53 protein-coding genes (2 of these 53 cut by a window edge) are annotated in these 56992 nt (G+C 63.1%); 32 read left to right on the top strand and 21 right to left on the bottom strand.

The window, feature by feature from the left end:
• The 6 genes from PSN43_RS02180 to era all read left to right on the top strand — a co-directional run.
• Nucleotides 1-524: the 3' portion of a 5-formyltetrahydrofolate cyclo-ligase gene (locus tag PSN43_RS02180; RefSeq protein ID WP_272699076.1), read on the top strand. 58 nt of this gene lie to the left of the window's left edge; the window shows 524 of its 582 coding nt (coding positions 59-582); the start codon falls outside the window, past its left edge; its stop codon occupies nucleotides 522-524.
• A complete protein-coding gene (locus PSN43_RS02175) occupies nucleotides 512-1276 on the top strand; it encodes a polyphenol oxidase family protein (RefSeq protein WP_272699075.1) in 765 nt (254 codons plus the stop codon). The genes PSN43_RS02180 and PSN43_RS02175 overlap by 13 nt, the downstream gene beginning before the upstream one ends.
• A gap of 166 nt (nucleotides 1277-1442) precedes the next feature.
• A complete protein-coding gene (locus PSN43_RS02170; RefSeq protein ID WP_272699074.1) occupies nucleotides 1443-1619 on the top strand; it encodes a hypothetical protein in 177 nt (58 codons plus the stop codon).
• A 5-nt stretch (nucleotides 1620-1624) separates the two neighbouring features.
• A complete protein-coding gene (locus PSN43_RS02165; protein ID WP_272699073.1) occupies nucleotides 1625-3007 on the top strand; it encodes a B12-binding domain-containing radical SAM protein in 1383 nt (460 codons plus the stop codon).
• 1645 nt (nucleotides 3008-4652) lie between these two features.
• On the top strand, nucleotides 4653-5063 hold the full coding sequence (locus PSN43_RS02160) for a DnaJ family domain-containing protein (protein WP_272699072.1): 411 nt from the start codon (nucleotides 4653-4655) through the stop codon (nucleotides 5061-5063).
• 8 nt (nucleotides 5064-5071) lie between these two features.
• A complete protein-coding gene (gene era / locus PSN43_RS02155) occupies nucleotides 5072-5980 on the top strand; it encodes a GTPase Era (RefSeq protein WP_272699071.1) in 909 nt (302 codons plus the stop codon).
• An 80-nt stretch (nucleotides 5981-6060) separates the two neighbouring features.
• On the opposite strand, the gene PSN43_RS02150 is transcribed toward era, so the two are convergent.
• Both PSN43_RS02150 and PSN43_RS02145 read right to left on the bottom strand, forming a co-directional pair.
• On the bottom strand, nucleotides 6061-6318 hold the full coding sequence (locus tag PSN43_RS02150) for an EF-hand domain-containing protein (protein ID WP_272699070.1): 258 nt from the start codon (nucleotides 6316-6318) through the stop codon (nucleotides 6061-6063).
• 26 nt (nucleotides 6319-6344) lie between these two features.
• The gene (locus tag PSN43_RS02145) at nucleotides 6345-6638 is read right to left on the bottom strand and encodes a metal-sensitive transcriptional regulator (protein ID WP_272699069.1); all 294 of its coding nucleotides are present in this window, start codon (nucleotides 6636-6638) and stop codon (nucleotides 6345-6347) included.
• A 112-nt stretch (nucleotides 6639-6750) separates the two neighbouring features.
• On the opposite strand from PSN43_RS02145, the gene PSN43_RS02140 reads away from it, so the two are divergent.
• Nucleotides 6751-7356: a TorD/DmsD family molecular chaperone gene (locus tag PSN43_RS02140; RefSeq protein ID WP_272699068.1), complete on the top strand. Its 606-nt coding sequence runs from the start codon at nucleotides 6751-6753 to the stop codon at nucleotides 7354-7356.
• Here PSN43_RS02140 and PSN43_RS02135 read toward each other — a convergent pair.
• The 9 genes from PSN43_RS02135 to PSN43_RS02095 form a co-directional block, all read right to left on the bottom strand.
• Nucleotides 7353-8360 (bottom strand): rhodanese-like domain-containing protein, encoded by a 1008-nt coding sequence (locus PSN43_RS02135; protein ID WP_272699067.1) that lies wholly within the window; start codon nucleotides 8358-8360, stop codon nucleotides 7353-7355. The two genes, PSN43_RS02140 and PSN43_RS02135, sit on opposite strands and share 4 nt — an antisense overlap.
• Nucleotides 8361-8425: 65 nt before the next feature.
• Nucleotides 8426-9517, bottom strand: a complete 1092-nt coding sequence (locus PSN43_RS02130) for a rhodanese-like domain-containing protein (protein WP_272699066.1) — start codon at nucleotides 9515-9517, stop codon at nucleotides 8426-8428.
• 70 nt (nucleotides 9518-9587) lie between these two features.
• Complete coding sequence (locus PSN43_RS02125) at nucleotides 9588-10319, bottom strand: formate dehydrogenase subunit gamma (protein ID WP_272699065.1); 732 nt, start codon at nucleotides 10317-10319, stop codon at nucleotides 9588-9590.
• Nucleotides 10312-11052: a 4Fe-4S dicluster domain-containing protein gene (locus tag PSN43_RS02120; protein ID WP_272699064.1), complete on the bottom strand. Its 741-nt coding sequence runs from the start codon at nucleotides 11050-11052 to the stop codon at nucleotides 10312-10314. The genes PSN43_RS02125 and PSN43_RS02120 overlap by 8 nt, the downstream gene beginning before the upstream one ends.
• Nucleotides 11052-13247: a molybdopterin-containing oxidoreductase family protein gene (locus tag PSN43_RS02115; protein ID WP_272699063.1), complete on the bottom strand. Its 2196-nt coding sequence runs from the start codon at nucleotides 13245-13247 to the stop codon at nucleotides 11052-11054. Before PSN43_RS02115 ends, PSN43_RS02120 begins: the two co-directional genes overlap by 1 nt.
• Before the next feature lie 126 nt (nucleotides 13248-13373).
• Nucleotides 13374-13694 (bottom strand): c-type cytochrome, encoded by a 321-nt coding sequence (locus PSN43_RS02110; protein ID WP_272699062.1) that lies wholly within the window; start codon nucleotides 13692-13694, stop codon nucleotides 13374-13376.
• A gap of 368 nt (nucleotides 13695-14062) precedes the next feature.
• Nucleotides 14063-14788 (bottom strand): metallophosphoesterase family protein, encoded by a 726-nt coding sequence (locus PSN43_RS02105; RefSeq protein ID WP_272699061.1) that lies wholly within the window; start codon nucleotides 14786-14788, stop codon nucleotides 14063-14065.
• Nucleotides 14789-15037: 249 nt separating this feature from the next.
• Nucleotides 15038-16954 carry an acetate--CoA ligase gene (acs, locus tag PSN43_RS02100; RefSeq protein WP_272699060.1) on the bottom strand — a complete coding sequence of 639 codons (1917 nt, stop codon included), beginning with the start codon at nucleotides 16952-16954 and terminating at the stop codon, nucleotides 15038-15040.
• Nucleotides 16955-17114: 160 nt separating this feature from the next.
• A complete protein-coding gene (locus PSN43_RS02095; protein ID WP_272699059.1) occupies nucleotides 17115-17987 on the bottom strand; it encodes a LytR/AlgR family response regulator transcription factor in 873 nt (290 codons plus the stop codon).
• Between the two features lie 166 nt (nucleotides 17988-18153).
• On the opposite strand from PSN43_RS02095, the gene PSN43_RS02090 reads away from it, so the two are divergent.
• A complete protein-coding gene (locus PSN43_RS02090) occupies nucleotides 18154-19515 on the top strand; it encodes a TAXI family TRAP transporter solute-binding subunit (RefSeq protein ID WP_272699058.1) in 1362 nt (453 codons plus the stop codon).
• Nucleotides 19516-19837: 322 nt separating this feature from the next.
• Here PSN43_RS02090 and gltA read toward each other — a convergent pair whose 3' ends face one another.
• Together gltA and PSN43_RS02080 are read right to left on the bottom strand one after the other, a co-directional pair.
• Complete coding sequence (gltA, locus tag PSN43_RS02085) at nucleotides 19838-21253, bottom strand: NADPH-dependent glutamate synthase (protein ID WP_272699057.1); 1416 nt, start codon at nucleotides 21251-21253, stop codon at nucleotides 19838-19840.
• Nucleotides 21243-22091: a sulfide/dihydroorotate dehydrogenase-like FAD/NAD-binding protein gene (locus tag PSN43_RS02080; protein WP_272699056.1), complete on the bottom strand. Its 849-nt coding sequence runs from the start codon at nucleotides 22089-22091 to the stop codon at nucleotides 21243-21245. The genes gltA and PSN43_RS02080 overlap by 11 nt, the downstream gene beginning before the upstream one ends.
• 297 nt (nucleotides 22092-22388) lie before the next feature.
• Between PSN43_RS02080 and PSN43_RS02075 the strand changes: the two genes are divergently transcribed.
• Nucleotides 22389-22805: a hypothetical protein gene (locus PSN43_RS02075; protein ID WP_272699055.1), complete on the top strand. Its 417-nt coding sequence runs from the start codon at nucleotides 22389-22391 to the stop codon at nucleotides 22803-22805.
• Between the two features lie 51 nt (nucleotides 22806-22856).
• Here PSN43_RS02075 and PSN43_RS02070 read toward each other — a convergent pair whose 3' ends face one another.
• On the bottom strand, nucleotides 22857-24260 hold the full coding sequence (locus tag PSN43_RS02070) for an MFS transporter (protein ID WP_272699054.1): 1404 nt from the start codon (nucleotides 24258-24260) through the stop codon (nucleotides 22857-22859).
• Between the two features lie 141 nt (nucleotides 24261-24401).
• Nucleotides 24402-26225, bottom strand: a complete 1824-nt coding sequence (locus PSN43_RS02065) for a PocR ligand-binding domain-containing protein (RefSeq protein WP_272699053.1) — start codon at nucleotides 26223-26225, stop codon at nucleotides 24402-24404.
• A gap of 112 nt (nucleotides 26226-26337) precedes the next feature.
• Here PSN43_RS02065 and recQ point away from each other — a divergent pair, with 112 nt between their 5' ends.
• From recQ to PSN43_RS02050, 3 genes are all read left to right on the top strand, one after another.
• Nucleotides 26338-28554 (top strand): DNA helicase RecQ, encoded by a 2217-nt coding sequence (gene recQ, locus PSN43_RS02060; protein WP_272699052.1) that lies wholly within the window; start codon nucleotides 26338-26340, stop codon nucleotides 28552-28554.
• Between the two features lie 159 nt (nucleotides 28555-28713).
• Complete coding sequence (locus PSN43_RS02055; protein ID WP_272699051.1) at nucleotides 28714-31212, top strand: heavy metal translocating P-type ATPase; 2499 nt, start codon at nucleotides 28714-28716, stop codon at nucleotides 31210-31212.
• Nucleotides 31213-31236: 24 nt separating this feature from the next.
• The gene (locus PSN43_RS02050; protein ID WP_272699050.1) at nucleotides 31237-31434 is read left to right on the top strand and encodes a heavy-metal-associated domain-containing protein; all 198 of its coding nucleotides are present in this window, start codon (nucleotides 31237-31239) and stop codon (nucleotides 31432-31434) included.
• Between the two features lie 301 nt (nucleotides 31435-31735).
• Here the strand turns inward: PSN43_RS02050 and PSN43_RS02045 are convergent, their stop codons facing one another.
• Together PSN43_RS02045 and PSN43_RS02040 are read right to left on the bottom strand one after the other, a co-directional pair.
• Nucleotides 31736-32245, bottom strand: coding sequence for a methylated-DNA--[protein]-cysteine S-methyltransferase (locus tag PSN43_RS02045; protein WP_272699049.1), 510 nt, complete (start codon nucleotides 32243-32245; stop codon nucleotides 31736-31738).
• Nucleotides 32246-32256: 11 nt separating this feature from the next.
• Nucleotides 32257-33228, bottom strand: coding sequence for a TIGR01212 family radical SAM protein (locus tag PSN43_RS02040; RefSeq protein ID WP_272699048.1), 972 nt, complete (start codon nucleotides 33226-33228; stop codon nucleotides 32257-32259).
• A gap of 177 nt (nucleotides 33229-33405) precedes the next feature.
• Here PSN43_RS02040 and PSN43_RS02035 point away from each other — a divergent pair, with 177 nt between their 5' ends.
• The 13 genes from PSN43_RS02035 to PSN43_RS01975 all read left to right on the top strand — a co-directional run bounded on the left by PSN43_RS02035 (nucleotide 33406) and on the right by PSN43_RS01975 (nucleotide 45261).
• Nucleotides 33406-34449: a rod shape-determining protein gene (locus tag PSN43_RS02035; protein WP_269940910.1), complete on the top strand. Its 1044-nt coding sequence runs from the start codon at nucleotides 33406-33408 to the stop codon at nucleotides 34447-34449.
• Nucleotides 34450-34541: 92 nt separating this feature from the next.
• Complete coding sequence (mreC, locus tag PSN43_RS02030) at nucleotides 34542-35453, top strand: rod shape-determining protein MreC (RefSeq protein ID WP_272699047.1); 912 nt, start codon at nucleotides 34542-34544, stop codon at nucleotides 35451-35453.
• The gene (locus tag PSN43_RS02025; RefSeq protein WP_272699046.1) at nucleotides 35437-35922 is read left to right on the top strand and encodes a hypothetical protein; all 486 of its coding nucleotides are present in this window, start codon (nucleotides 35437-35439) and stop codon (nucleotides 35920-35922) included. Before mreC ends, PSN43_RS02025 begins: the two co-directional genes overlap by 17 nt.
• Nucleotides 35906-37780, top strand: a complete 1875-nt coding sequence (mrdA, locus tag PSN43_RS02020; RefSeq protein ID WP_272699045.1) for a penicillin-binding protein 2 — start codon at nucleotides 35906-35908, stop codon at nucleotides 37778-37780. The genes PSN43_RS02025 and mrdA overlap by 17 nt, the downstream gene beginning before the upstream one ends.
• Entirely contained in the window at nucleotides 37770-38882 is a 1113-nt protein-coding gene (rodA, locus tag PSN43_RS02015; RefSeq protein WP_272699044.1) for a rod shape-determining protein RodA, read from the top strand. Before mrdA ends, rodA begins: the two co-directional genes overlap by 11 nt.
• 56 nt (nucleotides 38883-38938) lie before the next feature.
• Nucleotides 38939-39307, top strand: coding sequence for a bactofilin family protein (locus PSN43_RS02010; RefSeq protein ID WP_272699043.1), 369 nt, complete (start codon nucleotides 38939-38941; stop codon nucleotides 39305-39307).
• 129 nt (nucleotides 39308-39436) lie between these two features.
• On the top strand, nucleotides 39437-39859 hold the full coding sequence (locus PSN43_RS02005) for an ATP synthase F0 subunit B (RefSeq protein WP_272699042.1): 423 nt from the start codon (nucleotides 39437-39439) through the stop codon (nucleotides 39857-39859).
• A gap of 52 nt (nucleotides 39860-39911) precedes the next feature.
• Nucleotides 39912-40457, top strand: a complete 546-nt coding sequence (gene atpF, locus PSN43_RS02000; RefSeq protein WP_442874859.1) for a F0F1 ATP synthase subunit B — start codon at nucleotides 39912-39914, stop codon at nucleotides 40455-40457.
• On the top strand, nucleotides 40454-41005 hold the full coding sequence (gene atpH / locus PSN43_RS01995; protein WP_272699040.1) for an ATP synthase F1 subunit delta: 552 nt from the start codon (nucleotides 40454-40456) through the stop codon (nucleotides 41003-41005). The genes atpF and atpH overlap by 4 nt, the downstream gene beginning before the upstream one ends.
• A 4-nt stretch (nucleotides 41006-41009) precedes the next feature.
• Nucleotides 41010-42518, top strand: a complete 1509-nt coding sequence (gene atpA, locus PSN43_RS01990; protein ID WP_272699039.1) for a F0F1 ATP synthase subunit alpha — start codon at nucleotides 41010-41012, stop codon at nucleotides 42516-42518.
• 15 nt (nucleotides 42519-42533) lie between these two features.
• On the top strand, nucleotides 42534-43415 hold the full coding sequence (locus tag PSN43_RS01985) for a F0F1 ATP synthase subunit gamma (RefSeq protein ID WP_272699038.1): 882 nt from the start codon (nucleotides 42534-42536) through the stop codon (nucleotides 43413-43415).
• Nucleotides 43416-43431: 16 nt separating this feature from the next.
• Nucleotides 43432-44829, top strand: a complete 1398-nt coding sequence (gene atpD / locus PSN43_RS01980) for a F0F1 ATP synthase subunit beta (RefSeq protein WP_272699037.1) — start codon at nucleotides 43432-43434, stop codon at nucleotides 44827-44829.
• A gap of 12 nt (nucleotides 44830-44841) precedes the next feature.
• Entirely contained in the window at nucleotides 44842-45261 is a 420-nt protein-coding gene (locus PSN43_RS01975) for a F0F1 ATP synthase subunit epsilon (RefSeq protein ID WP_272699036.1), read from the top strand.
• Nucleotides 45262-45759: 498 nt separating this feature from the next.
• On the opposite strand, the gene waaF is transcribed toward PSN43_RS01975, so the two are convergent.
• Nucleotides 45760-46797: a lipopolysaccharide heptosyltransferase II gene (gene waaF / locus PSN43_RS01970; RefSeq protein WP_272699035.1), complete on the bottom strand. Its 1038-nt coding sequence runs from the start codon at nucleotides 46795-46797 to the stop codon at nucleotides 45760-45762.
• A 92-nt stretch (nucleotides 46798-46889) separates the two neighbouring features.
• On the opposite strand from waaF, the gene PSN43_RS01965 reads away from it, so the two are divergent.
• The 4 genes from PSN43_RS01965 to PSN43_RS01950 all read left to right on the top strand — a co-directional run bounded on the left by PSN43_RS01965 (nucleotide 46890) and on the right by PSN43_RS01950 (nucleotide 50997).
• Complete coding sequence (locus PSN43_RS01965; RefSeq protein WP_272699034.1) at nucleotides 46890-47129, top strand: hypothetical protein; 240 nt, start codon at nucleotides 46890-46892, stop codon at nucleotides 47127-47129.
• 292 nt (nucleotides 47130-47421) lie between these two features.
• A complete protein-coding gene (locus PSN43_RS01960; RefSeq protein WP_272699033.1) occupies nucleotides 47422-48078 on the top strand; it encodes a Crp/Fnr family transcriptional regulator in 657 nt (218 codons plus the stop codon).
• Between the two features lie 179 nt (nucleotides 48079-48257).
• Nucleotides 48258-50132 carry an anaerobic carbon-monoxide dehydrogenase catalytic subunit gene (gene cooS / locus PSN43_RS01955; RefSeq protein WP_272699032.1) on the top strand — a complete coding sequence of 625 codons (1875 nt, stop codon included), beginning with the start codon at nucleotides 48258-48260 and terminating at the stop codon, nucleotides 50130-50132.
• A 70-nt stretch (nucleotides 50133-50202) separates the two neighbouring features.
• Entirely contained in the window at nucleotides 50203-50997 is a 795-nt protein-coding gene (locus tag PSN43_RS01950; RefSeq protein WP_272699031.1) for an ATP-binding protein, read from the top strand.
• Between the two features lie 58 nt (nucleotides 50998-51055).
• Here PSN43_RS01950 and PSN43_RS01945 read toward each other — a convergent pair whose 3' ends face one another.
• Nucleotides 51056-51775, bottom strand: a complete 720-nt coding sequence (locus PSN43_RS01945) for a M48 family metallopeptidase (protein ID WP_272699030.1) — start codon at nucleotides 51773-51775, stop codon at nucleotides 51056-51058.
• On the bottom strand, nucleotides 51772-52203 hold the full coding sequence (locus PSN43_RS01940) for a DUF523 domain-containing protein (RefSeq protein WP_272699029.1): 432 nt from the start codon (nucleotides 52201-52203) through the stop codon (nucleotides 51772-51774). Before PSN43_RS01940 ends, PSN43_RS01945 begins: the two co-directional genes overlap by 4 nt.
• Nucleotides 52204-52278: 75 nt before the next feature.
• On the opposite strand from PSN43_RS01940, the gene PSN43_RS01935 reads away from it, so the two are divergent.
• The 3 genes from PSN43_RS01935 to PSN43_RS01925 all read left to right on the top strand — a co-directional run bounded on the left by PSN43_RS01935 (nucleotide 52279) and on the right by PSN43_RS01925 (nucleotide 56001).
• A complete protein-coding gene (locus tag PSN43_RS01935) occupies nucleotides 52279-53433 on the top strand; it encodes an MFS transporter (RefSeq protein ID WP_272699028.1) in 1155 nt (384 codons plus the stop codon).
• A gap of 163 nt (nucleotides 53434-53596) precedes the next feature.
• Entirely contained in the window at nucleotides 53597-54850 is a 1254-nt protein-coding gene (locus PSN43_RS01930; RefSeq protein ID WP_272699027.1) for a response regulator, read from the top strand.
• Between the two features lie 2 nt (nucleotides 54851-54852).
• On the top strand, nucleotides 54853-56001 hold the full coding sequence (locus tag PSN43_RS01925; RefSeq protein WP_272699026.1) for an HD domain-containing phosphohydrolase: 1149 nt from the start codon (nucleotides 54853-54855) through the stop codon (nucleotides 55999-56001).
• A 38-nt stretch (nucleotides 56002-56039) separates the two neighbouring features.
• Here PSN43_RS01925 and PSN43_RS01920 read toward each other — a convergent pair whose 3' ends face one another.
• A protein-coding gene (locus PSN43_RS01920; protein WP_272699025.1) for a PAS domain S-box protein crosses the window boundary here: on the bottom strand, nucleotides 56040-56992 show its end. It continues 1651 nt past the right edge of the window; only the last 953 of its 2604 coding nucleotides appear in the window; the start codon falls outside the window, past its right edge — the gene reads right to left on this strand; the stop codon is at nucleotides 56040-56042.

Raw genomic sequence — 56992 nt, 5'->3', positions numbered from 1 at the left:
TGACCGCCGACGAGGTAGCCCGTGCGAGCGAAGGAGCCGTTGCGCTCATCCGCACCCTCTTCGAATGGAAAAACGCCACCGAGGCCCTGCTCTACTGGCCGGTCCGAGGCGAAATCGACCTGCGGCCGCTGGCCGCCGAACTGTGGCAACGCGGCTGCCGCGTATTGTTCCCCCGCTGCCGCCCGGACTCCCCCGGCGAAATGGACCTGGCCTGCGCCGCCTGCGAAGACGAACTGGTGCCGGGCGCGTTCTCCATCCTGGAGCCGGACGCCATGCGCTGCCCGGCGGTGGACTCCTGCCGCCCGAACATCGCGCTCATTCCGGGCGTGAGCTTCGACCGGCGGGGCAACCGGCTGGGCTTCGGCGGCGGGTATTACGACAGGCTGCTGGCCACTGAGGCCATGCGGGACACCCTTATCGTCGGCGTGGCCCACGAGTTCCAGCTCGTCGAAAGCATCCCGACCGAGCCCTGGGACAAGCCGGTGGACGTGGTCTGCACCGAGGACGAACTATGGCGGCCGTAGCCTTCTTCCCCTTTCAGTTCGTGGACATCCCGCAGGTGGCCTGCGCCTTCACCTCCCGGCGGGGAGGCGTTTCCGAGCCGCCCCACGACTCGGCCAACATATCCTTCGACGTGAACGACGATCCGGAGGCCGTGGCCGTCAACCGAAGGGCGGTTTTCGAACGCATGGGACTGACCGGCTGGTGCGAACTCAACCAGGTGCACGGCGACGTCATCCATTTCGATCCCGCGCCCCACGCCCCGGAAGAACGCCCGACCCTGGACGGCGACGGCATGACCACGGCCGAACCCGGCTATGGCCTGGTCATCAAGACCGCCGACTGCCAGCCCATTCTCCTGGCCCACCGCTCGGGCAAATTCGTGGCCGGGCTGCACGCTGGCTGGCGCGGCAACAAGCTGGACTTTCCCGGTTCGGGCGTGCGCCGCTTCTGCGACCGCTACGGACTCAAGCCCGAGGACATCTTTGCCGTTCGTGGCCCCTCGCTGGGTCCGGAATCCGCCGAATTCGTCAACTTCGACAAGGACTTCGGCGACCAATTCCGCCCCTGGTTCAATTCCGCGAGCCGGACCATGGACCTCTGGCGGCTGACCCGCGATCAACTGATGGACGCGGGCGTACCTGGAAAACAAATTTTCGGACTCGACCTCTGCACCATGACCATGAACGACACCTTCTTCTCATACCGCAAGGCGTGCGCGGCCCCTGTCCGGGATACCGGCAGGCAGTGCGGTATCATCTGGATTAAAAAATAGCCGCCGCAGGACAGGCCTCCAACATCCTTCCCCGCAGGGAAGAAGCGAAAGCCCCCTGCCCGGTTTCACCGCCCCGGGCAGCCCTGCCGTGCCGGACGAACCGGCAACGATTCCACAGGCCCGATGCGGGCAAGACTTTTTCCGGGAAATCCGCTACACCCTCCCCATGAGCCTGCTCGTCAAACTGATCATCATCCTCGGCCTGATCTTCCTGATCTTCAGCCAGTTCACCAGGTCCAAGCAGCAACGGGCGGCGCGGCGCGACCGGCTGACCAATATCCTGCTCATCATCGTCATCGTCATGCTCGGACTGTCCATCCTGTCCAACTTCATGAACCGCTAGCCGCCATGGCACGCCCCACTTTTCCCAACATTCCTTGGTCCTCGCTTCCGGACCGGGACGACGGCCCGCGCGTCCTCGGCATCAACCCGTGGATAACCGACTTCGCCGCCTTCAACGTTTGGTCGCGTCCCGCCGGTCTGCTCGCTTGCCTGGACATGCTCCGCAACGCCGGAGCCTCGGTCGCCCTGCTCGACTGTCTCGATCCCACCTGGGCCCCGGCCCCGGAGCTCGGCCTCAAATGGCCCAAACCCGGCAAGTACGGCACCGGCCACTACCACAAGGAAGAAATCGAACCGCCCGCGCCACTGGCCTTCATGGACCGCCGCTATTCCCGCTACGGCCTCCCCCGCGACCGGGTCGTCGAAGCGCTGGCCGCGCTTGATCCGGCCCCTGACGCCGTCATGGTCACGACCATCATGACCTATTGGTATCCCGGCGCGCTCGACATCCTCGACATCTGCGCCGAACTGTGGCCCGACACTCCCCGCTTCCTCGGCGGCACTTACGCCACCTTGTGCGGAGAACATGCCGCCAAACACGCCGACGCCCACCTCCAGCAAGGCCCGCTGGAAAACTCCGCGAACTGGGCTAATTTCTGCGATCTGATTAATTTCAATCAAGCTCAACCAACTGAGAATTCAGGTCTTTCATTAGCATTAGACCTTTATTCAGACCCGGCATTTTCGATCATTCTCGGTTCGCGGGGCTGTCCCTTTGCCTGTGAATATTGCGCCAGCCGCGCCCTGTATCCCCATTTCCGCCAGGGCACTGCCGATGCGGTCATGGAAACCGTGCGCTCCGAGCACGCCCGGGGGGTGCGCGACTTCGCCTTTTACGACGACGCGCTGCTCGTCAATCCCGGGCGCTGGCTCTGGCCGGTTCTCGACGAAATCGCCGGGGCGGGTCCGGACATCAGGCTGCACACCCCCAACGCCATGCATGTGCGCCATCTCACCCCCGAGGTGTGCGGTCGGCTCAAGGCGGCCGGATTGACCACGGTGCGGCTGGGGTTGGAGACCACGGACTTCGACCACCGTCACGACGTCAAACTAACGCGCGAGCAATGGGAAGCGGGAGCCCGGAATCTCCTGGAGGCGGGGTTCGATCTCGACGATATCGGGGTGTATATTCTCTTCGGCCTCCCCGGCCAGGATCTCGGCAATGTGGAACAGGCCGTACGCCACGTGCGTTCCTTCGGGTTCCGCCCGCACCTGGCCCACTACACGCCCATCCCCGGGTCGCCCATGTTCGATGCGGCCTGCGCCGCCAGCCCGTATCCGCTGGCCGACGAACCGCTCTTTCAGAACAACTCCATTTGGCCCTGCGTGCCGGGCGGCTTCAACTGGGAAGACGCCAGGCGGTGGAAGTCGATTTTGCACGGAGAGTAGAGATCTTTCATTTGCGCCAAATGGCGCGGTAAGCGGATTGTTAATTTTTTATGGGGGCAGAAATGGGAGCGCGTGGAAGTGTGCCGCGCTTCGCGGCAGACAGTGCGCGTTCTAACCACGTGTTGTTTCGCCTTTACGGCGACTTCCTTTTTTTGCTGGCGCAGAAAAAAGGAAGCAAAAACTGCGCTTTTTGGCCCGTGTAGCTCCCGAAAGCAGTGGCCAAGAGCCTGTAGCGGCTTTCGCTGCCCGGCAGGATGTCCGTCTGCGACGGACGCAGTCGGCCTACGCTTCGCCGCTTCAGACAGGCTCTAGGCCCCGGCTTTCGAACGTCTCCCGCGCAAGCGAGGTACTGTCTTCAAAATCGATAGACCTTATTCCCCGCTCTTCGTCCTCATAGCCGCTACCCAAATCCACCCCGAAAGCGGTTGCACTCGGCTAGCCCCCTTACGAGCACCAGCCCTGGATCAGCGGCCTAGAAGCCGACCGCGAAGGGGCGGCGGCTCCGGTGACGTGGAAGGAAGGGCTGGCGAGAGTGGGAAGCCGGACACTGGGGATGGGCTTATACTTTTGCTCGGATGGAGCCGACCCGAGCGGATCGGATTCTTGCCGAAGATCCCGGGGGCGGCCGCGCTGGGAAAGGCCCTTTTCTTTCGTCTATTTCTTTTGGGCCAGCAAAAGAAATGGACCCCGCCGGGAGGGCATGGAAGCTGAGGAGGCAGCGCCTCCTCACTGGCTCTCGCGCCAAAGGCGCGCCCGCCTCAACAAGCTAGCGCACCTTCCCGCAAAGAAGCCCCCTCGAAAACAAGTTCCCGCAAGAAGGCCTTTTTATTTTTTTTGGGGGGGGAATTGAAGCGCGATGAGGCGTGTTGCGCTTCGCGGCAGACCGTGCGCGTTCTCACCACGTGTTGTTTCGCCTTTACGGCGACTTCCTTTTTTGCTGGCGCAGAAAAAAGGAAGCAAAAACTGCGCTTTTCGGCCCTTTCGGCTCCCGAAAGCAGTGGCCAAGAGCCTGTAGCGGCTTTCGCTGCCCGACAGGATGTCCGCCTGCGGCGGACGCAGTCGGCCTACGCTTCGCCGCTTCAGACAGGCTCTAGGCCCCGGCTTTCGAACGTCTCCCGCGCAAGCGAGAGCCGCTCTTCTAAATCAATAAGACCTAGTTCTGGCTCTTCGTTCTCAAAGGCCCTCCCCAAGGCGAACGCAAGGCAAGTGGCCCCCTACGAGCTCTAGCCCTGGATCAGCGGCCTAGAAGCCGACCGCGAAGGGGCGGCGGCTCCGGTGACGCGGAAGGAAGGACCTGCGAGAGTGGGAAGCTGGCCAGCGGGAAAGGGCTTATACTTTTGCTCGGATGGAGCCGACCCGAGCGGATCGGATTCTTGCCGAAGATCCCGGGGGCGGCCGCGCTGGGAAAGGCCCTTTTCTTTCGTCTATTTCTTTTGGGCCAGCAAAAGAAATGGACCCCGCCGGGAGGGCATGGAAGCTGAGGAGGCAGCGCCCCTTCACTGGCTCTCGCGCCAAAGGCGCGCACGCCTTATCGTAATCGCGCACCTCCCCGCGAAGAAAAGCCCCTTCCCCCAAAAGGGGATATCGCCCCCCCGTCAACAATCACCCCTTTGACTAGCCACACGGAGTGTGAAAATATCCCCCCATGTTCAATGTGACGGCAATCATCGCCGAAGAGCACATCCGCAAGGCCCAGAAAGAGGGTAAATTCGACGACCTGGACGGCATGGGGCTCCCCCTCAAGCCGGACGAGGCCGCGAACCTGCCGCCCGAGTTGCGCATGGCCTACCGAATCCTCAAGAGTTCCGGGCATCTGCCCGCAGAAATCCTTGAAGAGAAGGAAATCACCTGCGCCATCGACCTGCTTGAACACATGGAGGACGAGCAGGAGCGCTACCGGCAGGTGCAAAAGCTGAACGTCATGATAATGCAGATGAACGAACGTCGCCGCCGTCCGGTGACTCTGGACGCGTCCAGCGACTACTACCGCCGCATCGTTGAAAAGGTGCGCATCGCCGAGGAACGGTTCGGCAAGTCAGAAAAAGGATTAACATAAGGTAATATATGCACAAATTTGGTATGATAGCCCTGATCGGTCCGCCCAACGCGGGCAAGTCCACGTTGATGAACACCTATCTCGGACAGAAGGTGGCCATCGTCTCGCCCAAGCCGCAGACCACGCGCAACCGCATCAGCGGCATCCTGACCACGGACGACGCACAGCTCGTTTTCCTCGACACGCCGGGCATCCACCGGCTGCGCGGCAAGATGAACCGGTTCCTGCTGGAGTCGGCCTGGAACGCCTTGGCTTCATCCGACGCCGTGGTGGTTCTTCTGGACGCGGCCCTCTACTGCGCCAAGCCGCAACTGCTCGACAAGGAAATCGCTCCGCTGGTCAAACCGGTGAGCGAAGCGGGACGGCCAGTGCTGGTGGCGGTGAACAAGATCGACCGCATCAAGGAAAAGGACCAGTTGCTGCCGTTCATGGCCAGACTCTCGGAGTTGTGGCCCGAAGCCGAGTTCGTGCCGGTTTCCGCGTTGCGCGGCAAGGGCACGAACGAATTGCTCGAACGCATCCTGGCGCACACCCCCGAGGGGCCGCAGATGTTCCCGGAGGATCAGATATCCACCGTGCCCTTGCGGTTCATGGCTTCGGAGATCATCCGGGAAAAGCTGTTCTATTCGCTCAGGCAGGAACTGCCCTACTCAACGGCCGTGGAAATCGAGCTGTGGGACGAGGATTCGCGGGAGGACATGGTCGTCATCAATGCGGTCATCTACACCTCGCGCAAGGGCCACAAGGGCATGATTATCGGCAAGCAGGGCGCGAACCTCAAGGAAATCGGCACCCAATCCCGACAGGAAATTTCCGAACTCATCGGCTCCAAGGTCCACCTGGAGCTGTGGGTCAAAGTCCGCGAAGGTTGGACCGAGGACCCCGGCTTCTTACGCTCCATGGGCCTCGGCGAGTAGCCCGAAACGAACCATTCAAAACGACGAAGGGGCACTGTCCGTCATGGACAGCGCCCCTTCGCCGTTTTGGGAGGGACGGGCTACTCGTGGCTCGCGAATCCCTGGCCTTGCTTGAAGGCCTCCCACTCTTCGTGGGACACCGAGCCGTTCTTGTCGCTGTCGGCCTGGTCGAAAACCGAGGTGTCGCCATCAGAGAAGGCCACCAGGAATTCGCCCTTGGACATGCGCCCGTCCACGTCCACGTCCAGGGACTGGAAGCAGACGTTGTAGTTGGTCTTCGCCGCCACGGGCTGACAGAACAGCAGGGCGAAGGCCAAAGCCAAAAACAGTTTCTTCATCAGGTCACTCCATGTATTTCGGCTTTTCAGCCTTCAATGAAGCCGGTGACCACGGAGATGAACTTGTCCAGGGCCTCTTTGGCGTCCTGGCCGCTCTCCACGGACTCGGCATAGCACTTGAGCAGATAGCGCTTGAGGATCAGCTTGTTGGCCGATTGCAGGGCGGAACGCACGGCGCGGACCTGGACCAGGATATCCTGGCATTCCTTGCCCGACTCGATCATGCCCTGGATGCCGCGCACCTGTCCTTCGATGCGCTTCATGCGCGACAGCACGTTTTTCTTGATTGCCAACTCTTCGGCCGACATGTGTTCGCCCATCATTTTCTCCTTTTTCTCAACCCATGTTCCCATTGCCCCGGCACGAACTTTACCGTACTATCGTAGGGTATTATTCACAGCATATCCGGAGGATTGCGCCATGTGTCTTTCCATGTCTAAGCTGTTTCTGCTCAATCTGATGGAGCTTGGCGTCACCGTGTTTCGGGGACCGGATGAAGGGGTGTGGGCCGAACTGGCCACCCATGCATTGCCCGAACTCCTTGATCGTGTCCAGAAAATTTCCACCTTCCCGGCCGAGCCGGTCAGGGAACTGGCCGATACGCTGGCGTCCCGCGCCCATGCCGACGACTTCTCACCGCTTGAGACGGAATACGTCCGCCTGTTCATCGCCGGACCGGGCGGCATTCCGGCCCCGCTTTATGAATCCTGCCACCAGGAGACCGAATCCCGCACCATGGGCAAAAGCGCCCAGGAAATGGCCGCCCGCCTGGACGAGGCCGGTCTTGTCATTTCCCTCGAATCCAACGAGCCGCCCGACCATCTCACCCTGGAGCTGGAATACCTCTTCCATCTCTGCGCCGGGGAATGGTCCGGGGAGGCCGAACCTGAGGGACGGGGAGCCCGGTTCGCCGCCGAAGTCATGCTCCCGTGGGTGCGCCGCTTCCGCGAAACCCTTGCCGACGCCGACCCCGATCCGGTCTTCCGCTTCACGGCCGACATCGTCGTCGACCTGCTTGAGGCCGTGGCCCGGACCTAATCTCTCGGCGGCCGCTTCACTGCCGAGCGGAGCACGTCCATGAACTGCTCGTCCGGCTCGAAATAGCCCCGCTTTATCAACTCGATGCGCCAGGTGCCGTCGCCCCTGGACCGGACCAGATAGGCCAGCGGCAGCTCGGCCTGGCCCAGACACTCGAATATCTGCCCGCTCTTGTCCGAAAACAAGGGATAGGCCACATCGTAGTGCCTCCGGAACCGGACCACGGACAGGTTGGAGTCGTAGACCCCGAGCCCGATGATCTTGAGCTGCCCGGCAAGCTCCGGGTCCGCCTCCACCCTCTTGAAGAACCGCGTCAGCATCTTGGTTTCCGCCACGCAGTCGTTGCACATGGTGTTGTAGAGCTGGATGAGGACGAAGCTCGCCTTGAGTTCCGAAAGTTGCAGGAACTTGGCCCCTTCGGGCAGGCCAAGGTATTCCCGGTCCTCGTCGCCGTTGAGCACCGCCACCCGGCAGGTGGGAAAGTCCTCGCCCACGGCCAGGACGTGCACCTGTTCCGGCTTGCCCACCACCATGTCGGGATGTTTGTCCCTCCAGCCGTGAAAGCCAGCCGGATATCTGTATGTCCGGGAATAACCGAGACGCGCTGCCCAGCGCGCCGCAATGGAGCTGCGCAGTCACCTGAATGACCGGCAGTAGACGACCAGCATCCGGTCCTTGTCCGGCCCCATGAGGTCGGTCAGGGCCTGCCGCTTCTCCGGGGAAAGCTCCAGATCGTCGCCCAGGTCGAATTCCAGGTTTACCGCGCCGGGGATGTGTCCGGCCTCGAACTCGTAGTCCGCCCTGGCGTCGAGCAGCACCATGTCGCCGCCCGCGTCGACCAGCTTCCTGAGCCCGTCGTCGTCGATGAGGGTGTAGCCGTCCCGGTCCGCTTCGGTCACGGCCGACGCCCACCAGACCTCGTTTTCGTCGGCCAGGGCGGGCGTAGCGGCCGAAATGCACAAGGCGAGGAGCAGCCATGCGTAACAGGTCGTTGTTCCGTGCATATGCGCTCCCCGCCTTTCGGTTTAAGGCGTGCCGGGGATTCCCCCGGCCGTCAGCGGCCCATCCCCTACTTGTTGGGATGGACCTCGTAGGTGTTGCCGTCGCCGAACTGGTTGGTGGCTTCAAGATAGAAGACCTTCTCCACGTCGGGGCGGATGTCCTTGAACAGATAGAATGCCTCGCCCGCACGAGCGCCGGTGGCGCAGGAGAAGACGATGGGCTTGTCGGTGGGAATCTCCATGGCCTTCTTCTCGACCATGTCCACCGGCATGTTGATGGCGGACGGGAAATGACCGGCGGCGTATTCCTCGGGGTCGCGCACGTCGATGAGCAGAATGGCCTCGGGATTCTCCTTGAGAGTCTTGAGGAACCACTCGGCGTCCACGGCGCCCTCGGCCTCGCCCGCCACGACGGCGGTAGCAGAGCCGCCATAGAGCTCCTTCCAGCCGGGGTAGCCTGCTTCGGCCACGATCACGTTCTTGTAGCCCAGGTAGCGCGCCTTGACGGCGGACTTGTGGGACAGGGCGCAGGCGTAGCCGCCGCAGTAGTAAATCAGCGTGGTGTTTTCCTTGTCCGTGGGCAGCAGGCCGCGCTTGGCCGCGAAATCCCTGTCGGAGATGCCGACGGCGGACGGGATGGCGCCCTCCAGGAACTTGTTGTGGGGCCGGGAGTCCACGAGCATGTAGTTGCCGCCCTCGCTGATGCGGGCGCTGAGGTCCTCGATACCGATGGAATAGTACGGCGCGCGCTTCTTCCAGTCCGGGAAGCCGGCAGCGTAAACCTTGACGTTGGTGTAGCCCATGGCCTCCGCCGCAAACGCGGACTTATGGGACAACGGGCAGTCGAAGCCGCCGCAATAGAAGATCAGGAGCGTGCTCTTGTCCTCGGGCAGCTTGTCGGTCATCTTTTCGAACTGGCTCGTCGGGATGGACACGGCCGTGGGGATGTACCCCTCGATGTACTTGGGCTTGTACGGCCTGGAATCGACGATCATGACCCCCTTGGGCTGGGGCATTTTGGCGTACTCGGCCACGAACTTGTAATCCACTATGGAGTGGAATTCCTTGAACTTGGCCTTTTCCTGAGCCATGGCGGGCATGGCGGCGGCCACTGCGACGAACGCCAGCAGGACGGCGGCTGCAATCAATTTCCTGTGCATGAGACACTCCCTTCCTAAAGGATTCTTCATTTTCCTTCCCGCCCATGACCCGGGCGGGCCCTCTATTCCGTTACTCCGAGCCCTTCCCGGACTCGGTCCTGACCTTTTCCCACCACAGCCGGTGGTGATGCTTGGCATAGTCGCCGGGGACCACGCCGGTGAACATGGACTTGAACCCAGGCCGCTCGTCGGGCGAGATCGCGGCCATGTAGATGTGAACCAGCAATCCGGCGAAGACCAGCCCCACCGCGATGAAATGCAGGGTCACGGCCCAGCCGATCATGCCCGTGGACTCGGCCCCGAAGGTACGGTCGGACAGGTACATGACGATCCCGGTCGCGGCGATGACCACGCCGCCCACCACGGACGCCTGGGCAAAGGCCTTCTGGCCCATGTTGTAGTACCCCTGGTCCGGCAGATCGGGGTCCGCGCCGACCATCTTCAACGCCTTTGGCCCCAGGGTCATGAGAATCATCTTCTTGAACATCCAGGCCATGTCGCGGGCCGGACTGACCGCGAAGACCTCGGCCAGGAAGAACTTCGCTCCCCGGAAGTTGATGAGCAGGTAGAGAACGAAGCCCGCGACCCAGACGAGCCCGATGCCCTCGTGAAGGGCCAACAGGTTGGCCCCGCCGCCCACCACGGACCGCAGCCAGGCGGGATAGCCGGACCCGAAGGGATCGATGGCCGGATTCTGGATGAGCCCCACTCCGGTGAGCAGGAGCAGCAGCCAGCAGGCCGCATTGAACCAGTGGATGAAGATATCGGAGCGGTCGTGCCGCTTGTACGTCTTATCAGGCATCGGTGTCCTCCTTGTGATCGGAACCGGAACCAACAAAGAGCTGACGGCCGAGCATGGCCAGGACGCCGAGGCCGGAAAGGGCCACGATGCCCTTGATGAACGGGGCCGACTCTTTCATGGCCACCATGGAGGCGGGCACAACGGCCTCGCGGCCCCATGCGCCCGGTCCGGGATCGCCGATGTAATACATGTTGGGCTTGGTGTCGGTCTTGGCCGCGACGCGGGCCAGCCGGTCCTTGTTCTTGCTGAACAGGATGCCCGCCGCGCTCTGCGGATCATTGATATCGCCGAACACCCGCGCCTTGGTCGGGCAGGTGTCCACGCACGCGGGAGGCAGCCCGGCGGCGCGCCGCTCGGGACAATAGTTGCACTTGTCCGCCTTGCGGGTGACAGCGTTGCGGAACCGGGCGTCGTAGGGACAGGCCGGAATGCAGTTGCCGCAGCCGATGCACAGGGACTCGTCAATGACGACGATGCCGGTTTCCGCGTCCCTGTATGTCGCGCCCGTGGGACAGGCGGCCACGCAGGTGGGGTTCTCGCAGTGCATACACGCGCCGGGCTGGAACTTTGCCTTGCCGTTCGACGGCCCGGGGCGGACCGGCGCATCGGCGGGCTTGATCCAGTTGCGGAACTGGCCCTCGGGCACGGCGTTGGCGACCTTGCAGGCGGCCACGCATCCCTTGCAGTCGATGCACTTGGCCGAATCTATGACCATGGCGAATTGCTGTGCCATTACGCCACCTTCCTTGTTACGGTGACAAACGTGGTGTGCATGGACGCGTTGCCGGTGATGGCGTCGTAATCGTCGTCCAGCAGCTCGTTGATGGATGCGCCGTTGCCGTGGGAAAGGCTCTGCATGGTGGACAGGGTGTTGTAGCCGGAGAGCATGTACACGGTGTCGGGACGAATCTTGTCCGTTACCTCGGCCTTGAGCTCCTGCCTGCCCACCGGGCTCGTCACTTCGACGAGATCGCCGTCCGCGATGCCCAGATTCGCCGCGGATTCGGTGTTGAGCCAGAGGGTGTTGCCGGGCACGAACTCATGCAGGAGCGCGTTGTTGGCCGTCGAGGTCTGGGTAATCATGGCGTTGCGGCCGATGACCATGCGGAACTGGTTCTTGGGCGGCCCCGACGGAGGCGTGTAGTTGGGCAGCGGGTCGAGTCCCATCTGCTCGTAACGCTGGTTGTACAGTTCGACCTTCTTGGACAGCGTCTTGTAAATGCGCCCGTCGTAGATGCCGTAGACCTTGGACGGATTGTAGTACACGCCGTCGCGGTCCATGACCTTCAACGCCTCGGGGATGTCGCGGGTCTGCATCTCGCGGTATTCCTCGATGGTGAAGTCGAAGAACTCGCCCAGGTCCAGGCGGTTGGCGATGCCCTTCATGATGTCGAACAGGGGCCGGGACTCGTACAGCGGTTCGATGACCGGGTCGCGCTTGACCACGCAGGCGCAGGCCACGGAACCCTGAAGGCCGGAACACGGGTCCGTGCGCTCCAGATAGGACTGGGAAGGCAGGACCAGGTCGGCCATCCAGGCCGTGTCGGACATGGCTATGTCCACCACGGTGATGAAGTCCATCTTGTTCATCATCTCGATGGTCTTCTTGCGGTTGGGAGCCGTGCCCATGGGGTTGGTCTTGTAAACGAACCAGCCCCGAATCGGATACGGATCGTCGGCCAGGATCGAATCGCGAGTGACGAGGAAGGAACCTTCGTGCTCGAACATCATGGGCACCTTGCCCGCGTCGATGCGGTCCTCCATGTTCTCGTCGTACCACGGGGCGTCATAGGGCACGCCCTTCAGTCCCACCTGGCGCGCGGCCAGAAGCCCGCCGGGCTTGTCCCAGTTGCCGAGCAGGCCGTTGACGATGGCGAAACTGCGGCGGATCTGGGTGGAGTCCTCGTAATCCGAGGTGCGGCGGCCGGGATAGACCATGGAGGCCGGAGCGGCCGCGGCCAGCTCGCGGGCCATGCGGGTGATGTCCTCGGCCGGGATGCCGCACTGCTCGGCGGCGAAGCCGGGGGTGTACGGCTGCACGTGAGCCGTGAGCTGCTCGATGCCGAAGGTCTTCTCCGCCACCCACTGCGCGTCGTAAAGATTCTCGTTGATGATGACGTGGGCAAGGGCGAGCATGAAGGCCATGTCCGTGCCGGGCCTGACCGGATACCACTCGTGGGACAGGGCCGCGGTCTTGGTGTAGCGCGGGTCGAGCGTGACCAGCTTGCAGCCGTTCTCGCGGATGGCGGTCATCAGGTCGATGGAGTCCGGAGTGACAAGCGCCTCGAAGCGGTTGGCCCCGACCATCATTACATACTTGGAATTGAGCACGTCGGCGAAGGGGACCTCGCCGAAGGTGTCGAGGAACGCGCGGCTGCCAGAGACCAGGCACAGGGACTCGTGCGAGGTCACGTTGAACGAGCCGTACACCTCGGCGAACCGGCCCACGAACTGCGTGTGCAGGTCGGTCCCGGCCGTGAACAGATGTCCGCAAGAGGTGTACTTTTCGCGGACCTCGGCCATCTTCTGCGCGGCCATGTCCAAAGCCTCGTCCCAAGGGATGCGCTGCCACTTGCCTTCACCGCGCGCGCCCTTCCTGAGCAGGGGATGCTTGAGGCGGTCCGGGTCGTAGACCTGGGCTATGCCCGCGTTGCCGCGCGCACAGAGCATACCTCTGGATTTGAGAAATTTGGGATTGGGGTCGAGTTTCCTGACCACCCCGTCTTCAACGCGGGCAATGAGGCCGCACTTGTTGAAGCATATGTCGCAAACCGAAAACCTGGAATCCCAGGCGGGCTTGGCCGGCGATGCCGCACGGGCCTTTTTCAGGCCGCCGAGCAGTGCCGGGCCGCCCACAGCCCCTGCCGCCACCAGGCCGGAGGCCCGGAAGAAATCGCGACGGGACATCGTCTGCTTTGCATTGGTCACTGAGTACCTCCAAACGTCCGCTCTGCTGTCGGACAGGATTCCGCGCAAGCCTGGAAGCGGGGCGGAAGAAAGACGGTTGTGTAGGGCCGCGCCGGGAACTCCGGGCGCGGCCCTTGCCGCTCTGCGTTAGCTGCACTTGGCCGGGGACGGGGAGTCCTTGGCGTAGTCATGCAGGTAGGTGAAGATGTCGTTCAGGTCGCTCTCGTTGACGGTCCACTCGGGGCTGCACTTGATCTTGCCCGTATCGGAGAACAGGGCCTTCCATTCGGCCTGGGTCTTGTCCGCCGGGCTGATGTCGCTGGCGGTCGAGCCGTGACAGGAACGACAGTTCTTCCGGTACAGGAACTTTCCCTTGCGGGCGTTGCCTTCGCCCATTGCAAAGGCCATGGAAACGGCGAATACGGTAATCAGGGCCGTCGCCACGGCCAGGACGAGCTTGCTTTTCATACTCCCTCCAACGTTGACTTGTTGCACGTCAGGCAAACGGTTTTCACACTCTTGCAGACCTTATGGCCTGCTAAAATTCTTGGACATTATAACCTTCATTCAATACCAGCCTGCGATTCCCATATACCCATACGGGGTATAGGTGTCAATAGGGCCATATGGAAATTTTCGATAAAAACAGTCCGGAATAAACAATTTATTCGATATATGACGTAATTCAAGATGGATAGCTGAACCGATTTTGTTTTCGCGGCGGGAAAAGGGTGGCCGGACCCACCCCGGCGGCAGCCGAAAGACACCGGCCGAAAACGGCAAAAGCCCCCGCGCACGGGTGCGCGGGGGCTTTTGCCGTCGGCGGAACGAACGCCCTACCAGAGGCGGTCCGCGAAGGCGCGATGGAAGCCGTGAGCCATGATGAGATCGGCGGTCTTCTTGATGTCGTAGGGGATGAAACGCATTGTCAGGACTTGGGTTTCGAGATCGAGCACGCCGTATTTGGCCCGGTTGTCCCCGTCGCGGGGCTGGCCCACCGATCCGATGTTGACCAGATGCCGGACCGCCGGTTCGAGCAGGGTTTCACCTTCGGGCAGGGGGAACCGTTCGGGTACCCCCCTGAGGCTGACGAACCGCATGAGGTCGTGGGTATGCCCCACAAAGCAGACGTCCTCGGCATAGCCGGAAAAAACCGGAGCCATGTCGTCTTCGTGCTTCCAGAGGTATTCGGTGACCGAATCCGGCGGCAGCCCGTGCACGAAACGGCAGCCATGGGCGACCAGAGACTTGGGCCGGGAGACGAGCCAGTGGAACGCCTCCTCGGAGATCATCTCCCGCGTGCGCCGCAGGACGTCGGCGGCAGGCTGGTTGAAGCCGCGCAGGTAATGGATATTGATGAGCCCCTGCTCATGGTTGCCCATGGTGCAATGGACACCGCGCTCCCGCAGCAGGTCGACGCATTCGGCGGGCTGCGGCCCGTACCCGACCATGTCCCCCAGACAATAGGCCGCGATCACGCCCTGCCTGTCGAGGTCGGCCAGGACCTCATTCAGGGCTTCGAAATTGCCGTGCACGTCGGACATTATGGCGATACGGGTCATGCGCAAAACCTACCCTTTCCGCCGCCTGCGCGCAAGCCGGCGCGTGCGATCCCCGCCCCGCCGCACCGCGCGGACGGCAAACGCCCGGACCTGGCAAAGAGCGTTCTCAAAGACCAGCCGTCCGGCCTCTAGTCCGCAACGGCGCGGCCGCCCTCAACCTCTCGCGGAGGGGACGGGGAAATATGGAGGTTCGGGGAAATCCCCTTCACGATGGGAATCGACCTTCCTGCGGCGACGCCCTGCCGGACGTCAGTCCTCGTCGAGCCCGGTCAGGTCGCCGATCTCGAAGCCGGATTCCTCGGCCTTGAGCACGCGGCGCATGAGCTTGCCGGAGCGCGTCTTGGGCAGCTTGTCGCGAAACTCGACGGACTTGATGACGGCCACCGGGCCCAGCTCGTTGCGAATGGTCTTTTTGAGATCCTTGATGAGATCGTCGCCGGGGGCGAACCCCTCGTTGAGCATGACGAACGCCTTGGCGGCCTCGCCCTTGATCTGATCGGGAACGCCGATGACGGCGCATTCGGAAACGGCCGGATGCACGCCGAAGGCGGCCTCCAGTTCGGCCGAGCCGATGCGGTGTCCGGCGATATTTATGACGTCGTCGGCCCTCCCCTGTATCCAGAGGTAGCCGTCCTCGTCGCGGCGGGCCACGTCGCCCGCGTAGTACATGCCGGGGATTCGCGACCAATATTCCTTATAACGGTCGTCGTCGTTCCACATGCCGGTCATCATGGACGGCCAGGGCGCGGTGACGACGAGCAGCCCGCCCTTCCCCGGCGGCACGGGATTGCCGTCCCGGTCCACCACGTCCACCTCAACCCCGGGCAGGGCCTTGGTCACGGAACCGGGCTTGAGCACCGAGATGGGCATGGGCGAGATCATGAACATGCCGGTCTCGGTCTGCCACCAGGTGTCGAGCACCGGGCATTCAGACCGGCCCACGTTCTTGTAGAGCCATATCCACGCTTCGGGCGAAATGGATTCGCCCACGGTGCCGAGCAGGCGCAGGCTGGAAAGGTCGTGCTGCTTGGGATACTGGGCGCCGAAACGCATGAGCATCCGGATCATGGTCGGGGCGGTATAGAAAATGGTCACCCCGTACTTGGCCACCACGGACCATAGGCGGTCGGCCTGGGGATAGTTGGGATGCCCCTCGTACATGACCGAGGTGGTCCCGGCCATGAGCGGACCGTAAATGCCCGCCGAGTGACCCGTGATCCAGCCCGGATCGGCGGTGCACCAGAAGATGTCCGTGGGCTTGATGTCGAAAACCGTGGTCAGGGTCCGGTGGACGCCGACCATATAACCGCCGTGGGAGTGAATCACGCCCTTGGGCGTGCCGGTGGTCCCGGAGGTGTAGAGCAGGAAGAGCGGGTCGTCGGCGTCCATGACCTCGGTGGGAGCCTCGTTGCGCTCCTGGCGGACCAGGTCCTCGTACTGGAAGTCGCGGCCGTCGACCATGTCCACGCTCAGGTTGCACCGCCGGACCACGACCATGGCCTCAACGCAATCGGCGCACGCCCCGACCAGGGCCTCGTCGGCAGTATCCTTGAGGCTGATTATCCGCCCGTTGCGGTAGAACCCGTCGGAGGTGATGACCAGCTTGGCCTGGGCGTCGTTGATGCGCTTGCGGAGCGCCTTGGCCGAGAACCCGGCGAAGACCACGGAATGAACCGCCCCGATCTTGGCGGAGGCGAGCATGGCGATGACCGTCTCAGGCAGCGGCGGCATGTAGATGACCACGCGGTCGCCCTTGCGTATGCCGAGGGAACGCAGGGCGTTGGCGAAGCGGTTGACCTCGCGGTACAGCTCGAAATAGGTGTACTTGCGCTGATCGCCCGGCTCCCCTTCCCAGATGAGGGCGAGCTTGTTCTTGTTGGCGGTCTCGATGTGGCGGTCGAGGGCATTGTAGACGATGTTGCAGCGCGCGCCGGGAAACCAGCGGTAGAAAGGCGCGTCCTTGTCGTCCAGGACCTGATCCCACTTCTTGAACCAATCCAGCTCGTCGGCGGCCTCCTCCCAATATCCGGCGGGATCGGCGGCCGCGAACCTGCGCGCCCCTTCCAGTTCCTGGGGATTGACGTTGGCCTCAATGACCAATTGCGGAAGCGGACGAAAAACCCGTTCTTCCTGTAGTAAAGTATCTATCGCGCCTGACCGGTCCATATGCCCTCCTCGCAGGGTCGACCGGGGGAAACCGGTCTTGCGAGTCTCACTCATAGCATTTTCGTCCCGCAACTCCCGGCTTATTCGGCCAGCGGTAGCAGCGGCGGGTTAAACGGTCGGACCGCGGCCCACGGCCTGGTCCGGGTGCCAAACTATCCCCTCACAGCCCGATGATCTTCTTCAACTCGGCGATGCGCCTCCTGCTGATGGGCAGCTCGATGCGCGTGCGTCCGGCGGTTCGCAACATGAAGTTCGAACCGGGCATACTCGCGATCTCGGTGACCATGTCCAGGTTCACCAGGTACTTGCGATGCACGCGGAAGAAACGATGCGGGCCTAGCCGGTCCTCCAGGTTCTTGAGCCTGTAGGACGAAAGAAATTTCTGGGTGGCCGTGTGCACGTAGGAATAGTCTTCGAACGCCTCGACGAAGATGATCTGATCGTATGGGATGAGGATGGTCCGGCCGTCCTGGTTGACGGCCAGCTTGTCGATCTCCGGCCGACGGCCCGTGGTCTGGTCCCAGGCGGCCTGCAATGCGGCCAGGAAGGTGTCCTGCTCCTCCTCGGGCAGGGGCAGCTTCACGGTCTGCTCATAGCCATCCCCGGAATCGTCGTCCGGATCGTCCGGGTACGGGACCGGTGGCGGCACCTCCCGAAACCGGGTCTTGAAATTCTGGAGGCGGTCCATGGTCCGGGCCATACGTCCGGGCGCGGGCGGCCAGAGCAGATAATCCGTGGCCCCCAGCTCGAAGGCGGCATAAGCCTGGGTCTCGGAATCGGAAATGAACACCAGCGCGGGCTTGTTCCTGCGCCCGGCGAGCATCTGGGCCATCTCTATGCCCGAAGCCCCGCCAGGCAATTCCACGCCCACGAAGAACACCCCGTAGGGAATGGCCTCAAGCAGCTCCAACGCCTCGAAGGCCGAGACCGCCTCGCCCAGGACCTGAACGAAAGGCACCTCGTCCAGCGCGTCGCGCAGGGCCGTGCGGACCTCGGGGTCTGGATGGATCAGCAGGGTTTTCAGCTTGGGCATGGCGTGTCCGGTCCGTGTTGCGAGACGAAAAACTCCAACTCTTTTTCATCTCTACCCATATTCGGCGCGCTTCGCAAGACGCGGCCTATCCCCGCCGAAACGGATGTGCCGGGAATTGCATTTCCCGTCTTGCCCGAAATCCCGCTTTTCTCTACATTCAGTCATTATGCGCAACCCCTATATCAAACAGCTCGTAGCGTTTCTGCGGTCCCATGTGCTCATGTCGTTCCTCATCTACGGAGCGGCGGCGGGCCTGCTCGCCCTGGCCCTGTGGGTAACCTTCCAGTTCGTCAAGCCGCTGCCGCCGAACAAGGTCACGATGGTCACAGGCGGCGAAAGCGGCGCTTATTACGCCTTTGCCCTGCGGTATGCCGAATTCTTCAAGCAACACGGTTTCGAGCTGGAAGTGCGCACCTCCAACGGGTCCATGGACAACCTTTCGATCATCGACGATCCCGACTCCGGGGTGCAGGCCGCCTTCATGCAGGGCGGCATAGCCGCCCCCGAAGACCATCCGGACCTGGAGAGCCTCGGCAGCCTCTACTACGAACCGGTCTGGCTGTTCACCGCCCGGAGGCTCAAGCCCAAAACCCTGGCCGACCTCAAAGGCCGCAAAATAGCGGTCGGAGCCGAAGGCAGCGGCACCAGCCACCTGGTCCGCCAGCTTCTCGACGCGAACGGCGTCAACGACGAAACCGCCGACCTGCTCCCCCAGGGCTCCGCCCAGGCCGTCCCCGAACTGTTTGACGGCGGAATCGACGCCCTGTTCGTCATCGCCGGAGTGAATTCCAAGGATGTACGCACCTTGTGCGAAGCATACAAAAACGTGACCCCGTACTCCTTTGCCCGGGCCGAAACCTACGCGCGCACCCGCCACTTCCTCGCCAAGCTGACCCTGCCACGGGGCGGCGTCGATCTCATGCGCGACCTGCCCGCCCAGGACGTGACCCTGCTCGCGCCCACGGCCAACCTGGTGGTCCGGGAAGACCTCCACCCGGCGCTCAAATACCTCTTCCTCCTGGCGGCGCAAGAAGCCCACGACAAGGGCGACATGTTCGCCCGCACCGGGCAGTTCCCCAACGGCGAGGCCGTGCTCTTCCCCTTGAGCGACGAGGCCGTAAACTTCTACAAATCCGGCCCGCCCCTGCTCATGCGCTACCTGCCCTTCCAGGCGGCCATCACCGTGGAGCGGCTCAAGATCCTGCTCATCCCCCTGCTGACCCTGCTGTTCCCCCTGTTCAAGATCACCCCGCCCGCCTACCGCTGGCAGATACGGCGGCGCATCTTCAAGTGGTACAAACAACTCAAGAAACTCGACATGGAAGCCTTTCACCTCACCGACGCGGACAAGGCCCGCGAGATGCTCGCCAAACTTGAAGAGATGGACCGCCTCGTCCTAGAAACCTCGGTCCCCCTGTCATACACGGACTATATCTACTCCCTCCGACTGCATATCCGCATGATCCGCCAACGCCTGGAACGCATAGCTGGGCACGAAATCCAAAACACAGGCCACCCTACTGATTAATTGATTACAATGCCTCCGGCGGCCAGGGGGGAAACTTTTGAGAAAGTTTCCCCCCTGGACCCCCTTTCAAAACTTTTTATCGCCGCTTCGCGGAGTACGGCTAACACGTTAAGCCGACTTCTTTTCGGATTTATAAATAGCGCCCCCCGCGAAGCGGCCCAAAAAGTTTAGGAAAGGAGAGGGGATGGGGGTCCGGGGGAAGGGGAGAGGGAAACCCTTTTCTCAAAGGGTTTCCCTCTCCCCTTCCCCCGGCCGCCGGAGGCAAAAAAAAAGCCCCGCACATCAGTGCGGGGCTTTCTCATTGCGTTAACACCGCGACCCGCTACAGCAGGCGGTCGGCGATGGCTTTGGCGGCTCGGCGTCCGGCTCCCATGGCGGAGATGACGGTGGCCGCGCCGGTGACGATATCGCCTCCGGCGAAGACGTTGGGGATGGAGGTTTCGCCGGTTTCCGGATCGGCCTCGACATAGCCCCACTTGTTCAGCGCGAGTTGCGGGGTGGCTTCCAGAAGGATGGGGTTGGGCCGGGTGCCCACGGCGATGACGGCCATGTCGCAGGTGATCTGCTCGGTCTCGCCGTCAAGGCAGACCGGGGCGCAGCGGCCGGACTCGTCGGGATCGCCCAGGGCCATCTTCTGTATGGTCATGGCCTTGAGGCGGCCCTGGTTGTCCCCGTGGAACGAGAGCGGGCCGCACAGACAGCGGATTTTGACGCCCTCTTCGACGGCGTGCCGGATTTCCTCACGGCGGGCGGGCATTTCGTCCTCGCTCCTGCGGTAGACGATGGATACTTCCTTGGCCCCCATGCGCAGGGCGGTTCGGGCCGCGTCCATGGCCACGTTGCCCGCGCCTATGACGGCCACACGCCGGGCCTTGTAGGCAGGGGTGTCGTAATTGGGGAAATCGTAGGCCCGGCCGAGGTTGACGCGGGTGAGATATTCGTTGGCCGAGAACACGCCCACCAGATTTTCGCCCGAGACGTTGAGGAAGCGGGGAAGCCCCGCGCCCACGCCGATGAACACGGCGTTGTAGCCCTGTTCGAACATGTCGCGGACGGTGATGGTCTTGCCGCCCACCCAGTTGGTGCGGAAGGTCACGCCGAGCTTGCGCAGGCCGTCCAATTCGCGGGAGACGACGGTTTTGGGAAGACGGAATTCCGGAATGCCGTAAAGGAGCACCCCGCCGGGCTCGTGCAGGGCCTCGAAGACGTCCACCCTGATCCCGCGCCCGGCCAGGTATCCGGCCACGGTCAGGGAGGAAGGGCCGGAGCCGATGCAGGCCACCTTGAGGTCTTCGCGTTCAAGCGCGCAGGTGGAAAGGTCGGTGACTTCCTCACAGGCGGACTGGGCCGCATAGGTGTCGGCCACGTAGCGCTCCAGCCGTCCGATGGCCACGGGATCGTGTTTCTTGCCGAGGACGCAACTGCCCTCGCACTGGTTCTCCTGGGGGCAGACCCGGCCGCAGACCGCGGGCAGGGAATTGGTCCGCCGGATGGTGTCGAAAGCGCCTTGCAGATCGTCGTCCACGAGGCAGCCGATGAAGCCCTTGATGTCGATGTTCACGGGGCAGCCGTCCTGGCAGGTGGGCTTCTTGCATTGCAGACACCGCTCGGCCTCGATCAGGGCCTGTTCGCGGGAGTAACCCAGTGCCACCTCGTCGAAATTCCCGGCCCGGACCTGGGGGTCCTGATGGGGCATGGGGGTGCGGGCGCGGACTTTCTTCACTTTCTTATCGGCCATTGCACTGACACTCCTTGCTGAACAATTCCATGGATTCCTGCTCCTGCTCCTTGAACTGCCACAGCCGGGTCTTGAGCTCGGCGAAATCCACCTTGTGGCCGTCGAACTCCGGCCCGTCCACGCAGGCGAACAGGGTCTTGCCGCCCACGGTGCAACGGCAGGCGCCGCACATGCCGATACCGTCCACCATGATGGAGTTGAGCGACACGGTGGTCTTGACCCGGAAGGGCAGGGTCACGCGGCAGACCGCCTCCATCATGGGAACCGGGCCGATGGCGACGACCTCGGCCACTTCGTCCTCGGTTTCGAGGATGTCCTGAAGGACTTCGGTGACGAATCCCTTGTGGCCCTCGGAGCCGTCGTCCGTGGCGATTCGCACCTCGGGGCAGAACGAAGAAAGTTCGGAACAGAAGAGAAGAAGGTTCTTGGAGCGCGCCCCGATGATGGCGATGACCCGGTTGCCCGCCTCCACGTGGCCCTTGGCTATATGATGCATGGCCGCGATGCCGGTGCCGCCGCCGACACAGACCACGGTGCCGGATTTTTCGATGTGCATAGGCCGCCCCAGCGGGCCGCACACGTCCATGAACTCGCCGCCCTCGCGCAGGGTGTTCATCTCGGCTGTTGTCTTGCCGACGACGAGATAGACTATCGTTATCGTTCCCTTTTCCCTGTCGCAATCCGCGATGGTCAGGGGAATGCGCTCGCCGTGCGAGCTCACGCGGAGCATGACGAAGTTGCCGGGCTTGGCCTTGAGGGCGACCTGGGGGGCCTCAATGACCATCATGGTGGTCTGGCCCGGAATCAGCTCCTCTTTTTTCAGAATCTTGTAACCCATGTGGACTCTCTCGTTGTTGGAATGACATATCCCCATCCCTTCGGGACACCGAAAAAAATTCAGCGGCAGGGTATTAGCTAGTAGCTCCAAACGGCCAGGGTTGTCAAAATCGTGCAAAAAGCCTATGGTGAAAGCCGACTGATCGGTTTGTATTCGCCAACTCCCATGGACGGGAGGCGGAAAACCACGGGTCCCTCTGGATAGAGCGTGACATGGGTCACAGGGACGGCCGGGCTGCCTTATGCAACGCCTCGGCCTTTTTTTGTCGCAAAAAGAGGCCGGACACCGGAGACAGGCATGAGGATACCCTCGCAGGCTGCCGAACAATACCGCAAGACCGACTCCCTGGCCGAACGCCGGGTGGAGCGGAAAACGGTTCGCCCCCAGGCCCGAACGACGACAACGTCGTTCGGCTTCCGCCTGGGCAGGTTCGGCCTGGACTATCGCGAGGAAACCACGGTCCTCGACCCTTCCCTGTCGCGCTCCGTGAGCGAGCGGGAGCAAAAGGCCCGCGCCTTCATGGCCGAAGCCGAGGTGGAGAGCCTGCGCGCCGAGATCGGCGTGAACGGAGCCGCCTTCCGCGACCGGGAGGCGACCGGAGCCGGCAGCGGCGCGGCGTCGCCCGGCCGGATGAAATCCGCCCTCGCCGCCTACGCCCGGGCCAGGGCTCAAATCCTTCCGCCGCCGGGCAACATGCTGACCGGCGTGGTCTAGAAACAACAAGGCCGCCCTGAAAGGGGGCGGCCTTTTTTCTTGAAACGCTTCCTAATTCCCGGCGTTCGGGCCGTCCGCACGGGCCCGCAACCGGCCCTTGGCCGACATGAGCACGCCCAGCGCGCTGAACACGGTCAAGGCTATGAAGGCCGTGTACATGGCCCTGATGAACAGATCGGCGTTCTCGGCGGTCAGGGCCGCCGGGCCGATGACCACGGCGAACACGCCGCTGATGAAGACCAGGCTGACGGTCATGCCCGTTGTCCGCATGGCCGCCACCACAGCCGAGGCCACGCCGTAGTTCTCACGAGTCACCGCGCCCATGATGACCGCCATGTTGGCCGTGGCGAACATGGCGCTCCCCGCGCCGCACAGGGCCAGGATCAGGGCCGCGAACCACAGCGACGGGAACACGGCCAGAAAGACGGCCGCGCCCAGCCCCGCCGTGGCGATGCTCATGCCCACCGTGGCCACGAGATGGGGCGACCACCGCTCGCACCACTTGCCGCTCACGAGCGAAAGGATGACCTGCATGACCGGCTGCACCATGAGGAGAAGCCCGGCGTCGCTGGCGGTCATGCCCTGGGCCACCTGAAGATACAGGGACAGCAGGAAAGTGATGCCGTAAATGGCCGCGTAGCTGATGAACTGGGCGGCCGACCCCAGGGAAAACGCCGGATTGCCGCTGAACAGGGCCAGGCTGAGCAGAGGGGCCTTGGCCCTCCCCTCCCAGAATACGAAGCAGACCAGGAAGAATATTCCGGCGACGAGCATGAGCGCGCCGTTCGATCCGTCCAGATGCGAACCGCCCTGGGAAAGCAGGATCATGCCCAGGGCGATGAAGACGGCCCCGCCGAAGTCGAAACGCACCCCGTGCCTGATGACCGGTTTTACCGGCAGGGTCCTGATCGAGAGGAACAGGCCGATGGCGCAGGGGATGGCCCCGCCGTAGAAAATCCAGCGCCAGCCGAGATGGGTGACGATGAGCCCGCCGAGCCACGGTCCCATGGAAAGTCCCAGGTAGACCCCGGCCGATGCGATGCCCATGGCTTTGGCCCGCCCGGGACCGGGGTACATGTCCGCGATGAGGGCCAGCCCGGTGGAGACCATCATGGCCCCGCCGCAGCCCTGGAACACGCGCAGGACGATGAATTGGGAAATGGTGTTGCTCAGGGGCAGGATCATGCTCACGGCAGTGAACAGCCCCATGCCGAAGGCGAAGGTGGCCCCGCGCCCGATCTTGTCGGACAGCCGGGTCACGGGAAAGAGAAGCATGGCCACGGCCGAAATGTAGCTGGACTCCACCAGGCCGAGATGGGACGCGCTGGCGCCGAACTCCCGCCCCAGGGCGGGCACGGCCACGGCCACGGCCGAAAGCATGAAGACCAGGGCGAACTGGGAAACGGTAATGGTGTAAAGACCGGCGGTCCTGTCGTCGCGGACGAATTGAAACATATATGTGGATTATCCCGAAGGTTGAATGGTGGCGGACGAAACGGCGGGGCGGCAACCGGCGGACCGGCGTGGGACCGCCGAGTATGCACAATATACGCGGCCGCCTTCCCTGGCAAGGGCGGAGACGGCCCGCTCCCCTGCCTATTCCGCCCCGGATGCCGGGATTTCGATAAAGAAGGTCGCGCCACGGCCGGGGGAGGACTCCGCCCGCATGTTCCCTCCCAGGTGCTCGGTGACGAGAAAATAACACACGGACATGCCGAGCCCGGTTCCCATGCCCGCCTTCTTGGTAGTGAAAAACGGCTCGAAAACCCGGCGGAGGACCTCCTCGGGCATACCCGGCCCGTTGTCCTCGATCTCTATGCGGATGGCCTTGCCTGTGTACCCGCATCGCAGGATGAACCGCGGCGGCCTGCCGGTCTCGCTCCGGGCGGACGTCATGGCCTGCGCCCCGTTGTTGAGGATATTGAAAAAGACCTGCTCCAGCTTGCTCTTTTCGCAGTGGACGGGAAACGGTCCCCCGACGTATTCCCTGTCGAATTCGATGTCCTTGAAATTATAGGTATGCTCCAGATCCTGCCCGTTCCGGACAAGCTCCACAGCCTTGTCCAGGACGACGGCCACGTCCACTTCGCCAGCCTCGCCGTCGGTCCTGCGCGAAAAGCCGAGCATGTTGGTCACCACTTTGCCCGCCCGCTCGCCGGATTCAATGATCGCGTCGAGCATGGCGTCCACGCCCCTGGCACGCACGTACCGCCCTATGGCGTCCATATCCGTGCCGCACGCCTCGGCGGTGCGCCCATTGCGGCCGCCGTCTTCGAGCAGCCGCTTGCGGACGAGCCGGGCTCCGCCCAGAACGGCCGCGAGCGGGTTGTTGATCTCATGAGCCATACCCGCCGCAAGCCCGCCCACGGAAACCATCTTCTCGGACTGGACCATCATTTCCTCGATACGCACTTTCTCAGTGACGTCATCCACCCGGACCACCGCGCCACGGACTCCGTTGGCCACCAGGGGAAACACCGACACGTCGCGGAAACGGCGCTCCCCATCAACATCCTCGGGCACCCGTTCGTGGACCGCCGGAGCACCCTGGGCAATGGCCGCCGCGGCCTTGCGCAACTCCTCGCCAAGGTCGGGCAGGACCTCGGACAGCCTCCGCCCCGCGACCTCGCTCTGACCGAATCCGGTGGCCTCCGCCGCGTGCATGTTCCAATGCGTGATGCATCCTTCGGAATCCACTCCCACCAGTATGGAAGGGAGGGAGTCGATGATGTTGGCCAGGTAGTTGCGCAGGGTCATGACCTCTTCATGGGCCGACCGTATTTCGCGGATGTTGTCGTTGAGCTGGAAATTCTGGTAGGCGATCCAGGACATCTGGTTGGCCAGGAGGAAAAGCGCCCTGCCCACCTCCTCGAACCGCTCCTGGGACATGACCGCGACCTCCTCGAAGGCGCGGAAAAACTCCGCTTCGGCGACCCCGATCTCCCGGGCGTACGCCAGCGCCTTGGCCTTGTCCGCATGTTCGTTGCGCACCTGGCCTATGAGCCAGTTGGCGATATGGCGGCCGTTAACGGAAATGGACGCGCCTCCGCCCCACAGGCCGGAACTCTCGCAGGGCTGAAGAGTCGCCCCCCCGGGATTGAAACGGCCGAGTCCGGCGTCAAACCGCTGGCAATCCGCAAGGCCCTTCTCGGTCTTGCGGATAATTTCGCCGCACAAACGGCAGTAATTGCTCGGGGCGGTAATGGGATCGCCTTCGGGCGTGGAGATGATCGACGCGACTCCCGTAACCGAGGAAAAGGCATCCTGTATCGCCTGAAGTTCCTCCACCTCGAACAAATCCAACAACTCAACTCCATCCGTCGAGGCGATCCCGCCGCCCATGGACGACAGACATTCCTCGGCATCGGCCAGCTCCCGCCGAAGGGCCGACACCTTTCGCTGCAACGCTTCCCTATTCAATTTTCCCCCTATGGTTCATCGAGGATTAAACTTGTCCAATAAAACGGCAGACAAGTCAAACCACCGCCGAGGTCATTGCCATCCCCGCCCCTTTGCCCTAGGCTGGCTCCCCATGTCCGGTTCCGCTCCCACTCCGCGCGACGTCCTTTCCTCGGTATTCGGCTTTCCCGCCTTCATCGGATTGCAGGAAGCCGTCATCGACCACGTCATGAACGGCGGCGACTCGCTGGTGCTCATGCCCACGGGCGGCGGCAAATCCCTATGCTACCAGATCCCGGCCATTCTGCGGCCCGGCGTGGGCGTCTGCGTCTCCCCGCTCATCGCGCTCATGCAGGACCAGGTCCAGGGGCTGACCCAGATGGGCGTCCGCGCCGCCTGCCTCAACTCCGCCATGGACCCCGGGACCGCCTACGACATCGAGCAGATGGCCCTGAACGGGCAGCTCGACCTGCTCTACGTGGCCCCGGAGCGGCTGTGCAGGCCCGGCTTCCTGGACCTCATAGCCCGCTGCAAGCCCTCCCTCTTCGCCATCGACGAGGCCCACTGCGTCTCGCAGTGGGGACACGACTTCCGGCCGGAATACACCCGTCTGTCCGTCATCGGGGAACGCTTCCCGGACGTGCCGCGGCTGGCTCTGACCGCCACCGCCGACGAGCCCACCCAGGCGGACATCGTGCAGAACCTGCGCCTGGAAAACGCGCGGGTCTTCGCCACCGGATTCGACCGGCCCAACATCACCTACACCGTGGTCCCCAAGAAGAACCCCACACGCATGTTGAAGCGGTTCCTCGATGAAAACCATCCGGGCGACGCGGGCATCGTCTACCGCCTTTCCAGAAAGAAGGTGGAGCAGACCGCCGAATTCCTGTGCGACAACGGATTCAACGCGCTGCCCTACCACGCCGGGCTGTCCGCTGCGGAGCGGTACACGAACCAGGAACGGTTCATGCGCGAGGAAGGGGTCATAATGGTTGCCACCGTGGCCTTCGGCATGGGCGTGGACAAGCCCAACGTCCGCTTCGTCTGCCACCTGGAGCCGCCCAAATCCCTTGAAGCCTACCACCAGGAGACGGGACGCGCCGGACGCGACGGCCTGCCCGCTTCGGCCTGGATGTGCTACGGGATGCAGGACATCGCGGTCCTGCGCTCCATGATCGACGCGGGAGAGGCGGGAGAAGCGCGCAAACGGCTGGAGCACGCCAAGCTCGGCTCGCTCTTCGCCTATCTGGAAACGGCCTCCTGCCGCCGCCAGGCGTTGCTGGCCTATTTCGGCGAGCACATCGAGCCGTGCGGCAACTGCGACAACTGCCTGACCCCGGTGGAAACATACGACGGCACCGTGACCGCCCAGAAGGCCCTGTCCAATATTTTCCGCACCGGGCAGCGGTTCGGCGTCGAGCACCTGGCCCAGGTCCTGACCGGGGCGCGGACCGACCAGGTCATCCGCTTCGACCACGACAAGGTGTCCACCTACGGCATAGGCAAGGACCTGAGCAGGGACGAATGGAAAACCGTCTACCGCCAACTGTTGGCCGCCGGGCTTGTCTCCGTGGACCTCGACAGGTTCAACGCCCTTGCCCTGAACGAACGGTCCTGGCCCGTGCTCAAGGGCGAACGGCAGGTGCGCCTACGCAAGGACCCGGTCCTGCCCGCGCGGGCCCTGAAAAAGAAAAGCCGGGGATCGACCCTGGCCAAGGACATCCTGACCAGTTGGGAAGCCGAGACCCTGTTCGACAGGCTGCGCGAACTGCGCCTCTCCCTGGCCGAAGCCCAGTCCGTGCCCCCCTACGCCATCTTCGCGGACAAGACCCTGCTCGAATTCGTGCGCTACCGGCCCCGCGACCTGGAGGAATTCGGCTGCATGTCCGGCGTGGGCGCAAGCAAGCTGGACCGTTTCGGCCAAGCTTTCCTGGAATGCCTCAAGGCCCACGAGGAGGAGCACGGCAGACCCGCGAACATCCCCGAAATTCCCCAGGAGTTGCTTGACGCGCGCAGACGGGAAGCGACGGAGAAACCCGATTTCACCGCCACGGCCCAGGCCACCCTCGACCTTTTCCTCGAATTCGGCGACATCGAAACCGTGGCCGACAAGCGAGGCCTCAAGCCGTCCTCCATCTGGCGGCATCTCATCCTGGCCGTGAACATGGGAAAAATCGACTACCGCCGCGCGGCCGGCCTGCCCGACGCCGACCTGGAAAAGGTGGAATCGACCCTGCGCCAATTCCGGTCCAAGGGCGTTTCGGCCCTCAATCCGGTATTCGAGGCCCTGGAAGGCGCATTCCCCTATGATCTGCTCCGCCTGGTCAAAGCGGGCCTGGACCGGGCCTAGCCCGTTCGCGCGCCCAAGCCGACACCCTTCCCGCCCCATCCCCGCACACGCCGCCGATTGCGGGGATCATCCCTTCCGAGCAGCCCGACTCCTATTCCCCCTTGCCAAACCCGGCCTGAGTGTCCATATTGGCCCCACCAATTGAAAAAGGTTATCAACATGAAGAAAATAACGGCACAGGTTAAGGGAATGCACTGCGCCGCCTGCTCGGCGCGCATCGAAAAGGTGGTCGGCAAAATGGACGGCGTGGACAACGTGTCCGTGAACCTGGCCGCCGAAACCATGGACCTATCCTACGATCCGGCCGCCGTGACCACCGAAGAGGTGGGCGAGCGGATAAAGGGGCTCGGCTTCGAAGCCGAGTTCCGGGAAATCCCCGAAACCGAGGCCGGCGGGCTGTCCTCCCTGGACCTCGATCTCGGCGGGATGCACTGCGCGGCCTGCTCGGCGCGCATCGAGCGGGTTGTCGGCGGACTGGACGGCGTGTCCTCGGCCTCGGTCAACCTTGCCGCCGAGACCGGCAACTTCGTCTTCGACCCCTCGCTGGTCTCCCGCCGGGAAATCCGCGAAGCCATCTCCGGCGCGGGCTTTTCTTCCGAAGTGCGAAGCGAGGAGGCCGGTCTCTTCGAGAAACGCCGCCACGAGGCCGAGCAACGGCTGAACGCCCAAAAGCGGGCTCTCATCCCGGCATTCTGCTTCGCCCTGCCCCTGCTGGTCCTATCCATGGGCCACATGTGGGGGATGCCCCTGCCCGCATTCCTCGACCCCATGCACTCCCCGGCCACCTTCGCCCTGGTCCAGCTCCTGCTGACCCTGCCCGTGGTCTGGTCGGGCCGCAATTTCTACCTCCAGGGCATTCCGGCCCTGCTCCGCGGCGGCCCGAACATGGACTCCCTGGTGGCCATGGGCACGGGCGCGGCCTTTCTCTATTCCCTCTGGAACACCGTGGCGCTCCTTTTCAATCTGGGCGACCCGCACGTCCTGGCCATGGACCTGTACTACGAGTCCGCCGCCGTGCTCATCGCAATGATATCCTTGGGCAAATATTTCGAAGCCCGCAGCAAGCTCAAGACCTCGGACGCCATCCGCGCGCTCATGCAGCTCGCCCCGGACACGGCCACCCTGGTCCGCGACGGCGTACAGGTCTCCATTCCCCTCGACGAGGTGGAGCCGGGCGACCTGCTGCTCATCAGGCCCGGCGAACGCATCCCGGTGGACGGCACCGTGACCGAGGGACGCTCCTCGGTGGACGAATCCATGCTCACCGGCGAACCCATGCCCGTCGGCAAGCAGCCGGGCGACACCGTGGCGGGCGGCACCCTGAACGCCTCGGGTGCCCTGACCATGCGCGCCGACCGCGTGGGGAGCGACACCGTGCTGGCCCGGATCATCCGGCTCGTGCAGGAGGCCCAGGGTTCCAAAGCCCCCATCGCCAGCCTGGCGGACCGCATCAGCTACTATTTCGTGCCCGCGGTCATGCTCACCGCCCTCGCCGCAGGACTCGCCTGGTACTTCATCGGGCAGGCGGGACTCCCCTTCTCACTGCGCGTCTTCGTGGCCGTCATGGTCATAGCCTGCCCCTGCGCCATGGGACTCGCCACCCCCATGTCCATCATGGTCTCGGCCGGACGGGGCGCGCAGCTCGGCGTGCTCATCAAGTCTGGTCGCGCCCTGGAGGAAGCGGGCTCCCTCGACACCGTAATCTTCGACAAAACCGGCACCCTGACCCACGGGAGGCCCGAGCTGGCCGCCATCACCATGGTCAGGGGAACCATGGCCCAGACCGAAGCCGTCTACCTCGCCGCCGCAGCCGAAAGCCGGTCCGAGCACCCGCTTGCCCGGGCCATCGTGCGCTACGCCGAGGAAAAGAACCTGGATTACCCGGCCCCGGACGATTTCGAAGCCATCCCCGGCAAGGGCCTCAAGGCGAAAATAGGCTATCGTGAAGTAATGATCGGAAACTGGGCGCTCATGCAGGAGCACGGCCTTGGTTTCGGTGAGGACGGCTTCGCCGAGGAGGCCGTGGGCCACTACGAGAATCAGGGCGCGACCGTGGTCTACTTCGCCTCCGAGAACAAACTCAACGCCCTGTTCGCCATTGCCGACGAAATGCGCGACGAGACCCCCGAAGTAGTCGCGGCCTTGAAAAAGGCCGGGATAACCCCGGTCATGCTCACCGGCGACAGCCAGGTCAATGCGGGCGTCATCGCCGAACGCGCGGGCATCGACAAAGTCATCGCCGGAGTCCTGCCCGACCGCAAAGCCGAGGAAGTGGCCCGGCTCCAGGCCGACGGCCGCAAGGTGGCCATGGTCGGCGACGGCATCAACGACGCGCCCGCCCTGGCACGGGCCGACATCGGCATCGCCATGGGCTCGGGCATCGACGTGGCCGTGGAGTCCGGCGACGTGGTCCTGATGCACTCGGACCTGAAGGCCATCCTGACCGCGCTGAACCTGTCCAAAGCCACCATGCGCAATATCAAGGAAAACCTGTTCTGGGCCTTCGCCTTCAACGTCATCGGCATCCCCGTGGCGGCGGGCGTATTGCACATCTTCGGCGGCCCCACCCTGAACCCCATGATCGCGGGCACGGCCATGGCCATGAGTTCCGTGACCGTGGTCACCAACGCCCTCAGACTGCGATTTTTCAAGGGATAAACCTCAGCAGACAAAGGAGTCGTCATGACAACAGTCAAAGTGAAAGGCATGAGCTGCCAGCATTGCGTGAAGTCCGTCACCGAAGTCATGGAAAAATTGGGCGCGAAAAACGTGTCCATCGACCTGCTCACCGGCAACGTGACCTATGAGGAACCCTCCCCCATCGACAAGGACGCCATCAAAGACGCCATCGACAAGATCGGCTTCGAATACGTGGGGTAGAAGAATGCCTCCGGCGGCCGGGGGAAGGGGAGGAAAAACCCTTTGAAAAGGGTTGTTTCCTCCCCTTCCCCCGAACCCCCATCCCCTTCTTTTCCCAAACTTTTTATGCCGCTTCGCGGGGCCGTCAGGGGCATGTGGGAACCCCGGCCTGCAAAAAAACTCGCCGCCAAAGACTCCATCCCATCATCAGGGCATTCAGCCTGCATCCGGCGCACCCGCCGAAGGCGCGACAAAAAGCTTTGAAGGGGAGTCCAGAGGGGAAACTTTCTCGAAAGTTCCCCTCTGGCCGCCGGAGGCATTCCTATTCCTGCTCAAGTCCCGGCAACATTCCTTGTTCCGCGCCTTCCATGCGGAGCAGGGTCTTTTTCATTTCGATGCCGCCCGAAGCGGAGAAGCCGGTCATGGCTCCGTTGGCGCCGACCACTCGGTGGCAGGGATAGAGCACGGGAAACGGGTTGGCCCCCATGGCCCGGCCCACGGCCTGCGCGCCGCCGGGCCGCCCGAGGATGACGGCCATCTCTCCGTAGGTCCGGGTGGTCCCGGACGGGATGCGGCGCAGTTCTTCAAGGGCGCTCTTCAGGAAATCGCTCATGCCGGAAAAATCCAGAGGCAGGTCGGGCCAGCCCGGCTCTCGCCTCTCCTCGTAGCGCGACAGGGCCGCTTTGAGCTCACGGGCGGCTTCGGACAGCGGGCCGGTCTCCGCCACATCCCCGGCCCAGGCCGTTTCGATGCGCACCACACGATCGTCTTCCCAACACAGGCACAGGGCGATCTTCCCACCGCGCACCCATTCATTCCGGACACCGTTCATAACGTCCCTCTTTACGGCTGTTCGGGATCGAACCATTCGGGCGGCCCGTTCCCGGCTCCGTTCAGCTTGCCCTGCCAAATATCTTCGCGCTCGAAATGGTCGCGGACGGCGTTGTGCACCTTGCGCATGTTGCCCGCCCAGGCCGGGGCCACGAGTTCGCCTTGGGCCGGATTGCCGTTCAGGCGGTGAACGACCGTGCGCGGATCGAGGCGCATGACCGCCTCGCCGAGCCAATACAGGTATTCCTCCTGCGTGGGCGGGTCGTATCGCCCGTCGTCATGCCAGCGGGCCAGCCGCGTCCCCCGGCAGACGTAGACGTTGTGGAATTTGATCCCGCCGACCGGAAGGCTGTTGACGAAGTCCACGGTATCGAGCAACTCGGCAAGACCCTCGCGGCCGTGCGGCGCGGGCAGCCCGGCCATGACGTGCGCCACCACGGTCAGGCCGCGTTCGGCGGCGGCGCGTGCGGCCTGGGCGAAGGCGGCCGTGTCGTGGCCCCGGTTGATGTGCCGGAGCGTCTCGTCGCTCGCCGTCTGAAGGCCGAGCTCCAGGAAGATTTCGGCCAGGCCGAGCCGCTCCCGGCTTTCGGCCAGAAGATCGAGCTTCTCGTCGTCCAGGCAGTCGGGCCGGGTGCCGATGGCCAGGCAGGACAAGCCGGGCAGCCCGGTCAGCCGATCCAGGACGCCGGCCAGCCTGGCGGCCGGACCGTGGGTGTTGGAGTAGGATTGGAGATAGGCCGTGAACAGGCGAAGGCCATGCTTCTTCACATGGATGTCACGCCAGAAGGCCCATTGTTCGGATATGGAAAGCCCTCTGTCGAGCAGGCCGGACCCGGACCCCTGCGGGTTGCAGAACACGCACCCCTCGCGGGACAGGGTTCCGTCCCGGTTCGGACAGGAGAATCCGGCGTCCAGGGGAATTTTCTGAACCCGCTCGCCGAACCGCCTCCTGAGGTAGGCGGAAAGTCGATGAATGCGAACCATGGTTTTTAGAAAATCTCGAGAAAAAAATGGCAACCCACTGCTGGCATGTTGCTAGACCCGGTTTCATTTGGTACGAATCTGCAGTTCATATTGTACGCTAGCGCACTTCTCGCCTCTTGGAAAGCGCGTTTCTTGCATAGGCTTCTGACATATTTTCGAATTTCGAACGGGGGGTACATGGGTAACCTGCTCAACAAAATCATCGGCTCATTTTCCAATGACCTGGCCATCGACCTTGGCACCGCCAATACGCTGGTCTACGTCAAGGGTAAGGGCGTCATGCTCTCCGAGCCGTCCGTGGTAGCCGTCAAAAAGGACTCGCGGGGCGGCAAGACCGTCCTGGCCGTGGGCGGCGAGGCCAAGAAGATGCTCGGCCGCACGCCCGGCAACATCGTCGCCATCCGGCCCATGAAGGACGGCGTCATCGCCGACTTCGAGGTCACCGAGGCCATGTTGCGTCACTTCATCTCCAAGGTGCACAACTCCCGCCGTCTGGTCCGTCCCCGGATCATGATCTGCGTGCCCACCGGGATCACCCAGGTGGAAAAGCGGGCCGTCAGGGAATCGGCGCAGTCCGCCGGAGCCCGAGAAGTGTATCTCATCGAGGAGCCGATGGCCGCGGCCATCGGCGCCAACCTGCCCATCACAGAACCGACCTCGAACATGATCGTGGACATCGGGGGCGGCACCACCGAGATCGCCGTCATCTCCCTGTCCGGCATCGTCTACGCCCGAAGCGTGCGCATCGGCGGCGACAAGATGGACGAGGCGATCATGCAGCATGTCAAACGCAAGTATAACATGCTCATCGGCGAATCCACGGCCGAACAGATCAAGATCCACATCGGCTCTGCCTATCCCTTCGGGGACGAGGAGCCGATCATGGAGGTCAAGGGCCGCGACCTGGTCACCGGCATCCCGCAGAACCGCCCCATCACCGCCGAAGAGGTCCGCGAGGCCATCAGCGAACAGGTGGAGGGCATCGTTCAGGGCGTGCGCATCGCTCTGGAGCAGACCCCGCCCGAACTGGCGGCGGACATCGTGGACCGGGGCATCGTCCTGACCGGCGGCGGCGCGCTGCTCAAGGGGCTCGACCAGTTGTTGCAGCACGAGACCCAACTGCCCATCACGGTCGTGGAGGACCCGCTCACAGCGGTCGTTCTCGGCTCGGGCAAGGCGCTCGACAATATCGACCTGTACAAGGACATCACCACCGACTAACGGCGCGGCATGATCCGATACCGGTTATCCGAAAGCGCACGATTGCCGAAAGCCGCAATTGTGCGCTTTCATAAGTTTGCAGGGAAGGACGCATGAGAGGAAAAAAGAGAATCGCCATCCTCGTCGTGGCAAGCCTGTTCGTGTACCTGTCCCTTTTCACGTGGAACCTCAGGACCGGCCACCTGGACGCCCTGTCGTCCCATACCGGCCTGGACATTTCCGGCATCGTGCTCAAGCCCGGCATATGGGTGACGGAGCAGGTCACGGGTTTCTGGTACAGGTACATCTACCTCGTCGGCCTGAAACAGGAAAACGACAGGCTCAAGGAAGAGGACGCCAAGCTGCGCCGGACCAACATGCTCCTGGGGGCTCAGGCCCGGTCCGCCGCGCGCCTGGAATCCCTGCTCGACTTCCGCCCGCCCGAACTCTGGTTTTTTTCCGGAGCGCGGGTCATCGGCCACCGCATGGGCCCGGCGGGCGCGCTGGACACCCTGGTCGTGGACAAGGGCAAGGCCCTGGGCGTGATCGACGACATGCCGGTCGTATCCCTAAAGGGCGTGGTCGGACGCATCCTGCGTTCGGGCGCGGCCACCTCCACGGTCCTGCTCCTGACCGACTCCAACAGCCGCATCGCGGTGATCGGGGCCAACAACCGCTCGCCCGGAATGCTTTCGGGCCAGGGATACGGCAAGCCGCTGGTTTTGCGCTACGTCAACCAGAACGCGACCGTGGACCCCGGCGAACTGCTGCTCTCCTCGGGCCTGTCCGGCATCTACCCCAAGGGGCTGCCCGTGGCCCGCGTGACCAAAATCCAGCGGTCCGACATATCCCTGTTCCTGACGGTCCAGGCCGAGCCGCTTGTGGACATGGCGAGCCTTGAGGAAGTCCTGCTCCTCAGCCGGGAGCCGGACGATCAGGAGGCCGCCCCGGCCGCCGATGCGGCGGACGCCAAGGCCGGAACCGAAACCGCCAAGGAGGACGCGAACGGTGCTGCCGACCAATAGCGCCCTTTCCCTGCTCTGGTGGGGCGTCTACACCATCATCGGCGTGTGGGCCCAGCGGACCGCGCCGGGCATCGACGTCTTCGCCCCCGGGCTCATCGTCTCCCTCCAGGAGCAGAGCCCGCAGCGCACCTTGCTGCTCGCCGTGCTCTGGATTCTGCTCACCGAGGGCGCGGGCAACCTGCCCTTCGGCTACGGCCTGGCCCAATTCGGCCTGCTGACCGCCGCCTATTTCATGGGACGCAGCATATTCGAGGCCCGCTCCTACCTGTTCATGGCCCTTCTCGGCCTGTGGGCGGGCGCGCTCCATCCCGTTCTCATTTACAGCGTGTCCTCACTGGCCAACCTCCAGGTGGCCATGCGGCCCGTTCTCATCCAGGGCGCCGTCCAGATAGCGGCCTTCCCGGTCATATGGTTCCTGACCGACCATTTCTTCCCCGAGAGGTTGCGCCAGGATGTCCGACCTTTATAACGAATCCGAACAGCAGGCCCCGCGCTCCGGGCTGGTCCTGCTCCAGGCCCTTATCCTGGGGCTGTTCTGCCTGTTCGCCATCCGGCTGTGGTATCTACAGATCCACCGGGGCGAAGACTACAAGATCCAGGCCCTGGAAAACCAGTTGCGGCAGGAGTCCATCCCCTCGCCGCGCGGGCTCATCCGCGACCGCAACGGCGACCTGATAGCCGTGAACGAACCCGCTTACGCCCTGGGCATCATCCGCGAGGACTGCCCGGACGTGGACCGCCTGGTCCACCAGATCGCCGTCTGGACCGGCAAGGACTATTTCGAGCTCAAGACCCTGTACAACAAGAACCGCAAACGGGTGAAACCGTTCGAGCCGCTCATCATCGTTCCGGACCTGACCTTCGCCCAATTGGCCGTGGTGGAAACCAACAAACTGCGCTGGCCCGGCCTGGAAATCCAGTTCCGGCCCCGCAGGCTGTACCGCTACGGCACCCTGCTCGCGCACGTCATCGGCTACGTGGCCGAGGCGGACGAGGAGGACATGGCCGGACGCCCGGAGCTGGCGCTCGGCGACTATGTGGGCAAACAGGGCATCGAACTCATGCTCGAAGACCGTATGCGCGGCATCAAGGGGCTGACCCAGTACCAGGTGGACGTCAACGGCAGACGGCTCAAGGAGCGCATTCTCAAGCACCCGCAGGCCGGGCACGAAATTTCCCTGTCCATCGACCTCGGCCTCCAGAAGCTGTGCATGGACTGGCTCTCGGAGGAAGCGGGCGGCGTGGCCGTCATGGACGCCGACACCGGCCAGTTGTGGGCCCTGGCCACGGCGCCCTCATACGACTCCAATGACTTCTCCTCCGGCCTGAGCGCCAAACAGTGGGCCAAACTCCGCGACGATCCCCTGCACCCCATGCAGAACCGGGTCATACAGTCGGTCTACCCTCCCGGCTCCATCTTCAAGCACGTAGTCGCCGGAGCCGGGCTGCAATACGACATGGTCGATCCCAACGAGACCGTCTTCTGCTCCGGGTCCATGAAGCTCGGCCGCCGGGTCTTCCGCTGCTGGAAGCACTGGGGCCACGGCAACGTGGACCTCAACCGGGCGCTGGTGGAGTCCTGCGACGTCTATTTCTACAAGCTCGGCAAGAAGCTGACCGTGGACCGCATGAGCGAATTCGCCCACGCCGTCGGGTTCGGGAACAAGACCGGCATCCGCCTGCCCCACGAAAAAGCGGGCAACATCCCCACCCGCGAATGGAAGCTCAAGCGGTTCGGCGAGGCATGGCAGGGCGGCGACAATCTGAACATGTCCATCGGCCAGGGATTCACCCTGGTTACGCCCTTGCAGGTGGTCCGCTTCTTTGCCGGGGTGATCAACGGCGGCAAGTTGCTCAAGCCCCTGTTGCTCAAGGACGAAAAACCCGTGGTCCAGTCGCGGATTCCCCTCGACGAAGCCCGCCTCGAGCTCCTGCACAAGGCCCTTGTCGACACCGTGGAGGACCAGCACGGCACCGCCCGCCGCATCCGCACCAAAGGGGTTGTCGTCGGCGGCAAGACCGGCACCGCCCAGGTGGTCCGCCTGACCGACGAGCTCAAGGAGCTCAAGGACGACGAGATTCCCTACCGGTTCCGCGACCACGCCTGGATGGCCGCCACCGCGGAAAAGGACGGGCGGCGGTTCGCCATAGCCTGCCTGGTCGAACACGGACTGCACGGCGGCTCCGGGGCCGGCCCCATCGTCAAGGCGGTCATCGACTACCTCTTCGAAGGCAAGGTCACTCCCAACCCGGAAGAGCGGAAGGACAAAGCCCGGGCCGTGCGCGCACTGTCCCTCAAGCACAAGGAGAAGCCCCGTGCCCATTGATCGCAGGCTGCTGCTGCACATCAACTGGCCCCTCTTCGGGCTGGCCGCGATCCTATTCCTGATCGGCGTGCTCAATCTCTATTCCGCCAGCGGCACAAGGCTTGAGGAAGGCATGAACATGGCCCCCTACTACCACCGCCAGCTCCTTTGGGGACTCATGGGACTGGTCGGCATGGTGGCCTTCATGCTCTTCGACTACCGCCACCTCAAGACGCTGGCCTGGCCCCTGTTCTGGACCACCGTGATCCTGCTGATCGCCGTCTTTTTCATGGGCAAGACCATCTACGGGGCGCGGCGCTGGCTCGACCTCGGGTTCATGAATTTCCAGCCGTCGGAACTGGCCAAAATCGCCATACTCATCGTGGGCGCGCGCATCCTGTCCAAGGAACGGGAGCCGCTGAACTTCGTTCGGCTGGCCTATGTCCTGGGCGTTGGGCTGGTTCTGGCCGGACTCATCATCAAGCAGCCGGACCTTGGCTCCGGCCTGTCCATCCTCATGATCCTGGGCGGCATGACCCTCTACCGCGGCGTGACGGCCCGCGTCTTCAAAACCTGCCTGTTCATCATTCCCTGCCTGCTCCCCCTGTCCTGGTTCTTCCTCCACGATTACCAGAAACAGCGGATCATGACCTTCCTCGACCCGACCACAGACCCGCTCGGCGCGGGCTACCACATCATCCAATCCGAAATAGCCATCGGTTCCGGCGGCTTCTGGGGCAAAGGTTTTCTGGAGGGCACACAGTCCCAGTTGCGCTTCCTGCCGGAACGCCACACCGACTTCGCCGTGGCCGTTCTGGGCGAGGAGTGGGGATTCGTTGGGACCATGGTGCTGTTGTCGCTGTTCTGCGTGTTCCTCTACCAGATGGTGCTTATCGCCAGGGACGCCCGCGGACTCTTCGGATCGTACCTGGCAGCGGGCGTGTTCTTCTATTTTTTCTGGCAAATCCTAATCAATACAGGTATGGTCCTCGGGCTGATGCCAGTGGTCGGCATCCCGCTCCCGTTCATCAGTTACGGAGGCAGCGCCACCCTGGTAAACTTTTGCCTCGTCGGGCTTGTACTCAACGTATCCATGCGTCGGTTCATGTTCAAACAGTCCTGATCTGAACGAAACAAGCTCATTTTTTCACAACCCGGTCTTTGCAGGAGCAGGTTTTCATGGCCAGAGATGAGATAAACGCGTTTTTGGGGGCGGGAACCAACTACCACGGAAAGTTGCATTTTCAAGGTGCGGTGCGCATCGACGGCAACTTCCAGGGCGAAGTGGTTTCCGAAGGAACGCTCGTCGTCGGCCAGGAAGCCTCGGTAGACGGCCAAGTCAAGGTCGGCCAACTGGTTCTTTCCGGCAAATTCAAGGGCGAGGTGGAGGCAAGGAACAAGGTTGTTCTGCATAAGACCGCCAATTTGCAGGGCAATATCAGGACTCCGGTCCTGGTGGTCGAGGAAGGCGCGGTACTCCAGGGCGAACTCGTCATGGGCAGCATGGACGCCGCTTCGAGCGCAAAGCCGCAGCAGGACGCCGATTAGTCCTGACCGGTTTTGAATGCGTGAATTCGCGTAGGTTCAAAGAGAAAAAGGCTTTGACACAACCCGCGAAATTGGGTAATTCGCAGTGACTTTGCGCCAAAATTCACAACCTCATCGGGGGCATTTGGTATGGTTATACCTGACAAAACAATTTTTATCCAAGGTCTGAACTTCGTTGTCATGATCTTCTTGCTGAACGTCGTGCTGATCCGCCCGGTCCGCGAAATCATCAAGAAGCGCAAGGGGTTGATGGCTGACCAGCTGGAGAAGATCGAAGGGTTCAACGCAGGCGCCGAAGAAAAGCTGGTGGACTACGAAGCCCAGCTCGCCCTGGCGCGCAAGGAGGCCGGAGATATCCGCAGCGCAGCGAAGGACGAAGGCGTGGCCCAGGAACAGGCCATCCTTTCCGAGGCAGGCAAAGAGGCTTCCGACCGGATCAAGGCCGCCCGCGCCGAGATTCAGGCCGAGGCCAAGGCCGCCATGGAGCAGCTGTCCAAGGATGTGTACGACTACGCTGAGCAGGCGACAGGCAAGATCCTGGGCCAGGCTTAGACAAGAGGAGGGGTTGATCTTGAAACGTACCTATGTGTTTTTTGCGGTCCTCATGACCGCCCTGGCTGTCTCCTCTGTCGCGTTCGCCAGCGAAGGCGGGGGCCATGCGCTCTTCACGGCCGAGAACCTCAAGGACTACGGCCTGCGCATCGTCAACTTCATCATCTTCGCCTGGCTGCTCTACAAGTTTGGCGGAGCCAAGGTGAAGGACTTCTTCGTGGGACGCCGCGACGGCATCAAGAAGGATCTGGACGACCTTCAGACCCGCAAGGTCGAGGCCGAGCGGAAGCTCAAGGAAGTCGAGGCGGGCATCGCCAACCTGGCGCAGGAGAAGAAGCAGATTCTCGACGACGCCAGGGCTCAGGGCGAATCCATCAAGTCCGCCATCATCGAGAAGGCGAAACGTGACGCCGAAGCTCTCACCGAGCAGGCAAAGCGCACCGCTTCCAACGAAGCGCAGGCAGCCGTCGATTCCATCCGTGCCGAAATGGCCGAAATGGTCGTCGCAGCCGCGGAAAAGATCGTTGCCGAGAAGCTGAGCGCCCAGGACCACGACAAGCTTGTGGATGACTATTTAACAAAGGTGGTGCTCAATTGATCGGTAACGTAGTTTCCCGCCGTTACGCCAAGGCGCTCTTTGCCGTCGGCGCCGCCAAGGGCGAGGCCGAACAGGCTAAATACGGCGAACAGTTGGCGGCCGTGGCTTCCTCCATCGAGGACGCCCCCGAAGCCAAGGCCTTCTTCAAGAACCCGGCCTTTAGCGCCGAAGAGAAGAAAGCCGTCGTGACCCAACTGGTCGAGAGGATGTCGCTGGACCAGATGGTCAGGAACTTCTGTGACCTGCTGGCCGATCGGGGCCGGGTCGAGATGCTCCCCGCCATCGCCGCCGACTACAAGGCTATGATGGACGCCGTCTCCGGCGTCGTCACCGGTGAACTCGTCACGGTGAGCGAACTCAACGCGGAAAGAAAATCTGCAATCCAGGCGAAGCTTGAGAAGCAGGCCGGCAAGAAGCTGGAGCTGTCCTTCTCCACCGACGAGTCCATTCTCGGCGGCATCGTCCTCAAGGTCGGGGACAAGGTCCTGGACGCCAGCCTCAAGGCTCAGCTGCAGATTTTGAAAGAAAATATTAAAAGGGGTGAGTAGGGCAATGCAGATCAAAGCAGAAGAAATCAGCAAAATCATTCAGGACCAGATTCAGAATTACGAATCTCGTGTTGAAATGAGCGAGACCGGCACCGTCCTCTACGTGGGCGACGGCATCGCTCGCGTTCACGGCGTCGAGAACGTCATGGCCATGGAGCTGCTGGAATTCCCCGGTGGCCTGATGGGCATGGTCCTCAACCTGGAAGAGGACAACGTTGGTGTCGCCCTGCTGGGCTCCGATACCGGCGTTAAGGAAGGCGACCCGGTCAAGCGTACCGGCCAGATTTACTCCGTCCCGGTCGGCGACGCCGTCATGGGCCGCGTCGTCAACCCCCTGGGCCAGCCCATCGACGGTCTGGGACCCATCGACGCCACCGAGGTTCGCCCCGTGGAGTTGAAGGCCCCCGGCATCATCGCCCGTAAGTCGGTCCACGAGCCCTGCTACACCGGCCTCAAGGCCATTGACGCAATGACCCCGGTCGGACGCGGTCAGCGCGAACTGGTCATCGGCGACCGTCAGACCGGCAAGACCGCCGTCTGCGTCGACGCCATCCTGGCCCAGAAGACCACCGACGTGCACTGCTTCTACGTGGCCATCGGCCAGAAGAAGGCTTCCGTCGCCCTGGTCGCCGACGTGCTCCGCCAGCACGGCGCCATGGAATACACCACCATCGTTTCGGCCACCGCTTCCGAGCCTGCCCCGCTGCAGTACATCGCCGCCTACACCGGCGCGACCATGGCCGAGTTCTACCGCGACAACGGCAAGCACGCCCTGATCTGCTACGATGACCTTTCCAAGCAGGCCACCGCCTACCGCGAAATGTCTCTGCTGCTCCGCCGCCCCCCGGGACGTGAAGCGTTCCCCGGCGACGTCTTCTACCTGCACTCCAGGCTGCTCGAGCGCGCCTGCAAGGTCAACGACTCCCTGGGCGCCGGTTCCCTGACCGCACTGCCGGTCATCGAAACCCAGGCCGGTGACGTGTCGGCGTTCATTCCGACCAACGTTATCTCCATCACCGACGGCCAGATCTACCTGGAACCGAACCTGTTCCTGTCCGGCGTCCGCCCGGCCATCAACGTCGGCCTCTCGGTCTCCCGAGTCGGCGGTTCCGCCCAGATCAAGGCCATGAAGCAGGTTGCCGGTACCCTGCGCCTCGACCTCGCCCAGTACCGCGAGCTGGCGGCATTCGCCTCCTTCGGCTCCGATCTGGACAAGGCCACCCAGGCCAAGCTCAACCGCGGCGCCCGCATGGTCGAGCTGCTCAAGCAGCCCCAGTACCAGCCGCTGACCGTCCAGGAGCAGGTTTCCGTGCTGTACGCTGGCACCCGCGGCTTCGTCGACGATGTCCCGCTTGAGGCCGTGGTCAGATTCGAGGCCGAGTTCCTCGACTTCATGCGCAACGCCAAACCCGCCGTTCTCGCCAGCATTGCCGAGAAGGAAAAGATCGACGACGCCGTCGAAGCCGACCTCAAGGCTGCCATCGAAGAGTTCAAGAAAGGCTTCAGCGCTTAACCAAGGGGTAGTTGAATGGCTTCGTTAAGAGACGTCCAGAACCAGATTACTGGCGTCAAGAAAACCAAGCAGATCACCAAGGCCATGAACATGGTGGCCTCGGCAAAACTGCGCAACGCTCAGGAGCGTATCGAGCGCTTCCGTCCGTATGCGAACAAGTTTTACGAGATGCTTGGAGACTTGGCGGCCGGTGCTGACGAATCGGTGCATCCGCTGCTGGAAGTCCGGGAAGAAGTGAAGACCGTGGGCATCATGGTCGCCACCTCCGATCGCGGGCTCTGCGGCGCGTTCAATATCAATATCATCAACACGGCCAAACGGCTGGCCCAGGCCAAAACGGCCGAGGGCAAGGCTGTCAAACTTTGGTGCATCGGCAAAAAGGCGCGCGACGCCTTCCGCAAGCTCGATTACGAAATCGTGCGCGCAGAGGCCGACTCCATGACCCACTTCGACTTCACCCTTGCGGCCAGCGTCGGCAACGAGCTGATCGCCAGGTACGTCGAAGGCGACCTCGATGAGGTCCACGTGTGCTTCGGTGAATTCCAAAGCATGGCCAAACAGCCGCCCGTCGATTTGACGGTGCTGCCCATGGCGACCCACGAAGAGGGCGAAAGCGAGGAAAAGTCCGGGTCCTCCGGGGACTATCTGTACGAACCGTCCGTCAAGGGTTTGCTCGCCGAACTCCTTCCCCGGTTCATCAAGGTCCAGGTGTACCGCGGCCTGCTGGATACTTCCGCATCCGAGCACGCAGCCCGCATGGCGGCGATGGACAACGCCACCAAGGCTTGCGACGAACTGACAAATACGCTGACCTTGCTTTACAACAAGACGAGGCAGGCCGCCATTACTGGCGATCTCATGGACATTGTCGGCGGCGTGGAAGCGCTGAAAGGATAAAAGGGGGCTATGAAAAATGGCTAATACTGGTAAAATCGTTCAGGTAATCGGCGCCGTCGTCGACGTCGAATTTGCCGAAGGGAATCTTCCCAACATTCTGTCCGCGTTGGAGATCAAAAACCCCAACAATACGGACGCACCCGATCTGATCTGCGAAGTCGCCCAGCATCTGGGCAACAACGTGGTTCGCACCATCGCCATGGACGCCACCGAAGGTCTGGTCCGCGGCATGGCGGCGGTCGACACCGAGTCGCCCATCACCGTTCCGGTGGGTTCCGGCTCCCTGGGCCGCATCATGAACGTCGTCGGCAAGCCCGTCGACGAACTGGGCGAAGTGCCCTGTGAAAAGCGGTTGCCCATTCACCGTTCGGCTCCCGCCTTCACCGACCAGTCCACCAAGGTGGAACTGCTCGAAACCGGCATCAAGGTCGTCGACCTGCTCATCCCGTTCCCCAAGGGCGGCAAGATGGGCCTCTTCGGCGGCGCAGGCGTCGGCAAGACCGTTATTCTCATGGAGATGATCAACAACATCGCCAAGCAGCACGGCGGCATCTCCGTGTTCGCCGGTGTTGGTGAGCGCACCCGTGAGGGCAACGACCTCTACCACGAAATGAAAGAAGCCGGCGTTCTGGAGAAAGCCGCGTTGGTCTATGGCCAGATGAACGAGCCTCCGGGAGCCCGCGCCCGCGTCGCCCTGACCGCTCTGACCTGCGCCGAGTACTTCCGCGACGAGGAAGGCCAGGACGTGCTTCTCTTTGTCGACAACATCTTCCGCTTCACCCAGGCGGGTTCCGAGGTGTCCGCACTGCTCGGCCGTATGCCTTCCGCGGTTGGTTACCAGCCGACCCTGGGCACCGACCTTGGTGGCCTGCAGGAGCGCATCACCTCCACCAACAAGGGTTCGATCACCTCGGTCCAGGCCGTTTACGTGCCCGCCGATGACTTGACCGACCCCGCGCCGGCCACGACCTTCGCGCACCTTGACGGTACGCTGGTTCTGTCCCGCCAGATCGCCGAGCTCGGCATCTACCCCGCGGTGGATCCGCTGGACTCCACGTCCCGCATCCTGTCCCCGGACGTTCTGGGCGCGGAACACTACAATACCGCTCGTGAAGTCCAGTCCGTGCTCCAGAAGTACAAGGACCTTCAGGACATCATCGCCATTCTCGGTATGGACGAACTGTCCGACGACGACAAGCTGACCGTTGCCCGCGCCCGTCGCGTCCAGCGCTTCCTGTCGCAGCCGTTCCACGTGGCGGAGGTCTTCACCGGCGTTCCGGGCGTGTACGTCAAGACCGAGGACACCGTTAAGGCGTTCCGCGACATCCTGGACGGCAAGTACGACGACCTGCCGGAACAGGCCTTCTACATGTGCGGCCCCATTGAGGAAGCCATCGAAAAGGCCAAGCAGTAAGCGAGGTACCTCATGGCCACATTGAAGCTTGAAATTGTCACTCCCGATCGGAAAGTTCTTTCCGAGGACGTGGAATACGTGGGCGCGCCCGGCATCATGGGCGAATTCGGCGTGCTGCCGAACCACGTGCCTTTCCTGTCCGCTCTCGGGATCGGCAATCTTCACTACAAACAAGACGGCAAGGCGTTCTACGTCTTCGTCTCCGGTGGCTTTGCCGAAGTCAGCAACAACCAGGTCACCATCCTGGCGGAAGTTGCCGAGAAGGCCACCGAGATCGACGTCGATCGCGCCATGAAGGCCAAGGACCGCGCCGAACAGCGCACCACGGCCTCCAAGGAGAAGATCGAGGCCGCCCGCAACCAGGCCGCTCTGAAACGCGCCATCTCGCGCATCAGCTGCAAATCCAGCGGCCAGAACGCAGGCACCTGCTAACCTCGACCTACCCACTCACACACAACAAAGGGGCGATTCCGCAAGGAACCGCCCCTTTTCATTGCTCCACACTCCCAACGCCCCCCCGCGCACGCCGCAAAGCGCCGATGGGGATGCAAGGGGGCGCTCCCCTTGCCCGCCGGAGGCGAAATCACCCGACACCGACGCCGAAGGCGGCTTCCCCTCTATTCTCCCCCCGCGTAAATCAGCCCCCCTCAGTCTCTTATCTCCTTGATTACCCGCAAATGAATGCCGAAACGACAATAAGCCGACCCAGCCCGATCCCCCCGCACACTCCGCGAAGCGCCGACGGGGATGCAAGGGGGCGCTCCCCTTGCCCGTCGGAGGCGAAATCACCCGACACCGCCGCCGAAGGCGGCTTCCCCTCTATTCTCCCCCCGCGTAAGGCGGACACCCAATCAGCGTGATATCCCCGCTCCGCACGAAAAAAGGCGGCTCCGAAGAGCCGCCTTTTCCGCCTGACCGCGAAACAACAACCTAGGGCCAGAGCTTCTTTCTCAACTCGGACCAGACATGGTCGGGCGTCAACTCCTTCATGCACCGGAAATGGCCTTTGGGGCATTTCCGGGGGCCGTGCAGACCGCAGGGACGGCAATCCAAATCCGTCTCCAGCACGGTCGAATTCGCTCCGCGCGGGAAAAAGCCGAGGGATTCCACGGTGGGACCGAACAGGGCCACCAGAGGCACATCCTGCGTCCAGGCCAGATGCATGGGACCGGAATCATTGGTCAGATAGGCGTCAAGCTTGCCGAGACAGGCCGCGAGCTTGGGCAGAGACAACTTGCCCGCAAGATTGGTCACGTGATGCGGAGCGACTTCGGCCCCGTCAATAATCCGTGCGGCCAGCTCCTCCTCGCCCGGCCCGGCAAAAACGAGCACATGCGCGCCGCCGTCCGAAGCGCGGCGCACGATCTCGCTGAAATATTCCTCGGGCCAGCACTTCGTCGGCCAGGTGGAGCCCGGATGGATGCCGAGCACAGGCCGGTCGGCGTCGATGCCGCCGCGAATGCGTTCGGCGGCGCGCATGGCCCCGCTCGGCAGGACCAGCCGCGCCTCGGGAGCAGGGCCGTCGATCCCCAGCGGACGGGCCAGTTCCATGAGCCGCTCGATCTCGGCAAGCTCGTTGAAGCGGCGATCCACGGTCTCGGTGTATGCGAAACGGTTGTACCACGGCGCGCTGTAGCCGATGCGCCTGGGAATGCCGGTGGCCCGCGCCACGACGGCCGAACGCAAACTCGCGTGGGCGGAGATCCACAGGTCGAATTCCTCCCTGCCGAGAGCCCGTCCCAATCGCATGGCGGCCCTCAGGGACTTCTGCGCCCCGCGCTTGGCAAAGGGGCGCACCCGCGCGATTTCCGGTTGCCCGGTAAACACGGGTTCCACCCCGGCGCGCACGAAGAAATGAATCTCCGCGTCGGGGTAGCGATCCTTAAGGGCCCTCAGAAGGGGCAAGGTCAAAACGGCGTCGCCCAGAAACGCTGTCTGCCAGACGCCGATTTTTTTGTATTCGCGCATGGGGTGTACGTGTATCCTGTCACGCAGGTTGAGGCAACATCTTGATCTGCGGCCGCCCAGCGGATAGTCTGGCCGCACAAAAGGAGCCATTCATGAAGTACATCATGTTCGAAGACTTTTCCGGCGCGCCCGTGCCCATCATATTCCCCAGCCGCATCAACTTTGACGAGATGCGCGAACAGATGCCCTACACCAAGGCCCTTTCGGCCGGGTACATCACCCTCACACACGAAGGCGTGCGCTGCCACGGCCAGTCCAAGTCCCTGCAACTTGAGACCGGTCCCGACGACGCAGCCGTCATCCAGGCCAAGTTCGAAGACGCCGAGAGCTAGGCTTTCTTCGGCCGGGAATAAGGATTCCCCCTCATTTGAACGGGCCGCGCGGCTGAACGCGAGGCCCCGCTTTTCCCTTATCCTTTCGAAACAGGTCGTAGGACTTTCGCAACATTCAAAAAAACCGTTGCAGTCCAGCCCCTTTTCACGATGCCGGGAAAAACGGCACGGATCGCCCCGACCTCTACGGTGCAACAATATTCCGGACTACGGTGGTCTCAAATTCAAATGGATTATTTGCCCGGCATGACCTATGCTGGCACCAGGACTATCCAGCCTGTGTGGGGAGAACATGAAATTTACCGGCGTCAATCTGCTGGACGAGCTTGCCAGGGAGGAGTTGAAGGAACTCCGGGACCTGTTCAATGCCCGTTCCTTTACCGGCGGAACCATCATCTACACCCCGGAAGAAGCGGAGAACCTCGTCTTCATCGTGGGCAGGGGTCGCGTGCGCGTCTACCTGGCCTATGCGGAAAAGGAATTCACCCTCGGCATCCTCAATCCGGGCGACGTCTACGCCACTCATGCCGAATGCTACGTGCAGGCGCTGGACGACGCCGAACTGCTCACGGCGCCGGTTCATGCGGTCAGGCGGGTCATGGACTCCGTGCCCACCTTCACGCGCACCATGGTCCGCGTGCTCGGCCACATCCTCAAGAACTCCTTTCTCATCATCGGCGGCCTCGCCTTCAAGGACATCTACTCCCGGCTCATGGACTTCATGCTTGTCCAGGCTCGACAGTCGGGCGTGCCCGAAGGGGAAGGCATACGCCTCTCCCTGGACCTGACCATAGAGCAGCTTGCCCAGCATATGGGGGCTTCCCGCCAGACCGTATCCACCCTCCTGGGAGAACTCTCCCGCGCCGGGCTTGTGCTCAAACAGGCACGCGGGGTGTTCTTCATCCCGGACATGGACGCCCTTGAACGTGCCGCAGGCACGGAACGCTGACCCATCGGGACATCTCCGGGCTTCGGTTGATCCTTTTTTAATTTTCATACGCCTTTTGTCGGTTATCTGACAGACGCAGGCTTTCCACTATCCTATGCATTGGTGAAAGTGGCGTTTTGTCTCGCCACGGGGATGGAGCGGTCCAATCCTTTCGAACCATGCCAGCATTAGGAGTCCACATGAGCAGAGAACCGAAGCCCATTGACGAACTGACCATTTGGGACGACGCCAAAGCGATGATCCGCAAGGGACGCGCCGAAGGCATCGAAACCGTACACGAACGGCTCGCCAAACAACCACCCTGTAAAATTTGCGAGTTGGGCACCAGTTGCCGCAACTGTACCATGGGGCCCTGCCGCATCACCGCGAAAAGCCCGCGCGGCGTCTGCGGCGCGGACGCGGATGTCGTGGTGGCCCGTAACTTCGGCCGGTTCGTGGCGGGCGGCGCGGCCGGACACTCCGACCACGGCCGGGACCTCATCGAGGTGCTGGAAGCCATCCTGACGGAGGAGACCGAAGATTACCGGATCACCGACCAGGCCAAGCTGCTCCGCCTGGCCGGGGAACTCGGCATCGAGGTCGACGGACGTGATTTCAAGGAAGTGGCCGAAGACGTGATGGAGTGCTGTTTCGCGGACTTCGGCTCACGCAAGAAATCCGTGGGGTTTCTCTCCCGCGCGCCCGAAGTGCGACGCAAGAAGTGGGACGCGCTGGGCATGACGCCCCGCGGCGTTGACCGCGAAATCGCCGAGATGATGCACCGGACCCACATGGGCTGCGACAACGACGCGCCCAACACGCTGATCCACGCGGCCCGGACCGCCCTGGCCGACGGATGGGGCGGCTCCATGATCGGCACCGAGCTGTCGGACGTCATCTTCGGCACGCCCACCCCCAAACGATCCTCGGCCAACCTCGGCATCCTGAAGGAGGACCAGGTCAACCTGCTGGTCCACGGGCACAATCCCGTGGTGTCCGAGATGATCCTGGCCGCCGCGCGCGAACCGGAAATGCTGGCCCGGGCCAAAGAACTGGGCGCGACCGGAATCAACGTCGGCGGGCTCTGCTGCACGGGCAACGAACTGCTCATGCGCCAGGGCGTACCCATGGCCGGAAACCACCTGATGACCGAACTGGCCATCCTCACCGGCGCGGTCGAGGCCATCGTGGTGGACTACCAGTGCATCATGCCCAGCCTCGTGCAGATATCGGGCTGTTATCACACCAAATTCATCGACACGGCCAACAAGGCGCGCTTCACCGGGGCCATCCACTTCGACTTCCAGCCCAAAACGGCCATGAAGCAGGCGCGCGAGATCGTCTCCATCGCGGTGGAGAGCTTCGCGGAACGCGACGCGTCCCGCGTGGAGATTCCCTGCGAGCCGGTTGAGATCATGACCGGCTTCTCCAACGAGGCGGTCATCCAGGCCCTGGGCGGCTCCCTGACCCCGCTCATCGAGGCCATCGCCGCCGGCGACGTCCGCGGCGCAGTGGGCATCGTGGGCTGCAACAATCCCAAGATCAAACAGGACTCCCTGAACGTCGGCCTGGCCAGGGAACTCATCAAGCGGGACATCCTCGTTCTCGTCACCGGCTGCGTGACCACCGCAGCGGGCAAGGCCGGGCTGCTGGTCCCCGAGGCCATCGAGCAGGCCGGTCCCGGCTTGAAAAAAGTCTGCGGCGCGCTCGGCATACCGCCCGTGCTGCATTACGGCTCCTGCGTGGACAACGCCCGCTTCCTCCAACTCTGCGCGGCTCTGGCCAACGAGTTGAAGGTCGATATCTCGGACTTGCCCGTCGGCGCCTCCTCGCCGGAGTGGTATTCCGAAAAAGCCGCCGCCATCGGGCTCTACGCCGTTGCGTCGGGCATCTACACACACCTTGGCCATCCGCCGAACATCCTGGGGTCCGAAACGGTGACCAACCTCGCCGTTTCCGGGCTCGAGGACCTGGTCGGCGCGACCTTCTTCATCGAACCTGATCCGGTGAAGACGGCCGAGATGTTCGACACTCGCATCAAGGCGAAGCGCAAGGCTCTGGGCCTCGGCGAGTAGGCTTTCCCTTGGCCGGGGAGACCTCGAAAGGGGTCTCCCCACATCATAAGAATCAACCAGGAGCGATTGCATGAAGATAGCCATGGCGGGCAAGGGCGGCGTGGGCAAGACTTCGTTGACCGCATGGCTGGCCGACCGGCTGGCCCGAAACGGCAAGGACGTCTGGATGGTGGACGCGGACACGGCCCTTTCCCTGGGGCAGGCTTCCGGACTTTCCCCTGAGGAGCTTCCGGTCCCGCTCATCCGGCGCGGCGACCTTATCCGCGAGCGAATCCACGCGGGCGGCTTCCTGGACCTCAACCCGGACGTGGGCGACCTGCCGGAATCCCTGGCCGTGGATATTCCCATCGCCGGACCGGCGGAACCCGGCATCGCACCGGGCCGCAAACGGCTGCTGGTCATGGGAGCCGTGACCAACGCGGGCGGCGGCTGCGCCTGCGACGCCAACGCACTGCTCAAGGCGCTTCTCGCCCATGTGGTCATGGACCGCGACGCCTGGGTGCTGGTGGATCTGGAAGCCGGAGTGGAACATCTCGGCAGGGGAACGGTAGCCCATGTGGACGGATTGGTCGTGGTCTCCGAGCCCAGTATGCGCAGCCTCCAGACCGGCGCGGAGGTAGGCCGCATGGCGCGCGACCTCGGCCTCGACAATCAGGTCCTGGCCCTCAACCGCCACATGGGCGGCACTCCCCCGGCACTGGACGGGCTGCCCGAGCGACTCGTATCCATCCCGCCCCTGCCCGGCCTGATGGAGCGGCAGATGACCGACGCCTCGGTCCTCGGCCTCCCCGAGACCGCCCAGGTGGACAAACTGGCGGATGAACTCCTGGACATGCTGGCCCAAGGATCGAACACGGCGTCCTGATGCGACGCCCCCTGCCGTGGAGGCTTCCCTGATTTGAAAAGATATCGCCGCGGCCGGATCAGACGAACCAGGGGGGCACGAACCGACCTCCCCGGCCGACCTCGCCCTCAAGCCGCCGATAATCCGGCTCGAAACCGGCCACGAAGGCCCAGTATGCTTCGGAGTGATTCAGGTGGCGGGTGTGGCAAAGCTCATGGAGCAGCAGATGGTCCACCAGCTCCGGGGGCAGGAACAGCAGCTTGGCGTTGAGAGAGATGGTTCCCCGCGACGAGCAGCTCCCCCAACGGGTCTTCTGGCTGCGCACGCGCAGGGCGGCGTAGGTCAGTCCGGTCTTGCGGCTGACCCGGTCGAGCCACGGCAGAAGCGCTTCACGCGCTTTCCTCACCGTATGGCGGCACAGGGCCGCGACGACCGCGTCCCTTTCCGCAACCGGACCGGACACCAACAACCGGGCAGCATTCTCCGTGACCCGGACCTTGCCGGGCCGGTCCAGGTAATCCACCCGGACAACCCTGTCCACGGCGCGGTATTCGATGATTTCCGGCGGCTCCGGCGGTTCGCCGGTAAGATCGGTTCCGGCGGCGGTCATGCGGTCCCGGGTGCGCTCGATCCACGACCGTTTCTCCTCTAGGATGTCCGCCACCAGGGTTTTGTCGAACCGTTTCGGCGTGACCACCTCCAAACCCCGGCCTGGCACCAGCTTCACCAGCACCCGCCGGGCGCGCGGGTTGGCCTTGACGGTCAGGGGCAGCCCGGCGAATTCCGTGCGTCCGCTCACTCCGCCAGGTCCTCCTCGGTGCGCACGGCGATGCCGTTTTCCTTGAGCAGCCGGGCAAAGAATCCGTCGCCCGGAACGCGCGTGGAAGTGAAGGAGCCGTCATAAATCACGCCCGAGCCGCAGGACGGGGAACGCGCCTTGAGCACGGCCTCGCGGCAGCCCGCGAGCTTCGCCAGGCGAAGTCCTTCCTCGGCCCCGCGCCGGAATTCGGCGGTACGGTCCACGCCGTCGGCGTCCACCACCTTATCGCCGAGAATCTCGCACGGGCGGCGGGGGGTGGGCAGGCCGCCGAAGGCCTCAGGGCAAAACGGGATGGCCCGGCCTTGGCGAATCAGGTCCACAACAGGCTCGAACGGTTCGGCCTCGCCATTGTATCGGCAATAGATGCCCGCCAGGCAGGCGGACACGATGATGGGTGCGTCTTTCATGGGCCGACTCTACACTTGATCTTTACCGGGTCAAAGACCTATTGTCTCACTCTCCGTAACCGAGGACCCGCTTCCATGACAGACGCATACAAAAAACGCCGGATGTACCTCTTCCTCCTGGTTCTGGTCATCTGCTCCGGCGCGGCCTTCCAGGGCTGGCGCACCCTGCTCAACAACTTCGCAGTGGAGGCCGCCGGGCTGGACGGCCTGGGCATGGGCGTGGTTCAGTCCGTGCGCGAGGTGCCCGGTTTCCTGGCCCTGCTGGCCATCTACATGATACTGTTCATCTCCGAACACCGGCTGGCCGCCCTGTCCGTGATCGTGCTCGGCCTGGGCGTGGCCATGACGGGACTTCTGCCCTCGCTGGCGGGCCTGGTCTTCACCACCCTGGTCATGAGTTTCGGCTTCCACTACTACGAGACCATGAACCAGTCCCTGACCCTGCAATACTTCGACAGGACCGAGGCCCCCGTGGTCATGGCCCGGCTCAGAAGCATCACCGCCCTGACCAACATCACCGTGGGCGCGGTCATCTACTTCCTGGCCAAGGCGCTGGGCTATACCGAGATGTTCGCCCTGCTCGGCGGTGTGGCGGTTTTCGCCGGGCTGTGGGCGCTGACGCGCGACCCCTCCCGCCCCGACCTGCCTCCCCAGCTCAAGAAGATGACCTTCCGCCCGAGATACTGGCTCTTCTACGCCCTGACCTTCCTGAGCGGCGCGCGGCGGCAGATATTCGTGGCTTTCGCCGTGTTCCTGCTGGTCTCCAAGTTCGGCTACTCCATCAAGCAGATCACCATCCTGTTCGTCTGCAACAACATCATCAACTACTTCGCCAACCCGATCATCGGGCGGTCCATCAACAAATACGGCGAACGCGCTGTGCTGACCGTGGAATACACCGTCCTGACCTTCGTTTTCCTGGGCTACGCCCTCACCGACAGCGCAATCCTGGCGGGGGTCCTCTATATCCTGGACAACATCGTCTTCAACTTCGCCATCGCCATCAAAACCTTCTACCAGAAGATCGCGGACCCGCAGGACATCGCCTCGGGCATGGCCGTGGGCTTCACCATCAACCACATCGCCGCCGTGGCCGTGCCGATCACAGGCGGCCTCATCTGGCTGGCCGACTACAGGCTGGTCTTCCTGGTGGCCGTGGGGCTTTCCCTGGTCTCCCTGGGCCTGTCCCAACTGGTTTCCGGCCAAATTCGCGCAGGCTCCGAGAGCTGACCCGGCTCCCGGTCCCGCTTTCACAGCCTCCGCTTCCCAGCTCTTTTCCCCGTCTTTCGGGGCATCTTATAATTCTCCGTCCGCGTGAATTCGTTTACGGTGTATTGAAAACATGCATTCCTCCCAGGAGGGAAGCCCGCACCAGAACAAGGATCGCCACGCAATGACAAAGATACGACTGCTCTTCGTGGACGACGAGGACAACGTCCTCGCCGCGCTGCGACGCATGTTGCGGAACAAGCGAAACGACTGGGACATGACGCTGGTCAACTCAAGCCCGGCCGCGTTGGAGGTCCTGGAAAAGGCCCCCTTCGACGTCATCGTCTCCGACATCAAGATGCCTGGCATGGACGGAGCCGAGCTCCTGACCCGTGTGAAGGACCTTTACCCCGGCACCATCCGCATCGCCCTGTCCGGCCAGGTGGACCTCAACGAGGTCATCCGCTCCATCCGCTCCGTGCACCAGTATATTTCCAAGCCGTGCACCGCCGACGTCCTCATAGCCCGCATTGAGGGCGCCCTGCGCTCCAAGGAGGTCCTGACCGACCGCAAGATGCTCAACCTGGTCACGGAAATCGAGGCCCTCCCGGTCATCCCCAAGATATTCCAGGAAATCCGCGACGAGCTATCCAAGCCCGAGCCGTCCATAGACCGTATCGCCGCCTCCATCACCCGCGACGTGGGGCTCATGGCCAAGATTCTCAAGCTGGTCAACTCGCCTTTCTTCGGGCTGCCGACCCACATCGACTCCATGCACAAGGCCATCACCATGCTGGGGCTTGAAACCATCAAGGCCCTCATCCTGTCCACGCACCTGTTCACCACCTTCGACGCTCACGCCCTGTCCGGCCTCAAGCTGAACATGCTCTGGGAACACTGCTTCAGGGTGGCGAACATCGCGAGGCTCATCGCAGAGTGCGACAAGGCCGACAAGAACGTCATCGCCAACTGCCGCATGGCCGGGCTGCTGCATGACGTGGGCAAACTCATCCTGATAAACTATTTCCCCGAAAAATACGCGCTGGTCCTGGATTCGGTCCGGAAAAACGGCGGCCCGGTCTGCGACATCGAGCGCGACATATTCGGCACCACCCACGCGGAGATGGGCGCCTACCTCATGGGATTGTGGGGCATGGCCGACGACGTGGTCCACGCCATAGGCTACCACCACGGCCACAGGCCCTCCGACGGCTACATCCCCAACGTGGTCACCGCGGCCGACGCCATCGACCACCACTGCGTGGTCTTCCACAAGGACTACTCCCGGATCAGGATATGCAAAGCCGCGGCCCCGGATATGTTCGATGAGAAGCGGCTGCACCTCTGGCTGGACTACGTCGCGGACCGCTGGCGGACCATCGACGACTTCAACCTCGCAGACGAGAGCGTTCTCGGCGAGATCCTGGACAGGGAGTAGCCATGAAACCGAGAATTCTCCTCGTCGACGATGAACCCAAGGTCCTCTCGGCCCTGCGCCGCCAGTTGCGGGATCTCTATGAAATAGACGTCCATTCCGATCCTGCCGAAGCGCTGAAGACCATCGACAAGGCCAAGCCCTATGCGGCGGCCATCTCGGACTACAGGATGCCCGGCATGAACGGCATCGAATTCCTCAGCAGACTGAAGGAGCTCACCCCGGACACCACCAGGCTCATGCTCACCGGATATGCCGACCTGGACAGCGCCATCCGCGCGGTCAACGACGGCAACGTCTACCGTTTCCTGACCAAGCCGTGCGAGCGCGACGGCCTGCTGGGCAACGTGGCCGACGCGGTCCACCAGCACGAACTGGTCACGGCCAAGCGGATCCTGCTCGAAAAGACGCTCAAAGGCAGCGTGGACCTGCTCGGCGAGATAACCTCCCTGGTCACGCCCGAAGCGGGAGAACGCATCAACCGGGTACGCAGATACGTGCGCTATTTCGCCGAACAGAAAGGGGTCAAGGACCTCTGGCGATACGACATCGCGGCCATGCTCTGCCAGCTCGGCACGCTCATCCTGCCGCCCGGCACCCTGGAAGTCCTGCAAAAGGGCGGCAAACTTTCGCCCGAACAGACGCAGTTGTGGGAAATGCACCCGGGCGTGGCCCAGAGCCTGGTCGCCAAACTGCCCCGCCTGCAAGCCATCGCCGACATGATCGCCTACCAGCTCAAGGGATACGACGGATCGGGCACCCCCCGGGACGGAGTCAAGGAGGACGACATCCCGTTGGGCGGGCGCATCCTCAAGATTTCGCTCGACTACGACCTGGCCCGGCAGCGCGAAAAGACCCCGCAAAAGGCATTTCTCAGCATGGAAAGGGACCTGGACGCCTACGACCCGGAACTCATGTACTACCTGGAAGGAATGCTCGGAGTGGAGGCGCGCTACGCCATCCGCACCCTCCCGCTCGCAGGGCTCACCCCCGGCATGGTGCTGCACGAAGACGTGTCCTCCAACCAGGGAGCCCTGCTCCTCCGCAAGAGCGTGGAGCTGACCAAGGACAAGATCGACCGGATGCACATGTTCGCGCACACGGTCGGCATCCCCGAGGAATTCACGGTGCTCGTGCCGGAGACCCTGAACTGACGGCGAAGGCCGGTTGAACGCGCGGGGGAAGAACGGCGTTACCCGGCGGGAGGCTCCTCGAAGGGCAGGCGGACCGTGAAGGTGGCCCCTTCGCCCTCGGCCGTGTCGATCTCGATGGACCCGCCGTGCATACCGACCACCACGCTGCGGGCGATGGCCAGCCCCTGGCCCGTGCCCTTGCCCACCTCCTTGGTGGTGAAGAACGGGTCGAACGCCTTGGCAGCGACTTCCGCCGACATGCCCGTTCCCGTGTCCCTGATCTCAAGCACGGCGGATTCCCCTTCCGCGAAGGTGCGGATGGAAATGGTTCCCTGCCTGTCGGCTCCGGCGATCTTGGCTTCGATGGCATGGGCCGCATTGACGATGAGGTTCAGGACCACCTGGGCGACCTCGCCCTTGAGGCAGAACACCGGGGCGAGCGACTCGTCCGGAACGAACTTCATGCCCGCCACATACTTCCATTCGTTGGTGGACACCGTGATGGTGTTGCGCACGATCTCGTTGAGATCGTGAAACGACTTGGTCAGCTCCCCGGGATGGGCGAGCTGCCGGATGGACCGGACGATCTCGGCGATGCGCTTGAGTCCGGCCGACGACTCCTCCAGCGCGTTCGGCACGTCTTCGGCCAGGTATTCCATCTCCTCCTCGTCCAAGGCGCTCTCCGCCCGCTTGCGGTAAGCTTCGTCGGGAAACAGGTCCGGATGCGCGGAGACCATGTGCGCCAGTTCGCGGCACCGCTCGATGGTCCCGGCATAGGTCTTGAAGGCGTCGCTCAGAAATTGCAGGTTGGAGGTCACGTACTGGGTCGGCGTATTGATCTCGTGGGCGATGCCCGCAGCCAGTTCGCCGATGGATTCGAGCTTCTGCGACTGCCGAAGCTGCGACTCCACCGCCATCTGTTCGGTGATGTCGCGCCCGACGCCCACGAACCCGATAAGCTCGCCCGCATGGTTGCGGATAGGCCCGACGCTGGATTCCAGGGTGTACCGCT

Source organism: Desulfovibrio sp. Fe33 (genome assembly GCF_028532725.1).
In the GTDB taxonomy this organism is placed as follows: domain Bacteria; phylum Desulfobacterota; class Desulfovibrionia; order Desulfovibrionales; family Desulfovibrionaceae; genus Pseudodesulfovibrio.
Note: the sequence above shows the minus strand (reverse complement) of the source record. Positions and strands in the feature narration are given on the sequence as shown.

Excerpts from the sequence above, each read along its gene's own strand:
- PSN43_RS02175 (WP_272699075.1), top strand. The coding sequence starts at position 512 with ATGGCGGCCGTAGCCTTCTTCCCCTTTCAGTTCGTGGACATCCCGCAG.
- PSN43_RS02170 (WP_272699074.1), top strand. The coding sequence starts at position 1,443 with ATGAGCCTGCTCGTCAAACTGATCATCATCCTCGGCCTGATCTTCCTG.
- PSN43_RS02165 (WP_272699073.1), top strand. The coding sequence starts at position 1,625 with ATGGCACGCCCCACTTTTCCCAACATTCCTTGGTCCTCGCTTCCGGAC.
- PSN43_RS02160 (WP_272699072.1), top strand. The coding sequence starts at position 4,653 with ATGTTCAATGTGACGGCAATCATCGCCGAAGAGCACATCCGCAAGGCC.
- era (WP_272699071.1), top strand. The coding sequence starts at position 5,072 with ATGCACAAATTTGGTATGATAGCCCTGATCGGTCCGCCCAACGCGGGC.
- PSN43_RS02150 (WP_272699070.1), bottom strand. The coding sequence starts at position 6,318 with ATGAAGAAACTGTTTTTGGCTTTGGCCTTCGCCCTGCTGTTCTGTCAG.
- PSN43_RS02145 (WP_272699069.1), bottom strand. The coding sequence starts at position 6,638 with ATGGGCGAACACATGTCGGCCGAAGAGTTGGCAATCAAGAAAAACGTG.
- PSN43_RS02140 (WP_272699068.1), top strand. The coding sequence starts at position 6,751 with ATGTCTAAGCTGTTTCTGCTCAATCTGATGGAGCTTGGCGTCACCGTG.
- PSN43_RS02130 (WP_272699066.1), bottom strand. The coding sequence starts at position 9,517 with ATGCACAGGAAATTGATTGCAGCCGCCGTCCTGCTGGCGTTCGTCGCA.
- PSN43_RS02125 (WP_272699065.1), bottom strand. The coding sequence starts at position 10,319 with ATGCCTGATAAGACGTACAAGCGGCACGACCGCTCCGATATCTTCATC.
- PSN43_RS02120 (WP_272699064.1), bottom strand. The coding sequence starts at position 11,052 with ATGGCACAGCAATTCGCCATGGTCATAGATTCGGCCAAGTGCATCGAC.
- PSN43_RS02110 (WP_272699062.1), bottom strand. The coding sequence starts at position 13,694 with ATGAAAAGCAAGCTCGTCCTGGCCGTGGCGACGGCCCTGATTACCGTA.
- PSN43_RS02105 (WP_272699061.1), bottom strand. The coding sequence starts at position 14,788 with ATGACCCGTATCGCCATAATGTCCGACGTGCACGGCAATTTCGAAGCC.
- acs (WP_272699060.1), bottom strand. The coding sequence starts at position 16,954 with ATGGACCGGTCAGGCGCGATAGATACTTTACTACAGGAAGAACGGGTT.
- PSN43_RS02095 (WP_272699059.1), bottom strand. The coding sequence starts at position 17,987 with ATGCCCAAGCTGAAAACCCTGCTGATCCATCCAGACCCCGAGGTCCGC.
- PSN43_RS02090 (WP_272699058.1), top strand. The coding sequence starts at position 18,154 with ATGCGCAACCCCTATATCAAACAGCTCGTAGCGTTTCTGCGGTCCCAT.
- gltA (WP_272699057.1), bottom strand. The coding sequence starts at position 21,253 with ATGGCCGATAAGAAAGTGAAGAAAGTCCGCGCCCGCACCCCCATGCCC.
- PSN43_RS02080 (WP_272699056.1), bottom strand. The coding sequence starts at position 22,091 with ATGGGTTACAAGATTCTGAAAAAAGAGGAGCTGATTCCGGGCCAGACC.
- PSN43_RS02075 (WP_272699055.1), top strand. The coding sequence starts at position 22,389 with ATGAGGATACCCTCGCAGGCTGCCGAACAATACCGCAAGACCGACTCC.
- PSN43_RS02070 (WP_272699054.1), bottom strand. The coding sequence starts at position 24,260 with ATGTTTCAATTCGTCCGCGACGACAGGACCGCCGGTCTTTACACCATT.
- recQ (WP_272699052.1), top strand. The coding sequence starts at position 26,338 with ATGTCCGGTTCCGCTCCCACTCCGCGCGACGTCCTTTCCTCGGTATTC.
- PSN43_RS02055 (WP_272699051.1), top strand. The coding sequence starts at position 28,714 with ATGAAGAAAATAACGGCACAGGTTAAGGGAATGCACTGCGCCGCCTGC.
- PSN43_RS02050 (WP_272699050.1), top strand. The coding sequence starts at position 31,237 with ATGACAACAGTCAAAGTGAAAGGCATGAGCTGCCAGCATTGCGTGAAG.
- PSN43_RS02045 (WP_272699049.1), bottom strand. The coding sequence starts at position 32,245 with ATGAACGGTGTCCGGAATGAATGGGTGCGCGGTGGGAAGATCGCCCTG.
- PSN43_RS02040 (WP_272699048.1), bottom strand. The coding sequence starts at position 33,228 with ATGGTTCGCATTCATCGACTTTCCGCCTACCTCAGGAGGCGGTTCGGC.
- PSN43_RS02035 (WP_269940910.1), top strand. The coding sequence starts at position 33,406 with ATGGGTAACCTGCTCAACAAAATCATCGGCTCATTTTCCAATGACCTG.
- mreC (WP_272699047.1), top strand. The coding sequence starts at position 34,542 with ATGAGAGGAAAAAAGAGAATCGCCATCCTCGTCGTGGCAAGCCTGTTC.
- mrdA (WP_272699045.1), top strand. The coding sequence starts at position 35,906 with ATGTCCGACCTTTATAACGAATCCGAACAGCAGGCCCCGCGCTCCGGG.
- PSN43_RS02010 (WP_272699043.1), top strand. The coding sequence starts at position 38,939 with ATGGCCAGAGATGAGATAAACGCGTTTTTGGGGGCGGGAACCAACTAC.
- PSN43_RS02005 (WP_272699042.1), top strand. The coding sequence starts at position 39,437 with ATGGTTATACCTGACAAAACAATTTTTATCCAAGGTCTGAACTTCGTT.
- atpF (WP_442874859.1), top strand. The coding sequence starts at position 39,912 with ATGACCGCCCTGGCTGTCTCCTCTGTCGCGTTCGCCAGCGAAGGCGGG.
- atpA (WP_272699039.1), top strand. The coding sequence starts at position 41,010 with ATGCAGATCAAAGCAGAAGAAATCAGCAAAATCATTCAGGACCAGATT.
- PSN43_RS01985 (WP_272699038.1), top strand. The coding sequence starts at position 42,534 with ATGGCTTCGTTAAGAGACGTCCAGAACCAGATTACTGGCGTCAAGAAA.
- atpD (WP_272699037.1), top strand. The coding sequence starts at position 43,432 with ATGGCTAATACTGGTAAAATCGTTCAGGTAATCGGCGCCGTCGTCGAC.
- PSN43_RS01975 (WP_272699036.1), top strand. The coding sequence starts at position 44,842 with ATGGCCACATTGAAGCTTGAAATTGTCACTCCCGATCGGAAAGTTCTT.
- waaF (WP_272699035.1), bottom strand. The coding sequence starts at position 46,797 with ATGCGCGAATACAAAAAAATCGGCGTCTGGCAGACAGCGTTTCTGGGC.
- PSN43_RS01965 (WP_272699034.1), top strand. The coding sequence starts at position 46,890 with ATGAAGTACATCATGTTCGAAGACTTTTCCGGCGCGCCCGTGCCCATC.
- PSN43_RS01960 (WP_272699033.1), top strand. The coding sequence starts at position 47,422 with ATGAAATTTACCGGCGTCAATCTGCTGGACGAGCTTGCCAGGGAGGAG.
- cooS (WP_272699032.1), top strand. The coding sequence starts at position 48,258 with ATGAGCAGAGAACCGAAGCCCATTGACGAACTGACCATTTGGGACGAC.
- PSN43_RS01950 (WP_272699031.1), top strand. The coding sequence starts at position 50,203 with ATGAAGATAGCCATGGCGGGCAAGGGCGGCGTGGGCAAGACTTCGTTG.
- PSN43_RS01940 (WP_272699029.1), bottom strand. The coding sequence starts at position 52,203 with ATGAAAGACGCACCCATCATCGTGTCCGCCTGCCTGGCGGGCATCTAT.
- PSN43_RS01935 (WP_272699028.1), top strand. The coding sequence starts at position 52,279 with ATGACAGACGCATACAAAAAACGCCGGATGTACCTCTTCCTCCTGGTT.
- PSN43_RS01930 (WP_272699027.1), top strand. The coding sequence starts at position 53,597 with ATGACAAAGATACGACTGCTCTTCGTGGACGACGAGGACAACGTCCTC.
- PSN43_RS01925 (WP_272699026.1), top strand. The coding sequence starts at position 54,853 with ATGAAACCGAGAATTCTCCTCGTCGACGATGAACCCAAGGTCCTCTCG.